Origin of the sequence: Nostocoides sp. F2B08, assembly GCF_009184895.1 — a bacterium.
Taxonomy (GTDB): Bacteria; Actinomycetota; Actinomycetes; order Actinomycetales; family Dermatophilaceae; genus F2B08.
Window position 1 is genome coordinate 1 of the sequence record NZ_WESE01000009.1, and the last position, 57,671, is coordinate 57,671.

A 57,671-nucleotide genomic window follows, 5' to 3' on the forward strand; every position below is an offset into this window, starting at 1 on the left:
CGCCGCCGAAGCCGGCGACACCGACGCCCAGGTCAACCTCGGCATCCTGCTCGCCAGCAAATCGAACCCGCCACAGCTGGAAGAAGCCCGCCGCTGGCTCACCGCCGCCGCCCGGAGTGGTGACATTTCCGCCCAGGTCAATCTTGGGATGCTGTTCGCCTCTCGCTGGAACCCACCCCAACTGGAAGAGGCTCGGTTCTGGTACACGGCCGCCGCGCGATCAGGCGATCCTGACGCACAGTACAGACTAGCCGTGCTGATGTTGGAGAAGCTGGAACCGCCTGAACTAGCGGAAGGGCGCCGCTGGCTTACCACCGCAGCCGAAGCCGGCCATAGCGGCGCCCAGTACAGACTGGGCGTCCTGCTCGCGATCGAGTGGGATCCGCCACAGCTGGAAGATGCGCGCCGCTGGTACACCACCGCCGCTCAAGCCGGCCACACCGGCGCACAGGTTGGCCTGGCCATCCTCCTCGCCAACCAATGGGATCCGCCACACCTGGAAGAAGCGCGCCGCTGGTACACCGCTGCCGCTCGAGCCGGCCACACCGGCGCACAGGTCAATCTCGCCATCTTGATCGCTACCCAGTGGGATCCACCGGAACTGAACGACGCGCGTGATTGGTTCACCGCCGCCGCCCATGCCGGCGACACCGACGCCCAAGCCAATCTCGGCGTGCTTCTTGCTGACCAGTGGGATCCGCCGCAACTGGAGGAAGCCCGCCGGTGGTACACCGCTGCCGCTCAGGCCGGCCACATCGGCGCCCAGTACAACCTGGGAATCCTGCTCTCGGAGAGACTCGATCCTCCTGTACTGGAAGAGGCATGCCGATGGCTTACCATCGCCGCCGACGGTGGCCACTTGCAGGCCGCGCACGCTCTGGAGCGCCTGCGTGAATGAACCCCGTAGGCGTACACATCCGCCAACGGCTTCTATTCCCTTGGCGAACCGGCAGCGCAGAGGTCTGGGGGTGGGGACGGAGCGGGCGGTGCTGATCCGCTACCAACTCGACGGTCAGACCCTATGAGGGTCGCGGGTTGCTTTGGCTGTTGTGGGCCGGGGCCTCGCGTATGCAGGATTCGTGGATCACCAGCCAGATAAGGCTGGCTGGTGCCGACAGGCATAGGAGGCCCCGGTGTTCGTTCATCGTACGAGTGTTGGGTTGGATGTTCACGCGCGATCGGTGCGGGCGGCGGTGATCGACACCGGGACCGGTGAGGTCATCGAGCGCACGATCTCCCCGCGCACGGATCACGTGGTCGCGTTCATCAACGACATCGCCGCCGGGCATGGTCCGTCGATGGTGACTTACGAGGCGGGTCCGACCGGGTACGGCCTGGCGCGGGCGGTCTTGGAGGCGGGTCATGGGTGTCAGGTCGCGGCACCGAGCAAGTTGCTTCGGCCGTCCGGGGATCGGGTCAAGACCGACGCCCGAGATGCGATGTTGCTGGCCCGCCTGGCCCGTAATGACGACATCGTCGCGGTGACGATCCCGTCGGTGTTTGCGGAGTCGGCTCGGGACATGGTGCGGGCTCGTGAGGACGCCCGGGTGGTGTTGATGAGTGCGCGGCATCGGCTTTCGAAGCTGCTCCTGCGGCACGGGTACGTCTATGACCTGGCCGACCAGGCCTGGACGGGACGCCATGACGCCTGGTTGCGTCGCACCCGCAAGGAGCACCTGCTCGGTGGCCCGGCCGGGACGCTGGTCGCGTTCGATGACGCCTATGACGCGGTGACTCACGCCGCCGCTCGTCGGGATCGTCTCGATAGGGCGATCGAGGCGATGGCCGCCGATAGCGAGTTCACGGATGTGACCCGCCGGTTGGGGTGCCTGCGCGGGATCTCGACGCTGACCGGGTTCGCGTTAGCGGTCGAGATCGGTGACTGGCACCGCCTGAGCGGAGCCAGTATCGGCTCCTACCTCGGGCTGGTCCCCTCCGAGTCGTCCTCGGGGGCCTCGAGGGTGCAAGGTGGGATCACCAAGACCGGTAACAAGCACGCCCGCCGACTCCTCATCGAGGCCGCCTGGGACCACAAGAAGGCCTACGTGGTCGGCAAGACGATGCGTGACCGGTGGGCCCTGGCACCGGCCGCTGCCGCCGCCCGCGGCGACGCCGGAAACCGCCACCTACACCGCCGCTGGCAGGTCATGACCGCCCACAAGAAGCGGCACACCGTCGCCACCACCGCCATCGCCCGCGAGCTCGCCGGCTGGTGCTGGTCCCTGGCTGTCATGGACGACGCATAACCCCATAGACCCGTTCACGAGGACCCAGGAGGTTGTGGGCGTCAGCGCGAGGAGAGAACAAGCGAAACGACTGTGAGCACCCGACCCGGGCACGCTCGACCTCAGACACGCTCCCGCTCTCCAGCCGAAACAAGGGCCCCGCGGTACCCAACCCGCGCATATCAGACTGACCGCGCGTCGCCTGACACGCTCGTCTCCCCCAACCCACCCCGTGAACGACGAAGCGGGGCCCCTCCCAACCAGGAAGGGACCCCGCTTCACCCTGCCACTTGACAGGAACTCCTACATATCAGTCGTTCGTCGGGAGTGGGTTGCGGGTACGGGACCGGTTCGTGCTGACCGCGGATCACTGCGCCCAGGGCACCGGCCACATGGTGCAGCTCCTGGACGGGTCGACCTACGACACGACGGTGCATGTCCGGTCCGGCTCGAGCGAGGTCGACCTCGCGGTCCTGATCCTCGGCGAGGAAGCTCCCGGCGTGGAGGAGTTAACGGCGATTCGCACGGACCGTTCGGTGGCCGACAGTGTCAATGGGTGTCAGGCGCTCGGGTTCCCGCGATGGCGCCGCAACCAGGCCGGGGACCGGATCCTGGCCCAGGTCGACGGGGCCGTGCCAACGGCCGAGGGCCTGCGCCCGGACCACACCGCCTCCAGTGTGGAGCTGTTCGAGCTGAAAGGCACCGGGCCTTCGGTGCGGGACCACCCGACCAGCCCGGGTGAACTAGTGCAGTCCAGCCCGTGGGGTGGGATGTCCGGTGCCGCGGTCGTCGTCAACAACATGGTGCTTGGAGTGGTCCGCAGCCACAACCTTGCCGCCGGGGGGATGTCGCTGACGGTGACCCCCCTGACCGCGCTTGAAGTGTTGCCGGACCCGGATCGGGACCTGTTCGTCGAGGCGCTGGGGCTGCCGGATCCGGCGGTGTGGCCGGTGCTGCCGGACCGGGTCGCGGACCTGTCCCGGGCGGTGCTGCGGGTGCGAGATGCCGCCGACCATCCTCCCCGAGTGAAGGATGTGGACGCGGGGATCTTCGGGGCCCGCAAGGCGCGCACCGACCTCGACCTGCACGGCGACCCCTACTACCCATACGTGACCCGGGACGTCGATGCCACGATCCGGGACGCGCTCGACCGGCGGGTCGACGGGTCGGAGCAGCGCATGCTGCTGCTGGTCGGTGAGACTATGGCCGGCAAGTCCCGCACCGGCGCCCACGCCCTCCAAACCCACCCGATCCTCGGCGACCAGCCGGTACTCCTCCCTGCCGCAAGCCCGGCGCTGGCCCGCGTCGGTGACCTCGTCGCCGAGCTGAGCGCCGGTCGAGGCGACGAAACCGCCGGCGGTGTGGTGCTGTGGCTGGATGACCTCAACGAGTACTTCGCCTGGCTCACCGAGGACCTCGCCGCCGCCTGGCGCGCCATCCCCAACCTGACCGTGGTGGCCACCATCCGGCGGGAACAGCTCGCCACCCTCCAACGCGACACGGACATGCGCGCGACGTGGGAGTTCCTCAACGACGAGAACCAGGTGGCGAAGATCACGATCCCATCGGAGTGGTCAGGCAGCGACCAGGCCGCTCTGACCGACGCCCCGGACTGGGTCCGCCAAAAGGTCCACGAAGGCACCGGGCTCGGTGAGCTACTCGGCTCCGCCCGCGAGCTGCTCCTCAGACTCGAGACCGCCGACCCACCCACCCGCGCCCTCGTCGACCTCGTCGTCGACTGGCAACGCACCGGCATCCCCAACCCCATCACCCAAGACCAAGCCGTTGTTCTATGGCCCGCCTACCTGCCCCTTCGGGTCGCAGCTCGTTTAGAGAGAGGCGATTCGGACCAGATCCAGCAGCAGTTCACGGCGACCCGAGAGGTAGCGTGCGAGCCGATTGCCGGCACTATGACGTCGATGTTGTCGCCCATCGGCAGTGCCCTGTTGGCCGAGGACTTGCTGGTAAATCAGCGAGCCAGCCAGGGCCAGGCCATACCCCCGGATGTGTGGAACGCCGCCCTGGAGCATGCCCTCGGCGACCTAAACAGCCAACCCGCTGTCTTGGGCATTCTTGGTTACAACGCCGTGATGTTGGGTGCGCCGGCGGTTGCCTTGCAGGCCTGGCGCCTGCTCGCTGAAGCCGGCCACAGCACTGCCCAGTTCAACGTCGGCCTCCTGCTCGAAACCGCGTTCGACCCACCCGACTTCGATCAGATCCGCCACTGGTACGCTGCCGCCGCCGAAGCCGGCAATACTGATGCGCAGGTCAACCTCGCGCTCTTGCTCGAAGCTCAGTTGGATCCCCCCGACCTCGAAGGTGCCCGCTACTGGCTCGCCGTCGCCGCCGCCGCCGGGAACCGGGCGGCCCAGTTCAACCTCGCCAACCTGCTGGCCGAGCGTCTGGACCCACCAGAGCTGGAAGAGGCCCGCCGCTGGTACACCGCGGCCGCCGAAGCCGGTCACACAGACGCCCAGTTCAACCTCGCCAACCTGCTGGCCGAGCGTCTGGACCCACCGGAGCTGGAGGAGGCCCGCCGCTGGTACACAGCCGCCGCCGAAGCCGGCGACGCCCACGCCCAATCCACCCTCGCCACCCTTCTTGCGAAACGGACGGACCCCCCGGACATTGAAGGGGCCCGGTACTGGCTCACGGTTGCCGCTGAGAACGGCTACATCGATGCGCAGTTCAACCTCGCGATTTTGGTTGTCACCGAGCTGGACCCACCTGACATCGAGGAGGGCCTCCGCTGGCTGGAGGCTGCTGCTGCAGCTGGCGACAGTCAAGCTCAGGAAGCGCTAGAGCGAATTCAGAGGCCGGACGGGTGATGGCAGTGTCTAGCGAGACCTTCACGCGCCAGACCTGGTCATGGCCTGGTCGGGTGGGGCACTATTGTTCCGCGTCAGGCTTTCTGGCACCCCGGTTAGTGGTGGACCATCTCGGGTGGAGTCCAGGAGGTGAGTGATGGCGCGTCCACCGGTGGTGCCGGCGGAGAAGAAGGTCCGGATCGTGCTCTCAGTTCTTGCCGGGGAGGTCTCGATCGCGGAGGCTGCTCGGCGGGAGAAGGTCTCTGAGACCTCGATCGGGAAGTGGAAGGCGGAGTTCCTCGAGGCCGGCAAGAGCGCGTTGACTGCGGGCCGTTCGGGTCCGACCTCGCGGGAGGCCCAGCTCGAGGCGGAGGTCGATGACCTGGCCCGGGCCCTGGGTGAGGCGGCGGTCGAGTTGCGGGTGTGGAAGAAGAGCGCGGAGGGTCGGCTGGGCCCTTCACGGACCTCAAGGTAATCCGTATCGAGGCGGGGATGCCGACCACGAGGTTCGTCGAACTGGTCGGCATCCCCCTTCGCACCTACCGGCGCTGGCAGGCCAAGGCCCGGGGCGGTCATCCGCCCAAGGGTCCGTGGCCGGCGCCGGTACGGGCTGAGCACCGCGAGAGCGTGGTCGAGATCGCCAAGGAGCATCCGGCGTGGGGACACCGCAAGGTGTGGGCGACCGCCCGCTACGCCGGGCACCGGCTCTCGATGTCGAGCGTGCTGCGGGTGCTCACCGAGGCCGACCTGATCCAGAGGGCCGACTATCATCGGGAGCGGCGCAAGCTCGCCCAGGCGCGCAAGGCGGCGTTTGCGCTGCCCCCGACCCGGCCGAACCAGGTGTGGCAGTTCGACTTCAGCGAGTTCGAGACCATCGGTGGTGGCACCTGGCGGGTGGCCGGGGTCGCGGACTACTGGTCCAAGTACGAGTTCGGGTGGCACTGGTCACCGACGGCGAACCAGTACGACGCGATCACCGCGGTCGAGCTCGCCATCGTTGAGGCCGAGTCCCTGCTGGGCCACCCTCTGATCGAGGACTGTCCGGTCGACCCCGACACCGGAGAGGTCTTTCCCGCCGTCGCCCTGGTCACCGACAACGGCGGACCGTTCCGCTCGATCCGCTTCGAACGGTTCATCGCCTCCCGCCCGGAGCTGCGGCACGTGCGCACCCGGGTCAGATCACCCGGACAGAACGGAGTCCGCGAACGCGGCTTCCAGTCACTGAAGTACGAGCGCCTCTATCTCGAGGAGATCCACGACCATCTCGAGCTGGTCCCAATCGCGGAGACCTTCCGGGTCGAGTTCAACAAGATCCGACCCCATGAGCACCTCTCCTGGAACTTCCCCTACGAGGTCCACACCGGCGTCGCCGACCCCACGACCCCCAACTTTGACCGGCCCGAAACAGTGCCACCTTCTTGACACGGGACACCGCCGCCGAAGCCGGCGACAGCGACGCCCAGAACAACCTCGGCAACCTCCTCGCCAACCAGCTCGACCCGCCCGAGCTCGACGAGGCCCGCCGCTGGTACACCGCCGCCGCCGAAGCCGGCCAGATCGACGCCCAGAACAACCTCGGAAACCTGCTCGCCGACGAACTCGACCCGCCCGACCTGGGGGAGGCCCGCCGCTGGTACACCGCCGCCGCCGAAGCCGGGCACACCGACGCCCAGAACAACCTCGGTGTCCTGCTCGAGACACAGCTGGACCCGCCCGAGGTGGAGGAGGCCCGTCGCTGGTTCACCGCCGCTGCCGAAGCCGGCCACACCGACGCCCAGAACAGCCTCGGGTTCCTACTCGCCAACCAGGTGGACCCGCCCGAGGTGGAGGAGGCCCGCCGCTGGTACACCGCCGCCGCCGAAGCCGGCAATACCGACGCCCAGAACAACCTCGGTGTCCTGCTCGCGATACAACTGGACCCGCCGGAGGTGGAGGAGGCCCGCCGCTGGTACACGGCCGCCGCCGAAGCCGGCAATACCGACGCCCAGAACAACCTCGGTGTCCTGCTAGAGACACAGCTTCACCCGCCCGAGGTGGAGGAGGCCCGCCGCTGGTACACCGCCGCCGCCGAAGCCGGCGACACCGACGCTCAGGTCAACCTCGCCAACCTGCTCGCCACCCAGTGGGACCCGCCCGAGCTCGAGGAGGCCCGCCGCTGGTACACCGCCGCCGCCGAAGCCGACCACACCGACGCTCAGGTCAACCTCGCCACCCTGCTCGCCACCCAGTGGGACCCGCCCGAGCTGGCAGAGGCCCGCCGCTGGGTTTACCGTCGCCGCCGAAGCCGGCAATGCTGACGCCCAATATGCGCTCGGGATCCTACTTGAGACACTGCTGGACCCGCCGAGCTGGAGGAGGCCCGCCGCTGGTTCACCGCCGCCGCCGACGCCGCCCACCAAGGAGCGCGAGAAGCTCTTGGGCGGCTACCCGGTCCGTGAGCCACCTTCTCACCATCAGCGCTTTGAAACACCACACGACGTTTCTGGCACACAGTCGTTGGTCGCCCGATTCCAGCTTCAGTCAGCCATCCCCAACATGCGCACACGAAGATCCGCTGGCTCCAGCCGAGCCGCTCAGACAACGGACCGCTCAGTTGTCCTCAACCAACGGGGCAGAGCGGGCTGCACCAATACCCAATGCGCGGCCGGAGGGGCTGCTGAGTCGATCACCGCGACGGTGTTGGAGACGAAGCTGGACGAGGAGATGACCGATCACCTCGGTCACGCGAAACACCAGACACCGGAGGGCTGCGCGGCCAACATCCGCAACGGCACCCGCGCCAAGACGGTGCTCACTGATGCCGTCGGCGAGGTCAGCATCGAGGTGCCGCGGGATCGGGAGACGTTCGAGCCGGTGATTGTCAAGAAGGGTCAGCGACGCCTGAATGAACCGCCCCGGGCTTCGGGGAGGCTCTGAATCTGCAGAGGATGGCTATGCGTTGGCCGAGCCACTCAACGGGCAGAAAGGCTCGAGATCCATCCCGACACCGTGGGCTCGGTCAGTACCCAGGTCGCGGCATGGACCGCGAACACGAACGCCAACCGAGACCCACCCAAGGGATCTCCCCACGACGCCATGCGCCTCGGGTTACCACTCGTGACCCACCTGAATGAGACGTCAACAGGAAGATTCCGCGCTCACAGCGTCCCTATTGACCCGAGAGTTCCGGCCAGCGAGACCACCGAGCGGCAGCGGGCTCCTGCATGAGCAGGCTTCCCGCTCGATAAGTGACGGTCCACCACCATCCGCGAAGTTGACTCCCCAAAACTCGCGGACATTCCTGTAACTTAAGACAACTCGCCGAAGCCGATGCCATGACCTCTCCGCGCGACATCGACCGCCGTGAGCCGCAGGTGTAGGAGAGGTCTTGTGAACCATTGACGGAACCATCATCGCGATCTCCTTCTTGCCACCCGCCTCCATGACGAGCCGGCGACCTTCCTCTCGGACGTCCTGGGCCTGGGCTCGCAGGACCTCCGCCAACGGCGTGCCGCGGTCGACGGCGATGACGATGCCGTCGACGAACCGGGTCAGGCTCGGCAGGCCGGTCCGGTCGGCCAGGCCCTGGAGTGCGACGGGCAGGCTGGCTCCCGCCCGGGCGTCGGCCAGGCATCGACCGAGCTCGGTGGCGAGCTCCCCCTGTGAGAGCCGGGTGACGCGGTCCAGCGAGCCGACGGCGCCCTCGCCCGCCGCGACGGAGAGGGCGAGCAGCTCGGCGATCGTGGGGAACTCGGCCAGCATGACCGCCTCGCGGCGGTTCGCGAGCCGCGACAGGTGCATGTCCTTGCCGACCACACCGATACCGACCCCGACGACGATGAAGAGCATCCCCCGCAGCGGCGAGCCGCCGGTGATCCAGACGAGCGTCCCGAGAACGGCTCCTCCGACCCCGCCGAGCACACCCCAGAGCACCTGTTCGGCCCGGAACCGGTCCAGGTCCGCGGGCAGGCCGGCCCGCTGCAGTCCTCTGCGAACCGACTCACGTCCGCCGAGGACGGCGTCGAGTCGTGAACCCAGCTCTGAGACGAGTGGGGCGAGGAGACCGACGAGTCGTGCGTCGCCGCCCGCGCCGGCGAGGAGTCGGGAGGGCCGGGGCGTATCGCGCACGTAGGGCGCCACCCGGTCCACGAGTCCGATCCGGCGGCGAGACGGCAACCCGGCCCAGATGAGCAGGACGCCGACCGCCGCGACCAGACCGAGAGCCGCGCCCGGCCGGGACCACACCCCGGTCATCAGCTCGCTCACCGCAGCACCCGCCGTTCCTCCGGCAGTCGGCCGATGTGCATCATCAGTCGGTAGGCGCCGATACACAGGCCGGCACCGACGAGGAGCACCATCACCCCGAGGCGGGAGTCGTAGGCCTCGATCGCGCCGCCCCTGGTCGCGAGGATGGCCAGGACGATCCATGGCGCGGCGACCGACAGGCGGGCCGCGTTGACCGTCCACGTCTGGCGGGTCTCCAGCTCGGCCCGGGTGCGAGCATCCTCTCTCAAGAACGCCGACAAGGTGCGCAGCAGCCCGCCGAGGTCGCTCCCCCCGACCTCGCGTGCCAGTCTGAGCGCTTCGACGAGGCGGTCGGCCACGGGGTCGGCGAGCCGTTCCTTGAGCGCGTCGAGGCTGGGCGCGAAGCGCCCTGTCGAGCGGTAGTCCTCCCCGAAGGCCGCGAAGGCCGGGCGGAGCTCGACCGGGCCCCGGTGGCCGAGCTGGGCCAGCGCCTCCGGGAGCGCCATCCCCGCGCGCACCGCCGAGGTGATGTTGTCGACCGCGTCGGGCCACACCTCACGCAGTGCCCGGCGCCGTCGCCGGGCGCGGGAGCGGACCAGGGCGAGCGGCGCATACGCGGCGATCACGGCGAAGCACAGCGCGACCGACAGCGCACCACTGACGGCGAACGTGACGAAACCGGCGAAGAACCCAGCCAGGGCCGCTCCGCCGAGCAACGCCCCGGGCCCGGTCTGCTCGAAGCCGGCCTGCACCAGCTCGTCCCCGAGCCGGTCCCGGACCGAGTCCCGGCGGTCAGCTGCCGCGGGAGCCGTCTCCGACGGAACCCACGTCGACCACCAGATCAGGAACAGCCCGACGCCGGCCAACAGCCCGGTCACCACCCCCATCACTGACCACGGTCCGAGAGGAGGGCGGCCACGTCGAACCCGGCGCGCTCGAACCGGTCGAGGTGCGGCGGGAACCCGTCAGCGCGGGTGAGTACGCCGCCACGGGTCGTGAAGATCTCGGCCATCTCGACGACGTCGCCCTCGACGCGACCGGGCACCGCCGCGATCTCGCGCACCCTGCGGGTGCCGTCACGCTCGAGGGTGGCGTGGATGACGAGGTCGATCGAGCCGGCGACCGTGGGGACGACGAAGCGGGAGCCGACGTTCTCGCCGGCCAGCAGCGGCAGGGTGCAGAGCTTGGTGATGGCCTCACGTGCGCTGTTGGCATGGATGCTCGCCATCCCGGGCAACCCCGAGTTGAGCGCGATGAGCAGGTCGAGTGCCTCCTCCTGGCGCACCTCACCGACGATGATCCGCGAGGGCCGCATCCGCAGCGCCTCCTTGACGAGGCGACGCAGCGGCACCTCGCCGGTTCCCTCGAGGCTCGGTTGACGGCACTGCATCGAGACCACGTCTCGCTGCGGCACCTTCAGCTCGAAGACCTCCTCGCACGTGACGATCCGGTCTCTGGGCGGGACGGCCGCGCTCAGGCAGTTGAGCAGCGTGGTCTTGCCCGCCTGGGTCCCGCCGGCGACGATGATGTTCAGCCCCGCCGCGACCGACGCCTCGAGGAACCGCGCCGCCGGGCGGGTCAGTGTGCCGAGTCGGACGAGGTCCTCGAGCCTGTCGGCCTTGACGACGAACTTGCGGATGTTGACGGCCCAGTGCTCGCGGGTGATGTCCGGGATGACGACGTGCAGCCGCGAGCCGTCCGGGAGGACGGCGTCGACGAACGGACTGCTCAGGTCGACCCGCCGACCGCTCGTGCGCAGCATCCGCTCGACAAGGTCCCTGACCTGGTCCTCGTTGAGCAGGATGTTGGTCAGCTCCGGGACGCCGTCGCGAGCGATGAAGATTCGTTTCGGGTCATTGATCCATATCTCCTCGACCCGTGGGTCGTCGAAGTACTTCTGCAGCTGTCCGAATCCGGCGACCGCGTCGGTGATCGACTTCACGGCGACATCGAGGTCACCGAGGGTCGGCAGACCGCCCGACATCGCCCGGTCGTCGTAGTCCGCGACCGCCTCCTGCACGACGGCACGGGCACCGGCGACATCGGCCACCGGGTCGATCCCCCGGCGCCGGATGAGCTCGCGCACCTCGAGCTCGACGGTGGCCACCGCGTCCATGACTCTCCTGCTGATCCCTGCTGTCGGTCCCCGTGCGCCGTGGTCCTCTGCCGCACCGGGAGACATGAAAACACGAGTCGGACGGATCCCGAATTCCGTTGTCCACAACGGCGATCCGGCATTTACCTCTCCTTGACCGAGTCCTTGCCGCGTGTATGCGTGAGCCGGGTCTCCCCTAGACCCACTTGTGCTCGGACCGGGTGTCGTACAGGAGCACACACCCAGCGCATACATCGACGATCCGGGAGGCGTAGGTTTGGGGTCGGGCCCGACAACCGCCGGACCTTCCACATCGATGTGAAGGTGAGTGAGATCCATGTCTGGTAGCGCGAACGGCAGAACCGCCGCGACCACGGGGGCGGGCGCTGCGCGCCATGTTCGCAACGTCGTCGTGGTCGGCCCCACCGGAGCGGGCAAGACGATGCTCGTCGAGTCGCTCCTCTATGCGAACAAGGACCTGACCAGACTGGGATCGGTCGACGAGGGCTCGGCGACCACGGACCACCTCGACGTCGAGAAACGCCTCGGCCACTCGGTCTCCCTGTCGGTCGCGACGTTCACCGTCGCGGACTCGGCCCTGACCGGCGGCCTCGAGAACGTCCAGGTCACCCTCCTCGACACCCCCGGACACCCCGACTTCGTCGGCGACCTCCGCGCGGGGCTTCGCGCGGCCGACGCGGCCCTCTTCGTCGTCTCCTCCGTCGACGGCGTCAACCCCGGCACCGCGATGCTCTGGCGCGAGTGCGCCCTCGAGGACATGCCGCGCGCCGTCGTCGTCACCCATCTCGACCAGCAGCGCGCGAGCTTCGCCGAGACCGTGGCGACGTGCACCGCCGCCTTCGGCGAGGGCGTCCACCCCATCTACGTCCCGCTCGGCGAGGAGTCGCTCGGCCTGCTCTCGCGCACCGTGCGCAGCGGCGACGGCGGCGTCCGCGACGCCACCGAGGGCGAGCTCGACGGGTTCGAGGACCTCCGCAGCGAGGTCGTCGAGGCGATCATCACCGAGAGCGAGGACGAGGGCCTGCTCGAGCGTTACCTCGGCGGCGAGGAGATCTCCTTCGACCAGATCGTCGCCGACCTGACCAAGGCGGTCGCCCGCGGCAGCTTCTTCCCGGCTCTCGCCGCCAACCCCATCGACGGCACCGGTGCCCGCGAGGTCATCGAGCTGATCTGCCGCGGATTCCCGACCCCCGCCCAGCACCACATGCCCGACGTGTTCACTCCCCAGGGCGGAACGTCCGACCCGATCGAGCCGTCCGAGGACGCCCCGCTCGTCGCCGAGGTCGTCAAGACGAGCACGGACGCCTATGTCGGGCGCATCTCCGTCGTCCGCGTCTTCTCCGGCACTCTCGCGCCGGACAGCCAGGTGCACGTCTCGGGGCACCTCGCACAGTTCACCGGCGACGAGAGGGACGAGGAGTGGCACCGCGGCCACGACGAGGACACCCGCGCCGGCGCCCTGTCCGCCATGCTCGGTGGCCGGCTGACCCCGGTGCCCAAGGCCGTCGCGGGCGACATCGTCGCCGTCGCCAACCTTGCCTCGGCGGAGACCGGCGACACCCTCTCGGACCCAGAGCGTCCCGTCGTCGTCGAGCCGTGGACCTTCCCGCACCCGCTGCTTCCGGTCGCCATCCGCGCCGCGACGACCAAGGACGAGGACAAGCTCATGCGTGGGCTGGCCCGGATCCAGGCCGAGAACCCGACGAGCCAGGTAGTCGTCGACACCGAGACCGGGCAGCTCGTGCTCTGGACGATGGGCGAGAGCCAGCTCGAGCTGCTCCTCGACACGCTCAAGGAGCGCGACGGCGTCTCGGTCGAGACCGAGCCGGTGCGCGTCGCGGTCCACGAGACGGTGCGCGCCCAGGCGCAGGGCATCGGCCGCCACGTCAAGCAGTCCGGTGGGCACGGGCAGTACGCCATCGCCCACATCACCATCGAGCCGCTAGGCGAGGGGGGCGGCTTCGAGTTCGTCGACGAGGTCGTCGGCGGGGCGGTGCCGCGCCAGTTCATCCCGAGCGTGGAGAAGGGCATCCGGAGCCAGATGGAGCAGGGCGTCACCGGATACCCGATGGTGGATATCCGGGTGCGGCTGACCGGCGGCAAGGCGCACAGCGTCGACTCCTCCGACGCGGCCTTCCAGACCGCCGGCGCCCTGGCGCTCAAGGAGGCGGCCGCCGCAGCGGGCATCCAGCTCCTCGAGCCGATCGAGGACGTCGCGATCACGGTCGACGACGAGTTCGTCGGCGCCGTCATGAACGACCTCGCCTCGAGACGCGGTCGCGTGCGCGGCACCGAGCCCGCGTCCGACCCGGGCCGCACGACGGTCACCGCGCACGTCCCCGCGTTCGAGCTGGTCCGCTACACCCAGGTCCTGCGCAGCCTCGGCCACGGCTCGGGCACCTTCACCCGGTCGCCCGACCACTACGCCCCCGCGCCGACCTCGGTGCAGGAGCGCCTCACGGAGGTCGCGAGCTAGCGGTCGACCGCACGGCCGGGGCCTTGTGGACAAGTTCCGGTCCGTCGCCTCCGTCCCGCCTAGCGTGGCGGCCCATGAGGATCCGCCTGACCGTGCGAACGGGAGCCGACCCGGCCGCACACGAGGTCGTCGTCGAGACGCCGGAGACCGCGACAGCCGACCTGCGCACCGACCGTGTCGCCGCCCGTCTGGCGACCACGCTCGGAGTGCCGGGTGACGCTCTCGCCGTCTCCGGGCGCCTCCTCGACGACGGTGCCCCACTCGGCTCCCCACCGCTGCTCGACGGCACCTCGGTGCGGCTCGTGGAGCGCGAGTCATGGGTCGAGCCCCGGCGATCGCGGTCGGCTGCCGTCGAGCTCGCCGTGGCCTCGGGCCCCGACGCGGGCCGCACCCGCGCACTGACGCCCGGCGCGCATACGGTCGGGCGGGTCGGGGCGGACCTGTGCATCGCCGACCCCCCCCTGAGCCGGCTGCACCTTCGGGTCGATGTCGGTGCGGACGGACTGACCGTGACCGACCTGGGCTCCGAGAACGGCACCCTCGTCGACGGGCATCCGGTCGACGAACCCGTCCCGGTGGCGACCGGCTCGGTCATGACCCTCGGCCGGACGACCCTGCAGGTCCGCCCGAGTCGGGTCGCGCCGGCCGCAGCGATCGTTCGCGGCGACGGGACACTGCTCGTGAGCCGGGCGGCATCCCCGCCCCCTGTCCATCGGGAGGGCCGGGTCGAGCTGCCCCGGCCGCCCGACTCGCCGCCGGCGCGGCGGGTCCCCTGGGTCGCCGCTCTGGTTCCCCTGCCCGTCGCCGGGGTGCTCGCGCTGCTGTTCGGCCCGCACCTGCTCGTCCTGGCCGTGATGTCCCCGCTCATGCTGCTCGGCGGATACCTCTCCGACCGGATCGGCTCACGACGGACCCACGCCCAAGCCCTGGCCGACCACGCGAGCGCCCGCGCCACCGGCCTGGCCCGCACCGACACCGCGCTCGCCGCGGAACGCGCCTGGCTCGAACGCACCCATCCCGATCCGGCGGCCGTCATGCGCACCGCATCCGGCCCGGGGTCGACGATCTGGAGCCGCACCCGGCCGCTGCGGGTCCGGCTCGGGCGAGGCACCGTCGACAGCACGGTCACCGTCGCCGAAGACGGTGCGGCGAGCCGACTGCCGCTCGCTGACGCACCGGTCGTCCTCGACCTGGACGCCGCAGGCGTGACGGCGGTATGCGGTGCTCTCGCAGGTGCGGCCGCGGACGCGGTCGTCGGTCAGCTCCTCGTCCTCCACCCACCGCGCGAGCTCCACCTGTGGACCGACCGAGCCGGCTGGACCCGCGCACCGCACACCCGTGCGGGGTCGCCCGAGGAGCTCCTCGTCGACGCGGCGTCGACCGTCCGAGGGCGCGTCGACGGCGGCGGCCACGCCTGGAACAGCCCCGGGGGGCCAGCCGTGATCGTCGTCGTCGACGGCCGGGCGCTGTCCGCTCAGGCCCACGAAGCGCTCACCGTGCTCGTAGAACACGGCCCCGCCGCCGGCGTGGCGGCTCTCGTCGTCGGCGCCGCGCTTCCGGGGGCGCCGGTGAGCGTGGCCATCTGCGACGGGGGCACAGCGGTGCTCCGCCGCCCAGCCGCCCCCGACCTGCCGCTCATCGTGGACGCCGTCGACCCCGACTGGGTGGCGCGGGTCGTCGCGGGCCTGACGCCACTGCGGGACGGAGCCGGTGACGCCGGACTCCCCAATCGCCTGGCCCTCGCGACGGTGCTGGACCCCACCGACATCCGGGCGCGCTGGTCCGATCCGGGCGACGGCGCCGTCGTGACCCTCGGCGTCGCCGGCCGCGGACACCTGGCCGTCGACCTCGCGACCGCGGGTCCACACGTCCTTGTCGGGGGCACGACGGGATCGGGCAAGTCCGAGCTCCTGCGCACCATGGTCGTCTCGCTGGCCGCCGCCCACGCGCCGGAGGACGCGGCCGTCGTCCTCGTCGACTACAAGGGCGGGTCGGCCTTCGCCGGGCTCGAGCGCCTGCCGCACATCGTCGGCGTGGTGACCGACCTGGACCCGGCCCTGACGACGCGCGCCCTGACGTCACTGCGCGCCGAGATCCACCGCAGGGAGAGCCTCCTCGCCGGCTGCGGGGCCGCGGACATCCTCGCGTACCGCTCCGCCTCGCGCCGCTCGCCGGAGACCCTGCCGCACCTGGCCCGGCTCGTCATCGTCGTCGACGAGTTCCGCGCCCTCGCCGACGAGCTGCCCGAGTTCGTCACCGGCCTGGTCCGACTCGCGGCGGTGGGACGCTCGCTCGGCATCCACCTCGTGCTCGCGACCCAGCGACCCGCCGGAGTGGTGAGCGCGGACATGCGCGCCAACCTCGGTCTGCGGATCGCGCTGAGGGTGCGGGACCGCGGCGACTCCCAGGACGTCATCGAGTCCGACGCCGCAGCCCGGCTTCCCCGCTCCGTCCCGGGACGGGCACTGCTGCGGTGGGGCGGTGAGCCGCTCGTCGAGCTGCAGACCGCCTCGGTCGCCGACCCCTCCGATATCGCCCACCAGCATGTCGCGGTGCACTGGTCCGACGGGACGGCCACGACCCGCACGTTCCCGCTCGAGGACTCCGCGCCGCCCACCGACCTCGTCGCCACGATCGCTGCCACGGCCCTCCGCCAGGGGCGCACCGCGCCGCCGTCCCCGTGGCTGCCTCCCCTGCCCGACCGGGTCGGGCTCGACGACGGCGACCCCGATAGCGCCTGGGCGCTGGTCGACGAGCCCACCGTCCAGCGGCAGAGCCTGGAGGAGCTGGACCTCGCGACCCAGCCGCACATCGCGGTGAGCGGCGCGGTAGGCTCCGGTCGATCGCAGACGGCCCTCTCGCTTGCCTCTGCAGCACTCGCCACCCGCGGCGCGACGACCCACGTCGCTACGGTCGCCGACCCGACGGGCCCGCTCGGCCGGCTCGACGGACTCCCGCACGCGGTGGGCGTGGTCGACCGGTCGGCTCCGGCGGACGTCGCGTGGTTCGTCGACCGCCTCTGCGAGGAGGTCGCGCGTCGCCGGTCCGCGGGGTGGACGCACCACCTGCTCGTCGTCGTCGACGGCTGGGACGTCCTCACCGAGACGTGCGACGTCCTCGACCACGGCGCGCTGACCGACCGCCTGCTCGCGGCGCTGCGGGATGGACACGCGCTCGGAGTCCGCGCGGTGCTCACCGGCGACCGCAGCGTCCTGACCGGCCGGGTCGCCCGGACCGCGGAGCAGCGCTTCCTCCTGCGCCCCGCCGACCCCACCGATCTCGCCATCGCCGGGGTCTCGCACAGTGTCGCCCCAGGTCACTGGCCGAACGGCCGGCTGCTGCGGGCGGCCGACGGGGTGCAGCTCCAGGTCGTCCTGCGTGCACCCTCGGACCGTCCGGCGGTGCCTCCGGTCGAGCCTCCGTGGCGGGTCCGCCGGCTCCCCCCGCGTGTCGACCTCCACGCCCTGCCGTCCGTGACCGGCGCCCTGGTCCTCGGCCGCACCGCCGACGACGGCCTCCTCACCGTCGGTGAGCCGGGACGACGTCGTCTGCTCGTGGTCGGCAGCGCCGGCTCGGGCCGCACGGACACGCTGGCCGCCATTGCGCACCAGGCCGATCGGCAAGGTCGTAGGGTCTGTGTCCTCGGGGACCTACACTCGCCCCTGGGCGAGCGTCTGCAGACGACCGGGGTATGCGTCGATCGCCTCGGCTGGGACGCTCACGACGACCTCGTCCGGCTCCGGCGGACCCATCCCGACCTCGTCGTCCTCGCCGACGACGTCGACCGCGCACCCGACGGCGCCGCGGCACGCGCCGTGACCGAGATGGCCGACCTGGCCGAGCGCGACGGTGGTCTGGTCGCGGTGTCCGGCGACGCAGCCGCCCTCGCGATGCGTACCCGCGGGATCGGCGCGGCCGTCGGCAGGGGCCGCGTCGGTCTCGTCCTGGGCGCCCCGACACCGCTGGACGCCGACCTGCTCGGCGTGCGGCTCCCCCGCATCCGGGAGGTGGTCCCCGGCCGCGGCTGGCTCGTGGCCGACCGGCGAGCCGTTCCCGTCCAGGTGGCCGAGCACACGTCGCACGCATCCGTGACACCTGTCATGCCGAGGTCGTGACACCTCGCTCATCCGCGAGCCGCCGGAGCGGCGGATCGTTGAGGCCATGAGCACACAACCGAGCCGGGCCGAGGTCCGCACCCCGATGATCCACCTGTCCGAGGTCTGCAAGACCTTCTCCACCCCCGACGGCGCCCTGGCGGCTGTCGACGGCATCGACCTGACCGTCTCGCGCGGTGAGGTCCTCGCCCTGCTGGGCCCCAACGGCGCCGGCAAGACGACGACGATCGACATGATTCTCGGCCTGACCCAGCCGACCTCCGGCACCATCGAGGTCCTCGGTGGCTCAGCCCGGTCCGCCGTCCTCGCCGGTCGCGTCTCGGCCGTCCTGCAGACCGGCGGCCTGCTCGCCGACCTGCGCACCCGCGAGACGGTCCGTCTGATCGCCTCGACCTTCGAGTCGCCATGCGACGTCGACGAGGTCATGGAGCGAGCCGGCATCCTCCATCTCGCCGACCGCCGGGTCTCCAAGCTCAGTGGTGGTGAGCAGCAGCGGCTCCGGTTCGCCCTCGCGCTGATCCCCGAGCCCGACCTGCTCATCCTCGATGAGCCGACCGCGGGAATGGACGTCGGCGCCCGGCGCGAGTTCTGGTCGACGATGCACTGCGAGGCCGCCCGCGGACGCACGGTGATCTTCGCGACGCACTACCTCGAAGAGGCCGAGGAGTTCGCGGACCGAATCGTCATGATGTCCGAGGGACGCGTCGTCGCCGACGGGCCGACCAGCGAGATCCGCGCCGAAGCCAGCGGACGCTCGGTCAGCGTGGAGCTTCCCCTCGCGCGCCTCGACGACACCCTGACCCGGCTGCGTTCACACCCGGCTGTCACGTCCGTCGAGCCGGCCGGCAGCGTGGGCCGCTACCGGATCCGCACCACCGACAGCGACTCCGTGGCCCGCGCCGTCCTCACCGAGTTCGGCGGTACGGATCTCGAGGTCACGGCCGGCAGCCTCGACGACGCCTTCCTCACCCTGACCCACTCCCGCACCCGCACACCCGTTCTCGAAGGAGCAGCACGATGAACACCACCTATCTCGGCCTGGAGATCCGCCGGATCGCTCGCGACCCGGTCAGACTGTTCTTCACCGCGGCTCTTCCGTTGTTCTTCTACCTCGTCTTCGGGGCCGCCCAGGACTACAGCTCACAGTCGGCCGGCAACGGCAACGTCGCCATGATCATCATGGTGTCGATGGCCGCCTACGGCGCAGTGACCGCGTCGGTGTCCATCGGCGGGATGGCCGCGGTCGAGCGGATGCAGGGCTGGGGTCGCCAACTCGGGCTGACCCCCTTGCCGGACCGCGGGTACATCGCCGTCAAGGTCGGCCTGGCTCTAACGGTCACGGCATTGCCCCTCGCCCTGATCTACGTCGCCGGCGCCCTCACCGGAGCGAGCGGAACCCCCACCGCATGGGCACTGAGCGGGCTCGCCCTGCTCGTCGGCACGACGTTGTTCGCACTGTACGGCCTCGTCTTCGCCCTGGCCTTCCGCACGGAGGGTGCCGTCAGCGCCGCGACCGGCTCGGTCGTCATCCTCGGCTTCCTGGGCAACATCTTCTTCCCGCTCTCCGGCACCATGCTCACGATCGCGAAGTTCACGCCGCTGTACGGCCTGTTCTCACTGGCCCGCTACCCGATCAGCGGAGGCGACCTGCCCGACGGCGCGACGGGTGAGCTCATCCACGAGCCGCTGTGGGTCCTGGTCGCTAACGTAGCGGGATGGCTGGTCCTGCTCGCAGCGATCGCGATCTTCCTCGTGCGTCGCAGCCGGATGCGCCAGTGAGCCTGCCGACAACGGCCTCGGCCCCCCAGCCGAACACGCCCGCCCCAGCGCAGGTCAGCCCCTGGCAGCGCTGGGGCTGGCTGATGTGGGCGGTCTGGATGATCTTCCTCATCCTGCCCGCGGTCGCGGTCTGGCGGGACGACCGCTCACCGTTCTGGCGCATCGGCGGCCTCGTCCTCATCCTCGTCTTCGCCGTCTCGTACTCCGTGGCTGCGTGGCAGATCCTCGAGAAGGGCCGCGGCGGCACCCGGGCGGCCGTGGCGACGCTCGGCTTCCTCGTCGCACTCACCATCGTGGCCATCCCGTTCCTCGGGTCCGACGCCGTGGCCTTCACGCCCTTCGTCGTCTCGTTCGCGGGATTCACCCTGCCCCGACCCTGGCACTGGCTGTTCGGCCTGGCGGTGTTCGCCGTCTGCGTCGGCGCGCTGTCCGCGACCCTTCCGCTATCGGAGTGGAGCTACTTCATCTTCATCCTCGTGGCGGTCACCATCGGCGTGAACGCCGCCCGGCTGCTCTCGGAGCAGTCCGAGGGGTATGCGCGGGTCCGGCGCCGCCTTGACATCACCGAGGAGCGGGAGCGGGTCGCGCGCGACGTCCACGACGTGCTCGGCCACTCGCTGACGGTCGTCAGCGTCAAGGCCGGCCTCGCGGAGCGACTGATCGACGTCGACCCCGATCGTGCGCGCGCCGAGGTGGCCGACATCGCCCGGATCGCCCGCGAGTCGCTCGCCGAGATCCGCGCCACCGTCGGCGGGCTGCGCGCAACCCACCTGGCCGCGGAGCTCGCGGCGGCTCGAGAAGGGCTGCTCAGTGCGGGGATCGCGGCCGAGCTGCCGCCCGACCCGGAGGTGGTCGACCCTTCCCACCGGGCGGTCCTGGCCTGGGTGCTGCGCGAGTCCGTGACCAACGTGGTCCGCCACTCGCGGGCCACGACCTGTCGGATCGAGCTCGCCGCGCATACCCTCGTCGTCGAGGACGACGGGGTGGGCCTGGGGGACCGGCGGATGGGCAACGGCCTGCGCGGCCTGCGCGAGCGGGTCGTCCAGGCCGGGGGCGACTTCTCGGTCGGTGCTCGCGCGGACGGGCAAGGGACGCGCCTGGAGGTCTCATGGCCGGGGTGATCCGCCTCCTCATCGCCGACGACCAGGCGCTGATCCGCGAGGCGCTGGCGGCGCTGCTCGACCTCGAGCGGGACCTCGAGGTCGTCGCGCAGGTGGGCGCCGGCGACGCGGTCCTCGACGCCGCCCGCGAGCACCGGCCGGACGTCTGTCTCCTCGACATCGAGATGCCCGGCCTCGACGGGATCGAGGCCTGCCGCCAGATCACGGCGGCCGGGATCGGTGCGCGGGTCCTCATCGTCACGACCTTCGGGCGGCCCGGCTACCTACGGCGTGCGCTGGAGGCCGGCGCCAGCGGCTTCATCGTCAAGGACACTCCCGCCGACCGGCTCGTCGACGCGGTCCGCCGGGTCCACCAGGGCCTGCGGGTCATCGATCCCGAACTGGCGTCGGAGTCACTCCTGGACGGCGCCAACCCGCTGACCGAGCGTGAGCGGGAGGTGCTGCGCATGTCCCTGCGCGGATCGCCGGTCGCCGCGATGGCCGGCGCGCTGCACCTCTCGGCGGGGACGGTGCGCAACCACCTCTCCGCGGCGATCCGCAAGACCGGCTCGAGCACGCGTTTCGAGGCGGCCCGCACCGCTCAGGACCGCGGCTGGCTATAGGTCCGCGCTGCGGCCCTTCCACCCGACGGCGATGCCGGCGACACCGGCCGCCCCGATGAGCAGGCCGGGCACGATCGACCCGCCCTGGACCAGTGTCCACGCCGTGGGGATGAACAGCGCTCCGATGACGAGGGTGGGGGTGGCCGGCCAGGTCAGCCCTCGCCACCAGCCACGGGCCATCGCGGCCCCCGCCGCGGCGAAGAGGAGGAACAGCACGATCGACATGACGACCCGCACCGGGCTGTCGCTCGCCCCGATGGCGAGCTCGTACAGGTAGAAGCCGGCCAGGCCGAGCAGCGCGAGGGTGAACGCACCTGCGAGGGCCGCCCCGACGGGACGGGCCCAGGGCTCGACGGTCTCCTCCGCCCGGTGGGGTGCGCCGGCGGGATCCGCCGATTCCTCGTCGCGTGTCACGGTGTCCTACACTAGACGGGTCCGGCGTGCAGCGACCCGCAGGCCTCGACGATGTGAGCCGCGGGTGCGAGACATCACGCCCGGAATATGACCGCGCTCTGGTCAGCGCTGGTGAACGACCGATACGATGACATGCTGTAATTCGGTCCCGACGTCGTCGTGTTCTCTCACGTCACCGCTCAACCGTGGTCCGTTCTGAACGACTCTGCACGACCCGTCCGCTCACGACCGGAACATCCGGGCGACAGAGTTGTCGTTGCCCCGCCTCATGCCTACCGACCCCGAAGGAGCCTGATCCCATGGACTGGCGCGACCGTGCTGCGTGCCTCGAGGAAGACCCCGAGCTGTTCTTCCCCATCGGCAACACCGGGCCTGCCATCCTGCAGATCGAGGAGGCCAAGGCAGTCTGTCGTCGATGCGAGGTCATCGACACCTGCCTGAAGTGGGCCATCGAGACCGGCCAGGACGCCGGCGTCTGGGGAGGCCTGTCCGAGGACGAGCGCCGCGCCCTCAAGCGCCGCAACGCGCGCGCGCGCCGCGCCGGCTGAGGGCTGCACCCTAGGACTGCTGCATCGGGCGCAGCCGTGCCGTGAACTGCACGACGGTGCCGCTCGGCTCCCGCTTCTGCCAGCGGATGGTGCCGTTGAGGTCCTGGACGAGCGAGGTCACGATCCGGGTTCCGAGGCCGGCCAGCCCGGGCCGGAAGCCTGCCGGAAGTCCCGCTCCGTCGTCCGAGATCGTCACGCGCAGGATCTCGTCGCCGTCCTGGGCCACCCGCTCCGCGCGCACCTCGATCATCCCGTCGCGGTCGCCCAAGCCGTGCTCCGCGGCGTTCTGGACCAGCTCCGAGATGACCATCGCCATGGCCGTCGCGTCCTCGGCCCGGACCTTCCCGAACGTGCCCACGAGGGTGCTGTGCACGTGGTGCTCACTCGTGGCCACCTCGACGACCGCCTGCAGGCCCCGCACGGCGATCTCGTCGAAGTCGACGGTCTCGTCGAAGCCCTGACTGAGGGTCTCGTGGACGAGGGCGATCGTCCCCACCCGCCGCACGGCCTCCTCGAGGGAGATGCGAGCCGGCCCGTCATCGAGCCGACGCGCCTGCAGCCGCAGCAGCGCGGCGACGGTCTGCAGGTTGTTCTTGACGCGATGGTGGATCTCGCGGATCGTCGCGTCCTTCGTGAGGAGCTCGCGCTCACGGCGGCGCAGCTCGGTGACGTCGCGCAGGAGGACGAGCGCACCGACCCGGCGGCCGCGCTCGGTCAGGGGAACCGCTCGCATCGAGATCGTCGCGCTGCGGGAGGTCAGCTCGGAACGCCAGGCCGCCCGCCCGGTGAGCACGAGCGCGAGCGACTCGTCGATCGGTGACTCGCTGCCCGCGAGCAGGTCGGCCACGACGGCGGCGAGCACCGTGCCGATGACGGCACCCTTGTGCCCGAGCCGGTGCACCGCCGAGATCGCGTTGGGGCTGGCGTAGAGGATGAGGCCGTCCGCGTCGAGGCGGATGACCCCGTCGCCGACCCGGGGCGCACCCCGCCGTGCGCCGGTCGGGGCCGACAGGCTGGGAAAACCGCCCTCGGCGACCATGCGCACGAGCGAGTCCCCGATGGAGACGTAGGTCAGCTCCAGGCGCGTGGGGGTCCGGCCGCCGAGGTTGGTATGCCGTGAGACGACCGCGATCGGCTCACCCGCCCGGAGCACCGGGAAGGCCTCCTCCCGCACCCGCAGCTCGTCCCTGTGCCGCACGTTCGGCGCGCGGACGACTCCTCCGGAGGTCCAGGCCTCCTCGAGGAGACCTCGGAGCTGAGGCAGCGGGCCACGGCCGACGACGTCCTCGTAGAAGACCATCTGCCCGGTGTTGGGGCGCACGTGCGCTGCGCCGATCCAGCCCGTCCCGTCCGAGCGACGCACCCAGAGGATGAGGTCGGCGAAGGACAGGTCCGAGATCAGCTGCCAGTCGCCGACGAGCAGGTGCAGCCACTCCCGGTCGGGCGGCTCGAGGAGCGAGGAGCCCCGGAGCATCTCGTTGAGGGTGGCCACGATCGGCCACTTTAGTCCGGCGCCGGGACCTCTCCGGCACAGGTCACGTCGTGGCCGCCCCCGAGCGCAGCACCGAGCGCAGCGTGCGCAGCGCGACCGAGAGGGCGGCGATGTTCGGCGACTCCATCCGCTCGATCTGCACGAGCGAGGAGCGCGCCCGCTGCAGCGTGTCGTGGTTGCGGGTGGCCCAGACCTCGAACGCGGCGTCCGGGTCGCTGATGTCGCCGTCCGGGCAGTCGGCGATGACCGCCTCGGCGAGCGACTCGAGCACACCGTAGAGGTCGTCGCGCAACGCGCCGCGGGCCAGGCCGTCCCAGCGGTCCTCGCGCGGCAGGCGGGCCACCTTGCCGAGCATCACGTCGATCCCGAAGCGCTCGGAGAGCACGAAGTACAGCGGCCCGACCTCGGCGGGGTCCTTGCCCGTCGAGGAGGCGACGTCGACGATGTCGAGGAGCGAGAACTGGTCCAGCCCGGAGGCCGACCGCACCGCGAGCTGCTCGGGCGCGCCGCCGCTGGTCAGGGTCCCGACGCGGCGCTGCAGTCGCTTCAGCTCGGCGCCGCGCAGCCAGCTCGGCACCTGTGGACCCAGGGCGTCGATGACCGGGCGGTAGCGCGCCACCTCGGTCTCGATGTCCAGCCGCGCCGGGCGTGCCGTGATGAACCATCGCACGGCCCGGTCGATGAGCCGCCGGAACTCGAGGTAGAGGTCGGACTGCACCTGTGTCGACACCTGGTTGTCGAGTGCCTCCACGTCCCCGACGAAGCCGACCATGTCGAAGATCTCGCGCGCGACGACGAACGCCCGCGCCACCTGCTCGGGACCGGCACCGGTCTCCTCCATGACCCGGAAGGCGAAGGTGATGCCGCCGCGGTTGACGATCGTGTTGGCGACCGCGTTGACGATGATCTCGCGGCGCAGCGGGTGCCGGTCGAGCCGGTCGCCGTAGCGCCGCCGGATCTCGGCCGGGAAGTAGTCGGCGAGGTAGCGCTGCAGATAGGGGTCGTCGGGCAGCGTCGTCGGCATCAGGTCGTGCTTGAGGGCGAGCTTGGCATAGGCGACGAGGACGGAGAACTCCGGCGACTTCAGCCCCAGCCCCTCTCCCGCACGCTGGGCGATCTGCTGGTCGTCGGGCAGGAACTCCAGCGACCGGTCGAGGTCGCCGCGACGTTCGAGCCACTGGATGAGCCGCTCGTGGACGCTGAGCATCGAGTGCTCCTGGGCCCGCGCGTTGCCGAGCAGGACGTTCTGCTCGTAGTTCGTCCGCAGCACCTGTCGGGCGACCTCGTCGGTCATCGACGCGAGCAGCTGGTTCCGCTGCTTCATCGTCAGGTCTCCGGCGCGCACGACCTCGCCGAGCAGGATCTTGATGTTGACCTCGTGGTCCGAGGTGTCGACGCCTGCGGAGTTGTCGATGGCGTCGGTATTGACCCGCACGCCGTGCAGCGCTGCCTCGATCCGGCCGAGCTGGGACATCCCGAGGTTGCCGCCCTCACCCACGACCCGCACGCGCAGCTCGTGGCCGTTGACGCGGATGGAGTCGTTCGCGCGGTCGCCGATGTCGGCGTCGGTCTCGGTGGAGGCCTTGACGTAGGTGCCGATGCCGCCGTTCCACAGCAGGTCGACCGGTGCGAGGAGGAGCGCGCGAATGAGCTCCGATGGAGTCATCGCCGTCCGGTCGTCGGTCAGGTCGAGCAGGTCACGCACCTGGTCGGTGAGCGGGATCGACTTCAGGGTGCGCGCATACACCCCGCCGCCCTCGCTGATGAGCGACTCGTCGTAGTCCGCCCACGACGACCGGGGCAGGTCGAACAGCCGGCGCCGCTCGGCATAGGACGCCGCCGCATCGGGGTCGGGGTCGAGGAAGATGTGGCGGTGGTCGAAGGCCGCGACGAGCCGGATGTGCTCGGACAGCAGCATGCCGTTGCCGAACACGTCGCCGCTCATATCGCCGATGCCGAGGACCGTGAACTCCTCCTCCTGGGTGTTCAGCCCGAGCTCGCGGAAGTGGCGCTTGACCGATTCCCACGCCCCGCGGGCGGTGATGCCCATGCCCTTGTGGTCGTAGCCGGCCGAGCCGCCGGAGGCGAAGGCGTCGTCGAGCCAGAAGCCGTAGCCCTGGGAGACCGAGTTCGCGATGTCGCTGAAGCTCGCCGTGCCCTTGTCGGCGGCGACCACGAGGTAGGGGTCGGACCCGTCGTGGCGCACGACGTCCGGCGGTGGGACGATCTCGCCGTCGAGGCGGTTGTCGGTCACGTCGAGCAGGCCGGAGATGAAGACCTTGTAGGCCTCGATCCCCTCGTTCAGCCACGCGTCGCGGTCCTGCGCCGGGTCCGGAAGCCGCTTGGCGAAGAAGCCGCCCTTGGACCCGGTCGGCACGATGACGGCGTTCTTGACCATCTGCGCCTTGACGAGGCCGAGCACCTCGGTGCGGAAGTCCTCGCGGCGGTCCGACCACCGCAGGCCGCCGCGCGCCACCGGACCGAAGCGCAGGTGGACGCCCTCGACCCGCGGACTGTAGACCCAGATCTCGAAGGCCGGCTTCGGACTCGGCATGTCCGGGACCTTGGCCGGCTCGAGCTTCAGCGAGATGTAGGTCTTGGGCTCCCCGTCGGCGTCGACCTGGAAGTAGTTCGTGCGCAGCGTCGCCATGATGACCCCGAGGAAAGCCCGGATGATCCGGTCGTGGTCGAGCGAGGTCACGTCGTCGAGGGCGTCGAGGATGGTGCGCTCGAGCGCCTCGACCGCCTCGGTCCGTTCGGCGCTCACGTCGGAGTCGGACTCGCCCGAGCCGCCCGACGCATACCGGTGTGGGTCGAAGCGCGTCTCGAACAGGTCGACGAGCAGGCGGGCCAGCTCGTGGTTGACCACGAGAGCAGCCTCGAGGTACGGCTGGCTGAACGCGGTGCGGGTCTGGCGGAGGTACTTGCCGATCGTGCGGATGATCGCGACCTGCCGCCAGGTCAGGCCCGCCTCGAGGACGAGGGCGTTGAAGCCGTCGGACTCGGCCCGGCCGTCCCAGATGGCACCGACCGCGTCCTGGAACAGCTCGCGCACCCGCTCCCGACTGCCCTCGGTCCAGAGCGATCCGTCGGGTATGCGTAGGCCCAGGTCGTAGATGAAGGCCCGGACACCGTCGCCCCGGGTGATGTCGTAGGGACGCTCGTCGACGACCTCGACCCCGAGGTCGGTGAAGACCGGCAGCACGTCGGTCAGCGACACCGGCTTGCGTCGGAACAGCTTGAACCGGCGCTCGTCCTCGGGCGCGCCGGGTGACTGGTACAGCGCCCGGCCGGTGGCGTCCTCGCGCGTGAGCGCCTCGAGGTGGCGCATGTCGGCGATCGCCATCCGGGGCGGGAAGTCGTCCTCGTAGGCCGGTGGGAAGCTCTTGCCGTACAGGCCCATCATCCGGGCCGCACCCTCTTCGCCGATCTCGGTGCGCATCGAGTCGGCGAGGTCCTCCTCCCATGTGCGGGTCGCGTCGAGGAGCTGGCGTTCGACCGCGCTGACGTCGACGTCGGGGATCGCCTCACCACGCGCCATTCGGACGACGAAGTGCAGGCGGGCGAGCTTGGACTCGCCGACCCGGGTCGTGTAGTCGGTGCTGGCCCCGCTCCACGCCTCGCGCAGAATGCGCTCCATCCGCAGTCGCACGGCCGTGTTGTAGCGGTCGCGGGGGATGTAGACCAGGCACGAGACGTAACGGCCGAAGTCGTCGCGCCTCAGGAACAGCCGGGTGCCGCGGCGCTCCTGCATGTGCGAGACGGCCAGCGCGGTCTCCCTGAGGTGGGGGACCTCGGCCTGGAACAGCTCGTCGCGCGGGTAGGTCTCGAGGACGCCGAGCAGGTCCTTGCCCGAGTGGGAGTCGGGGGTGAACCCGGATCCCTCGATGACGGCCTGGACCTTGTCCCGGACGAGGGGGATCCGCATGACCGACTCGGTGTAGGCCGTGGAGGCGAACAGGCCGATGAACCGCTGCTCGCCGGTGACCTCGCCGGCCTCGTCGAAGGTGCGCACCGAGATGTAGTCCATGTGGACGGGCCGGTGCACCGTGGAGCGCGAGTTGGCCTTGGTGATGATGAGCAGCTCCTTGCGCCGCGCGACCTCGGACGCCTGCGGCGTGAGGTCCACGGACATCCGGTCTGCGGCCGGGTCGGAGCGGAGCAGGCCGAGGCCGGTGCCGAGGGTGGTGCGGACCTGGTCGCCGAGCCCGTCGGGACGACGCTCGAGGGCGTACTCGCGGTAGCCGAGGAAGGTGAAGTGGTTGTCGGCGAGCCACTCGAGGAAGGTCACCGTGAGCCGGACCTCCTCCGCGTCGACGCAGGTCGGCGGCGACTCCTTCAGGCCTGCGGCGATATCCCAACACCGGCGGGTCATCTTTCCCCAGTCCTCGACGGCGACGCGGACGTCGTCGAGCACGGTCCGCAGCCGGTCGGCGATCCGCTCCCGCTCGGCGGGGTCGCTCGTGCGGTCGATCTCGATGTGCAGCCAGGACTCCCGCTGCTCGCCGAAGGTCTCCGAGTGGGTCCCCGCGTGCACCTCGTCGGCGTCGAGGACCTCCTCGAGTCGGCCCGTCGCGTCGCGGCGCACGACGAGCTGGGGGTGGAGGAGGAGGAAGACATTGCGGTCCAGCGCGGCGAGCGCCGCGATCACGGAGTCGACGATGAAGGGCATGTCGTCGGTGACGACCTGGACCACGGTGTGCCCGCTGGCCCAGCCGTGCTCGTCCATGTCGGGGTTGAACACGTGGATCGCGGCGGTGCCCTCGGGTCGCTTGGCGGCCAGGGACCTGTGGGAGAGAGCGGCGCCGAGCAGGTCTTCGGCCTGGCGCGCGAAGAGGTCCTCGGTCGTCGTGTGCCGGTGGTACCGCTCGAGGAACGGCAGCAGCGAGGTGCCGCGGGCGTCCCCGCGGCCGGCTGACCGCTTGGCCATCGAGGCGGCCGACTCGAGGAGGGCGTGACGGGTCGTGGCGAGCGTGTCACTCATCGTGTGATCAGCATCCTTGGCGTCGCGAGCCGGGATCGGCGGGGCGCCTCGTTGCACCCCGCTGGTCAGCCTAGCCCCCCGTGGGCGACGGCTGTGGACGACGCAGAGGAGGTTCCGTGGCACCGGGCTAGAGTGGCGAGAGTGATGGAGTCGGCGCCTGACACCGCAGGGGTGGAGGAGGGCGCCGAGCCTCCCGTCACCGAACCCGAGGGCGACGAGGTGCCGGACGTGCTCACCGTGCTGGTCGGCCGGCTCGACCTCGCGTGCGAGGAGCTGTTCGCCGTCACTCCGTATGCGGGGGACCAGTCGACCGGAAGCACTCTCGACGGGTGCGTGGACGAGATCGTCGGGGCGCTGCGGACCCTGCGCTCCGACGCCGACGACCTGCGCCGCGTCATGGAGGTCGCGCGGCTGCGCCGGGACGGCGGCTCCTGATGCCGTGGAGCACCGCCGACGCCCGTCCGGCCGAGCCGGTGCTCGGCGACCCCGCGTCGCTCGCAGCCCTCGGCTCGGCGCTGCAGCGTGCCGCCGCGGAGCTGCGCGAGCTGCTCGGTGCCCTCGAGGGAGAGTCTCGACCGCATACCGGATCGGGGTCGACGCGCGACACAACCGCTCGCCTCCACGGGACCCGGCTGCGCGAGCTGCGCGTTCGAGGTGACGCTCTGACCGCGGCGATGGACCTCGCCGGTCGCCGCGTCACCGAGCACGCGAGTGAGCTGGGCGACGCGCTCGCACTCGCCCGCCGCATCGGCGAGCGGGCCCGCGCGACGGGCCTGGTCGTCGACGGAGGCACCGTCATCGGACCAGCCGGTGTGCGGGGTGTCGCCGACGCCGGAGCAGAGCGTGAGCGGCGCGAGTCGGCCGCCCGGCTCCAGCGGGTGCTCGACACCGTCCTGCTCGACCTGGACACCGCCCGACGGGCTCTCCGACGCGACCTGGAGGAGGCGCGGGCGCGCTGTGCGAGGGGCTAGCCTGAGCGAATGAAGGTGACGCGCAACGCGACCTATGCCCTGACGCCGGAGCTCGTCATGGACATCCTCGCCGAGGAGGACTTCCAGAACGAGAAGTGCCGGTTGACCTACGCCCTCTCCTGGGACTCCGCCATCCAGGTCGAGCGCAACCGGGTCGTCATCCAGACCCGGCGCGTCATGCCGACCGACCCACTGCCCGAGGTCGCGCGGGGCTTCGTGGGTGAGACCTTCTCGATCCACGAGACCCAGACCTGGACCGGCCCGGACGACCGCGGCCTGTTCGTCGCCGAGCTGCGCGTGCACGTCCAGGGCGCACCGATCTCGGTGGCCGGTGCCCGACGGCTCACGCCGAAGGATGCCGCGTCCACCCACGACCAGATCGACCTCAAGATCAGCGCCTCGATCCCGATCATCGGGCGCAAGATCGAGGAGGCCGCCGCTCCTGCCGTCGCCGCCGGCGTCGACATCGAGACCGAGCTGCTCGCCAAGCGCGCCGAGTAGCAGGAGTAGGCGAGAGCGGCAGCCGGCGGCTGGCGGCTGGCGGCTGGAGCACCGAAGCGCGCCTGCGCACCGCGACCGCTCTGAAGCACCCGAACTGCGACCTGACACCCGCAATTTCAGGGGTCAGGTCGCAGTTCGGGGGCCCGGGCGCACAACTGGCGTGCAGCCGGACGTCGGGGGGTCCCCTCAGCCCATGTGCGGGTAGGGGTGCGCCGTCGGCGGGACGAAGTTCTCCTTGATGGAGCGCGGGCTGACCCACCGGAGCAGGTTCTGTGCCGAGCCGGCCTTGTCGTTCGTGCCGGACGCTCGCCCGCCGCCGAACGGCTGCTGCCCGACGACGGCGCCGGTCGGCTTGTCGTTGACGTAGAAGTTTCCGGCGGCGAAGCGGAGCGCGTCGGTCGCCTCGGCGATGACCGCCCGGTCCTGGGCGATGATCGAGCCGGTCAGCGCATACGGGGCGGCCGACTCCATCTGGGTCATCACCTTGCCGAACTGGCGGTCCGGGTAGACGTGCACGGAGAGAATCGGGCCGAAGTACTCGGTCGTGAAGATCTCGTCGGTCGGGTCCTCGCCGACGAGCACGGTCGGCCGCACGAAGTAGCCCTCGGAGTCGTCGTAGGTGCCGCCGGCGACGACGTCGATCCCGGCCGTGGCGTTGGCCCGGTCGATGGCGGCCTTGTGCTTGGCGAAGGCGCGGTCGTCGATGACGGCCCCCATGAAGTTCGACAGGTCGGTCGTCGGCCCGACGGACAGCCCGTCGGTGAGCGAGACGAGGTCGTCCTTGATGACCTTCCACAACGATCGTGGGACGTAGGCGCGCGAGGCGGCCGAGCACTTCTGGCCTTGGAACTCGAACGCGCCCCGGATCATCGCCGTGCGCAGCACGTCGGGGTCGGCGCTCGGGTGCGCCATGATGAAGTCCTTGCCGCCGGTCTCACCGACGATGCGCGGGTAGTGCCGGTAGCCCTCGATCCGGGCGCCGATCTCGCGCCAGAACATCTGGAAGACCCGGGTCGAACCGGTGAAGTGCAGGCCGGCGAACTCCGGGTGGTCGAGGACGACGTCGCTCACGGCGATGCCGTCGCCGGCCACCAGGTTGACGACGCCGGGCGGCATGCCGGCCTCCTCGAGCAGCTCCATGATCACCTGGGCGGCGAACTGCTGGGTGTGCGCGGGCTTCCAGACAACGGTGTTGCCCATGAGTGCGGGGGAGGTCGGCAGGTTGCCGGCGATGGCGGTGAAGTTGAACGGAGTGACCGCGTAGACGAAGCCCTCGAGGCTTCGGTAGTCGGTGCGGTTCCACAGCCCGCGGCCGTTGGCCGGCGGCTGCTCCTGAAGGATCTGGCGGGCGAAGTGGACGTTGAAGCGCCAGAAGTCGACGAGCTCGCACGCGCTGTCGATCTCCGCCTGGTATGCGGTCTTGGACTGACCGAGCATCGTCGCCGCGTTCATCCGGGCGCGCCACGGACCGGCGAGGAGGTCGGCGGCCTTGAGGAGGATCGAGGCCCGGTCGTCGAACGAGAGGGCTCGCCACTCCGGCGCCGCCGCGACGGCCGCGTCGACCGCCGCGCTCGCGTCGGCCTTCGTCGCGTTGCGCAAAGTGCCGAGCACGTGGCGGTGGGCGTGGGGCTGGACGACGTCGATCTTCTTGCCGGACCCCTGGACGCGCGTCCCACCGATCGTGTGCGGGAGGTCGACCTTCGTGGCCTGCGCCTCGGCGAGGGCCACCTCGAGCTCGGCGCGCTCCGGACTGCCGGGGGCGTAGTCGAGGACCGGCTCGTTGATGGGGGCGGGCACGTGGGTGACGGCGTCGAACACGTCGAGCTCCTCTGTGTCGGGGTAGTGAGGCGGTTGCCTCAGTGTTCCAGACCGAGATCCTCCAGCACGGCGGCGAGCTCGGTGATGTCGTACCAGAGCAGGTCGGGCTCCGCGGAGTCGTCCCCGTCCTCGTCGACGTGCAACGAGACGACCGCGCGCAGTGGGACCTCGTCGCCGAGCAGCACAACGACCGGACCACCGCCGGCCTCGTCGACGCCGCTCTCGCGCACCGAGCCCGGCGCGATGTCGGCCGAGGCGATGACGCGCCGTGCGCCTGCGCTGAGCGCCGCGGCGTGCTCCGAGGCGGCGACGAAAGCGAGGTACTCGGCCTCCTCCTCCGCGGCGGCCGGGGAGATCCGGGCGTCGACGCGTCCGGGGGCGCCGGCCGAATACCCCTCGAGCGGGGCCACGAGGCGGCGGTCCGCCGCCAGGGCGCGCAGCTGGTCGTGGGTCAGCGGCAGGTAGATCCGGCGGGGACGCACGTCGCTCAGGCCTTCCGTCGGGTGCTGTGCGCGGCGAGCAGCTCCTCGAGCGCGTCGGGGATGGCATCGCCGATGACGGCGAGGTCCTTCATCGAGTCGCGGTCGGCGTTCAGGCCGTAGCAGACGGTGCCCCGGTAGGACACGAGCCCGATCGCGAGCGCCTGTCCCTTGGCGAGCGGCATGACGGGGTAGGCCCGGACCATCCGGGCGCCGCCGACGTAGCGCGCGGCCTGCGGGCCGGGGACGTTGGTGATGGAGACGTTGAAGAAGCGACGCGACATCGCGCTGCCCGCCCGGGCTGCGAGCGAGTGGATCGTCGGCGACCCGAATCCGGCGACGCCGGACAGACGGTGCGCGGCGACCGCGCGGCCGCCCTCGAACTGCTGGCGCATCGCGAAGGCGATCTGGTGCAGGCGCATCGACGCCGACGGCTCCCCCACCGGCAGGTCGATGATGCAGGCGTCGATGCGCCCACCGGCCCGGTCGGAGGAGCCGTCACCGCGTGCCCCACCTGCGTCGTCCTCGTCGTCGATGCTCATCGGCACCAGGGCCCGGACGGTCGTCCCGCTGCGCACCGGCTCGCCCCTCGTGAGCATCCAGATCCGCAGCGCGCCGGTGACCACGGCGAGGATGACGTCGTGCGTCGTCACGTCCTCGGCGAAGTTGCCCTTCGGCAGGCGCGCCCGCACCGTGCGGTAGTCGTCGAGGTCGGTGTCGACCATGACGAACCGTCGGGCCTCCCCGATCGTGCGGTTGAGCGGGCTGGGCGGCGCGGGGCGGGCGGAGGCGCGCATGAGCGCCGAGCCCATGTCGCCGAGGCCCTGGCCGGCGCGCCCGAGAGCCGAGCGGATCTCGTCCAGTCCGCCGCGGATCGCCTCGACGGCGGTGCCGGGCCGGCGGACCCCGTCGAGGACGGCGCCGAGGACGAGCGAGACGTCGCTCGGGGCGGGGCGGGCGCGCCAGAGCCGGGTGGTGTCGCGCGCCGTCGTCGCCTTCTCCTCGACGATGAGGTCCGCGATGTCGATCGCGTTGACGCCGTCGACGAGCGCGTGGTGGGCCTTGGTGATGATCGCGAACCGGCCGCCCTCGAGTCCCTCGACGAGGTAGACCTCCCACAGCGGGCGCGACCGGTCGAGCAGCCGGGACTGGACGCGCGCGACGAACTCGCCGAGCTGGTTGAGGTTTCCGGGCTTGGGCAGGGCGGCGCGGCGGACGTGGTAGGTGATGTCGAACCGGGGGTCGTCGACCCAGACCGGCGCCGCGATGCGTCCGGGGACGTGGCGGATGACCTGCCGGTAGCGCGGGCTCGTCGTGATCCGCTCGGCGATGATGCCGACGATCTCGTCGTAGTCGAGCGTCCCGTCGCCCCCCGAGCCCCGCTCGGGTTCGAAGACGAGCACGGTGCCGACGTGCATGGGGGTCGTGGCGTCCTCCATGTAGAGGAACGACGCATCGAGCGAGGCGAGGCGGTCTGTCACGCCTCCCATGGTCGCAGATCCTAGGAGGCCCGCCGTCCGCGGCGGGACCGTCGGGTGGAGACCTCCGGCACCCGGTCCGGCAGCAGCTCGCGGGCGACGTCGCGCAGGGCCAGGCGGGCCCGGCTGGCCGGGGCGTGCTCGACGAGCGTCCGTCCGGCGAGCATCGCCCCGTCGCACGCGTCGCGGTCGTCGGGCACGACCGCGACGTCCTCGATCCCGCTGAACCGGCCGAGGATCTCGCGGATCGCGGACTCCGGACCGGGTCCGGAGGCCGATGCGCGCACCCGCGTGACGACGACGCGGGGAGACGGCGAGCTCACGTGCGCGAGCTCGGTGAGCCCTCGGACCAGCCGCTGCAGCCCGACCGGCTCGCCTGCACCGACGGCGACGAGGTGGTCGGCGCGCTCGAGTGTGGTCAGGGTCGTCGCGTTGCGCCGCGGGGCCGCCGTGTCGTAGCTGAGCTCCTCGTCCGCCTCGAGCCCGAAGCCGCAGTCCACGACGACGACGTCGGCCACCCGGCGGCTCACGTCGAGGATCGTGCCCATGGCGCCGTCGCGCACCTCGGGCCACCGGTCGGCGCGCGGCAGGCCGGTGAGCACGCGCAGGTTCGGCGTCACCTCGGGCGCGCGGCGCATCAGCCCCGCCGCGTCGAGCGTCCCCTGCTCGGCGGCGCGGGCCACCGCCGCGAGTCCGGGGGTGTCGTCCAGGAGCCCGAGCACCTGGGCGACCGAGGAGCCGTACGTGTCGGCGTCGACGAGCAGGACGCGGGAGCCGGCCAGCGCATACTCCGCGGCGAGGGTGACCGCGACGGTCGTGCGCCCGGGTGCGCCGATCGGTCCCCAGACCGCGACGATCTCCCCCTCGGGATCCTCCGCTGGCAGGTCCGCGACCGCTGGTTCGGGGCGGACCGCGGAGAAGTCGCCGCCGAGGGCGAGGTCGATGCGGCGGTCGAGATCCCCGTCGGCTGAGGGGTCGAACGGCTCCGCGGGAGCCGGTATGCGGTGCGCCCGCAGCAGCTCCGGCTGCGGCGGGACGTGGCGCGCGACGACGTCCTCGACGACCGCCGCGATCTCCGGGGCCGTGGCCGTGCTCGCGAGCACCCGGTCGACGCCGAGCTGGCGCAGGGTGCGCTCCCCCTCCTCGTCACCCGGTGCGGTGACCCCGAGCACGGCGATGCCGAGCCGCACGAGCCGGTCGACGACATCACGCTCGAGGTGTGGCAGGTCCGGCGAGACCGCCGCGCACGTGCCGAGGCCCGCCGCCGCGGCGGCCAGCAGGTCGGGCACGTCGGCACAGCGGCGCGCGACCTCGAGCGACCTGGAGCCGCCGACCGTGGTGACGAACCGCGCCTCCTGGGCGGAGGACAGCGCGACGAGCAGACGGGCGGCGCTCATCCGCCGGACCGGGTCACCGCACCGGGCACCGGCACGACCGTGACCTTGGCCTGGAGGTCGACGGCGGCGATGAGGTCGGGGACCTGCTCGACGGGGACCATGATCCGAACGGCCGTGCCGGCCCCGCTGCCGCCGAGACCTCGGCCGGAGGTGTCGACAGCGGCGACGGTGACGCGTTCGAGCAGCCGCTCCGGACCGGCGTACTCGTCGCGGACCGAGCCCGCGACAGGCAGGTTGACGAAGACGTCGACGACGGTGCCGGAGGTCAGGGCCGCGGCCGACGTGGCGTCGACGGCGATGGTGACCTGCGAGAGGGCGGCGTCATCGGTGGTACCGACGGCCGAGAGCGGCACGAGCTCGCCGGAGCGGACCTCGCGCAGCACCACACCTTCGGCCGGGAGCGGCTCGTCGGCGGGCAGGTATCCGGCGACCCCGTCGGCGAGCCGGACGTCCACCCGCACCACGGCGGACTCGTCGAGGGACTGACCCGGTGTGAGCGGCCCTGCCGCGGCGTACATCGGGACGCTGTCGTCGGCGCGCGCCACGAGATAGGAGCCCAGGGCGATCGAGGCGAGGACGAGAAGGACGCCGACCAGGAGCCGCGAGTCCCGCCAGGACGGCGGTTGGATCCGGGCGGCCCGGTCGGTGGGCGCGCGCTCGGTGCGGGCGCGGTCGAGCGTGGAGAGGTCAGACATGTTCGTCCCCCGTGCCTTTCAGCGACGACCCGGCCGACCCCTCCCGAGGGGTCCCTGCGGCCGGGAACAGCGGTGCAGTGAGGGCCACATCATGACAAACCTTCGCTGCGTGCCCCAATACTCGTCCACAACGGCACTCTTTGGCTTCGATGGGTGTCGTTTGTCCCCAATCTGTGGATATCCCTGTGGACATCGGCGCTCGGTGTCCTATCGTGTCTGGATGGCCAAACGCTTCATCCCGCTGTCCGAGGTCTGCGAGGTCCTCGACATCTCGTCGGCCCAGGCCTACGCCCTCGTCCGCAGCGGCGACCTGCCCGCCATCAAGGTCGGCGGCCGGGGTCAGTGGCGCGTCGAGACAGCCGAGCTCGAGGCCTACATCCAGCGGATGTATGCGCGGACCGCCCAGCTCGTCGCCTCCGGTGATCTCGAGGACGACGCTCAGTAGCGCTCGTCGTCCCGCGTCGCGCTCGCGCTGAGCACGGAGACGACCGCCCACGTCGCGATGGTCCGCCGGCCGGTGAGGGCTCCCGTTCGGCGCGGCTCGTCGACGGGGTGCTCACTCAGGTCGAACCAGTCCTGACCGACGGCGTCGATCGTCCCGCTCACCCGCCCGCCGGAGCGGTCCGTCACGATGACGGAGGCGCGGTCGCGGGAGAGGGCTCGCAGCGCATACCCCAGCGCGAAGCGGCGTGAGGTGACCGCGGGGTCGCTGTGCCTGCTCAGGCCGGTCACCGCAGTCATGGCGGCGCTCGCGACGAGGAGCTCGCGGCCCGCGCCGTCGCGCAGGAGCAGCCAGTCGGCGCCGAGGTCGACGAGGGTGCCCTCGAGCGGCTCCCCGGTGACCGTCCACACCCCGAGGACCGCTCCGCGGCTCGCGGCACACCGCTCGGCGAGGGCGACGCGGGCGCGTTCGGCACGTGTGCGGTCCGCGACCTCCGCATCCCGATCACGGCGCTCCTCCGCCGCCCACTGCCCGTCGAGGTCGTCGAAGAGTCCCTGCCAGCGCATACCTCCGCACTCTATGTCGTGCCGGACGGTGCGGAAGAGTTATCCACAGGATCGAATGAGGGCTTTACATGCTGTTTGATGCTGTTTAGTGTCCCTTACATGCACTCCTCATCAGAGTCTCCGCATCCTGTGCGCGGCGTCGTCGTCCTCCTGTCCGTTGCCCTGGCCGCGCTCGGTTCGGGCTGGGCGCTCGCCATCGTCGTGCGTGACACGCTCGGCGCGCTCCGATCCCCTGGACGGGTGTCCGTCGACGAGCTCGTCGTCGCCACCAGCGCAACCTGCGCCCTCGGCATCCTGCTCTGGGTGGCGCTGGGTCTGGTGCTCTCCGTGCTGGCGGCCCTCCCGGGCCCACTGTTCGTCGGCGACCGGCTCCTCGACGCGGTCGCACCCGCGGCAGTGCGCCGGTGGGCCGGCCTGCTGCTCGGGGTCAGCGTCCTGACGGCCGGCCTGCCGGGTGCCGCCATGGCGCACGAGAGCTTGACGCGGACCAGCGTGGGCGCGGCCGGGTCTGCGGGTCCGTGGTCGACGGCTCAGGGAGCCACCGCGCCCGAGCCGATCTGGGTCCAGCCCGATCCCGAGGCCCACACGCCGGCGCCGGCACCGGGGTGGACGCCGACCCCGGTCCGCGCGCTGCCGTCGGTCACTCTCACCGCCCCGCGGACGACGGACGCCGAGCGGGAGACGCGTTCGGTGACCGTCCGACGCGGGGACACCCTCTGGGACCTCGCCGCCGCGCACCTGGCGACGGACGCCACCGATGCCGAGATCGCCGACGAGTGGCAGCGGTGGTTCCAGGCCAACCGCCGGGTCATCGGGCCGGACCCGGACCTACTCCTGCCCGGGCAGGTCCTCCAGGTTCCGGGCTCGACGGTCTCCGGAGGCTCGCGGTGAGCGCTCTGCCCGCGCTCTCGCCGCTCCAGATCGTCCCGGTCCCCCGGCCTCGACTGACCCCGGCGCCCCTGCCAGGCCACGGCTATCCTCCCGACGATCTCGACGCCCGCTTCGTCCAGGACTGGCTCGAGTTCGAGGACCACGAGGAGGACGAGCCCACCCCACGCCTCCGGTCGCCCCTGCCGGATCCCGAGGCGGTCGCCGGCCCGCTCGCCCAGGCACTCGTCGAGGTGCTGGCGGGCCGGCGGCCGGTGGTCCAGATGGTGCGCTGGGCCTCACCGACCGTGTATGCGGGGGTCACCGCCCGCGCTTCCGTCGCCCACCGGCGGCGGCTGGCCCTGCGCGGGACGCCGGTGCGACTCGCGGTCCGTCGGGTCATCGTCACGCGCCCGCGCGACGAGATCGCCGAGGTCTCGATCGTCGTCATCGACGGGACCAGGGTGCGGGCCATCGCCATGCAGCTTCGCGGCATCGACGGACGGTGGATCATCGACGCGCTCCAGGTGGGCTGAGCAAACCTCCCGGCCCGACGGGTCGCTGGTCCCTGGCTCCCAGGACGCCGGGCGCCCGAGCCCCATCCTGGCCGTACACCGAGGCCAGTCCGTGCTCGCGCCGCAGGCGGCGCGTCGGGTCGAGCAGCGACTCCGCGACCCTGGCGTCGGGGCCGGTCGCGCGTTCCCGCAGCTCACCGGCCGTGAGGACGACGTGCTCGACGAGATCTGCCGCGGACACTCCACCACGGAGATCGCCGGGCGGCTGGGACTCAGCGACAAGACCGTCCGCAACTACACCTCGGCGGTGCTCACCAAGCTCCAGGTCCGCGACCGCGCGGCACTGGTCGCGCTGGCCAGAGACGCCGGGTATCCGCGGGACTGACGCGCGCCGCTCAGCGACGGCCGCCGACGTCGATCGTCATCCCCTCGTGCGCCGTCACCGCGAAGCCGTCCCGGCCGAACTCCGCACTGATCTCGTCGAGCGCGATGTCGGTGCGGGCGGGGCCGTGGTGGAACAGCACGAGGCTGCGGGCATGGACCTCGTCGGCGAGGGCCAGGGCCTCGTCGATGGTCGCGTGCCCGTAGTCAACGGCCCTGGGCCGTTCGTGGTCGAGGAACTGGGCATCGTGGACCAGGACGTCGACGCCGTGCATCGCCTCCCGCGCAGCAGCATCGACACCCGCCGCCGGGGCGTGGTCGGGAACATAGGCGATAGAGCCGGAGGCGTCGGAGACCCGGTAGCCGTAGGTCCGCCCGCCCTTGTGCGAGACCTCGAACGGCAGGACACCGAAGCCCTCAGCCGTGAAGGCCTCGGTCTCGACCGCGGTGAAGGACCAGTCGCCCTTGAGCCCCTCCGGGGTGATCGGGAAGGACGGCGGCGACATGAAGCGGGCGACGAGGTCGCGGCCGTTAAGTCCACCGTCCGCCGGCACGAAGACGTCGGCCCGCGCGTCGGGGCGGTCGCCCGCGGCGAAGAACGGGATGCCCTGCACGTGATCCCAGTGCAGGTGGCTGATCAGGATCGACCCCGTGAAAGCGTTGGGCGCGAGCAGCGGGGTGAGCATCCGGAGGCCGGTGCCGGCATCGAGGATCAGCTGCGGCTCGCTCGCCGAGTCGGTCGAAACGGCCACGCACGAGGTGTGGCCGCCATAGCGGACGAACTCCGCTCCGGGTGCCGGGGTGGACCCCCGGACTCCGAGAAAGGTGAGCCGCATCCTTGATCCTCCACCCTGAGCGAAGAACTCCGCCTGTCATCTCTCGACCTGTGGAAGTCTAGGGGTCAGACCCCTGCGAGAAGGCTGATTGGACACCATGACCGATCTGCGCCGGCACGTTCCACCGCTGACGCTCACCTGGGATGACGAATGCCCCGGTGCCCTGTGGCGGGTGGTGGACGGCACCCTGGTCTTCGCCGACGTCTCCGGCTTCACCGCCCTGACGGAGAAGCTCTCGCGCCGCGGTCGAATCGGCGCCGAGGAGATCGTCGAGACCCTCAACCGCGTCTTCGGGCCGATGCTGCGGATCGCCGCCGCGCGTGGGGGTGAGCTGCTCAAGTTCGGCGGGGACGCGCTCCTCTTCCTCTTCCGCGGTGACGACCACCCCGAGCAGGCCTGCGACGCCGCCGTCGAGATGCGCTCCGCCCTGCGGGCCGCGGCCGCCGTCCCCACCTCAGTGGGACGGCTGTCCCTGTCGATGTCGGTCGGCGTGCACTCCGGCGACATCCACCTCTTCCTCGTCGGCGCACCCACCCGCGAGCTGCTCATCCTCGGCCCCGGCGCGACGGCGACGGCCGACGCGGAGAAGGCGGCCGACGCGGGGCAGATCGTGGTCAGCCCGGCCACCGCATACCGGATCGGCTCGAACGCGACCCGCGACCGGGGCGACGGACAGCTCCTGCTGCGCCGCCGGGTCGCGCACACCGACCCACCGGGCGCGACGCCGCTGCCCGCCGCCGACCCGACGCTCCTGCGCACGCTGTTCCCGCATGCCCTCGGCGACTACCTCGCGCCGGCGATCCCCGACCCCGAGCACCGGCTGTCCTGCATCGCCTTCATCCGGTTCTCCGGCACGGACGCCCTCCTCGCCGGACCGGGACCCGACGTCCTCGCCGCGTGCCTGCACCGCACCGTCAGCCTGGTCGAGGAGGCCCTCGAGCCCGAGGGAGTCAGCCTGCTCGCGACGGACCTGGACAGCGACGGCGGCAAGTTCTTCCTCGGCTCGGGCATCCCCACCGCCTTCGAGGACAACGAGGGCCGGATGCTGCGTGCCCTGAAACGCATCGCCGACGCGGACAGTCCCCTGCCGCTGCAGCTCGGCACCAACCGCGGGCACGTCTTCGCTGCCGAGGTCGGCATCCCCGAGCGCGGCGCCTACACCGGCATGGGCGACACGACCAACACCGCTGCGCGCATCATGGCCAAGGCACCCCCCGGGTGCCTCTACGCGCACCCGGCCGTCCTCGAGCACTCGCGCACCCTGTTCGCCGTGACGCCGGCCGGGCCGTTCCCGATGAAGGGCAAGGCCGTCCCGCTGCTCGTCTACGACGTCGGCGAGGAGATCGGCACCCGGGACGAGTCCGCGCCCGGGTCCCGGCTGCCGTTCCTCGGGCGCGACGAGGAGCTCGCGACCGCGACCGCCGAGCTGACGCACGCGCTCGGCGGTGCCGGAGGCGTCGTCACCATCGCCGGCGGCACCGGCATGGGCAAGTCCCGCTTCGTCCGCGAGGTGCTCGACACGATCGACCGGGACCACCTCATCGTCCTGCGCGCCGAGCCCTACGGCTCCGCCAGCGCCTATCGGATGCTCCGCGACCCGCTGCGCACCCTGCTCGGGATCGAGCGGGGCGACCCCGAGTCGATGGGCCGGGCGCTGCGGGCAGGGCTGGACCGGGTCGCGCCGGACCTGCTCCCCTGGGCGCCGCTCCTCGCCGACGTCGCCCAGGTGGACGTGCCATCCACGCCCGAGGTCGACGAGCTCGACCCCCGGTACCGGCCGGACCGGCTCGCCGACGCGGTGATCCGGCTCCTCGAGACGGCGATGCCGGGACGGGTGGTCATCGCCGTCGAGGAGGCGCACTGGGCGGATGCCGCCTCAGCGGCACTGCTCGTGCGGATCGCCGCGGCCGTCGTCGAGCGGCCGTGGGCGGTCGTCGCCATCCGCCGCAGCGAGGACGGCGGCTTCGACCCCGACGGCGGCGTGCGCATCGACCTCCACCCTCTTTCCGACGACGTGATCGAACGCCTCGTCATCGCCGCGACCGAGGCCACCCCGCTGCGGCCGCAGGAGATCGCCGCCGTCGTCGGTCGGGCGGAGGGCAACCCGCTGTTCGTCGACGAGGTCACCCGGGTGGCGGTCGGGGCGGGCTCTCTTGACAGCTTGCCCGAGTCGGTCGGGGCGGCGCTGCTCACGCAGATCGACGCGCTCCTCCCCCACCACCGCCGGATCCTGCGCTACTGCGCTGTCCTCGGCCGCAGCTTCCGCACCGAGATCCTGCGGCTCGTCCTCGAGGCCGACGGTATCGACCTCACCGACCGCGACCTCGGTGACCTGTCGGCGTTCCTCGAGGCCGACGGTGATGTGCGCATGCGGTTCCGCAACAGCCTTGTCCGCGACGCGGCCTACGAGGGTCTCGCCTACCGGATCCGCGCCCGCCTGCACCGCACCGCCGCCGAGACTCTCGAGCGGATCAGCACCGACCTCGACGCCGACGCCCCCACTCTGGCGCTGCACTTCTGGCGCGCCGGCGATTCCGAGCGCACGTGGACCTATGCGCGCCGGGCGGGTGCCGAGGCGCGGCGGGCCTACGCGAACGTCGACGCCGCCGAGCTGTACGAGCGGGCCATCGAGGTCAGCCGCCGGGTCGACGGGGTCACCGATGCCGACCGCGCCCAGCTGTATGCGCTGCTCGGCGAGCTCCGTGAGCTCGCCGGAGTGCTCGACGGCTCGATCGAGGCGTACCGTCGGGCCGCCGCGCTGACGGCGGACCCGGTGGGGCGTGCGCTGGTGCTGGCCAAGCGGGCGCGGGTGCACCAGCGCGCAGGCGCACCGCGGACCGCGTTGCGGGTCGTGACCCAGGCGCGGCGGCTGCTCGACGGAGCCGACGGCGCCGAGGCGGCTGCGGTGATGGTGCGGCTGGACAACCTCATCGCCCTGATCCGACTCGGGCAGGAGAAGGCGCGCGAGGCCCAGCAGTGGGCTACCAGGGCCGCCGAGGGCGCCCGCCGGATCGACGATCTCGACAACCTCGGCTCGGCCCTGCTGGCCAGCGGCCACGCGCTGTGGCAGCTCGGGCTGCCCGGACCCGGCGACCGGATCCAGGAGGCGCTCGAGATCTACGAACAGTGCGCGGACCTGCACGGACAGGCCGTGGCGAGGACGAACCTCGGCGTGCTGGCGTTCGGAGCAGGACGGTGGAGTGAGGCGCTGGACTGGTATCGCTCGAGCCGCGACGTGGCGCTGCGCGCCGGTATGGACTTCCAGGCGGCCGAGGCGGACCTCAACATCGCCGAGATCCTCATCCACCAGGGCGATCTCGACGAGGCCGAGGAGGTGTTGCGGGGAGCCGTCCGCGTGCTCCGGGCCTCTGGGATGCCGCTGGTCGCGCTGTTCGGTGACCTGCTCCTCGCGCGGCTCGTCCTGCGGCGTGGCGACCTCGAGGATGCAGACCGAACCGCAGCGCAGGTGGTCGAGCAGAGCACCGACCTCGGAAGCCCGCTCAACGCCGCGGAGGCGCTGCTCGTGCGTGCGCAGGTGGCGCTCGAACAAGGACAGGCCGTCGCAGCGCTCGGGCTCGTGGATGCGGCGGACGTCGCGGCCGGCGAGGAGGTCGTCGCCGTGGCGGCCCAAGCCCAGCTCGTGCGGGGCGGTGCGCTGCTGCGTCTCGGTCGACGCGACGAGGCATTGGTCGCCATCGACGCGGGGCTCGAGTCGGCGCGCGCCCAGGAGCTGCTCTACGAGGAGGCCCGGCTGCTCGAGGTGCGCGCCGCCCTCGTGGACGGAAGCCCGGACGAGGCTCGAGCTCACGAGCTGCTCGCGGAGATGGGCGTCCGGGCTTGACCCGGACGCCCATCCGCGAACCCCGCCTCTGAGTCGTGGGCGGCTCGGCTACTTCAGGCTCATCCTCGCGTCACCGATGAGGTAGATCAGGTCGGTCAGTCCGACGTCGTAGCCGTCGGCTCCGACGGACTTCTCGACCGACCCCGACCGGTCCCCGATGCAGGCGAACTGGGTGCCGTCGGTGCGGAGGTCACCCGTGACATCCGGGATCATGTCCAGCGCCTCGAGTGCAGCGACGTCAGCCGGGTTCGGGTTCGCGCCGAGGCCTACCAAGGCCCCCGTGCCGTCGAAGAGGAAGTCCGGACAGTAGGGCATCTCGATCTCGTTGGGGGGAACCGACTCCTCGAAGTCGATGAGGGCCTGCGGGAGTTCGGAACCAGGCGTCAGAGCCGGCCATCCCACCGTGTCCCACGGGACCTCGAAGATGAACTGGGCGTTCGGGTTGACGTCCAGCGGCTTGATGAACCAGACCTTCGCGTCCTCGTCCCCGGTCAGTCGGATGCCGAATGGATCGCATCCGGCACTCGACACGTCACCCAGATACGTGACCTTGACGCCGGCGTCGTTGGTGAACGTGTCACCGGCCTGTCCGTCGGCGCAGAAGACTGCATCCGCCTCCGAGGCCAGGGCGAACTGCGCACCGCGAAGGCTGAAGCTCCCCGAGTCTGCGGTGAGGCGGATCTCGGTGAAGGCGCCGGTGTAGGTGGGAGTGGGGATCTGGCTCCCCGGCTTACCGCCGTTCCAGCTGACGGGGCTCCCATCCACGACGGTTCCGTCGGATCGGACGAGGTCGACGGAGACGGCCCCGGACTTGGAGTTGCGGAACGCCGCGATGGTGACCGTGGTGGCGACCAGGTCTCCGAACTCGTCGACCGCATCCTGGCCGAGACGAAGCACGAGGGTCTCGTCGCCGATGAACGAGTCGGCGTCGACCCGGAAGCACTGCGCCGCGTTGTCCGCGCCGTTGCCCTCCGCGTCGAACTCATAGACCCCGATGTCTCCGTTGCGGAAACCAGCCGTGCCAGCCGCGCCGCCGACGCGACCCTCGAGAGTCAGTAGGTCCGGTTGACCCGGGTCCTGGATGATCTGACACTGCGTCTTCTCGCGGAACGTCTGGGTCTGCCCGGCCCACTCGACGATGCCGGCGCTCGACGTCGTGCGCAAGGTAAGCGTCCCGGCTGAGGCAGTCGCCGCCGGCGCCGCGGAGACGGTGGAGCTCAGCGAGGCTTGTCCCGGCATCGCTCCGATCATCGGAAGTGACGACCCGACCAGCGCGGTCACTGCCGCGAGGACCAGGAGGCCGGAGGACTTGAGAGTTCGCATGATCGACTCCACACATGGGGGAAACCGGTTGGAGTCAGCACGCTCCAACGGTCGTGACTCACGCCACAAAGGTGCTCAGAATTATGCCGCACGACGACGGACCAAACCATAGAAGAAGCAAAGGAATGGTCAAGAGGACTAGGGCAGTTGCCCGGGGAGGCTCCCCGGGACGCTTGTCGGGCCAGTACTTTCACCTGAGGTGAGTCACACGGAGCCCAGCTGCGGACGGTAGTTTGACGAGCCCTGGCTCGTGGGCGGAGGAAGAGCATGCAGGCGACCGCGACCGACGGGCGCTCTGGTCTGGGCGCCCGGATCCGCCGCGCGCTGCTCGCCTATGGAATCACCGCGTTCGTCGAGTTCGCCACGTGGCTCGCCATCCTCCTCGTCGCCTATCGCGAGGGCGGGCCGGTGTATGTCGGGATCGCTTCGGTCGTCATGCTTGTGCCGGCGATCGTGTTGATTCCGTTCGTCGCGGGCGTCGGAGACCGGATGCGCCGCAGCCGCGCTCTCGCGCTCACCCATGTCACGATCGCGGTGACCTCGGCGCTGACCGGCCTCATGCTCGTCCTCGACGTCTCGTTCTGGGCGATGCTCGTTGTCGCGACACTCCTCAACATCGCGGTGGGCGTGGCACGTCCGATGCACTTCGCCATGCTTCCCCTACTGGCTCGCCGCCCCGGTGACGTCGTCTCTGCCAATGCGCTGTCCTCGACCCTCGACGGCGTCGCGCTCCTCGTCGGCTATGTGCTGGCCGGCGTCCTCACCGACTACCTCGGCGCCTGGACCGTCCTCATGCTGTGCGCTGCGCTTGCGGTTTGTGCGGCACTGCTCACCGGCAGTCTCCGCACTCCGGTGGCGCATCTGGGCGAGGAGGATGTGCCCAGTCGGATCCTCGAGGCGCTCGGCGGCTTCATCTCCCTGAGGCGCAGCGCGGGCGCGATCACCCTGCTGCTGATGATCGCTGTCATGTCGGTCGTCGAGGGCGCGAACGACACCTTGACAATCACCTTCAACGACCAGGTTCTGGGGCTGACCGAGTCGACCGCGGGCATCATGGCCGGCGCGTACGGTCTGGGGCTGGCGATCGGTGGGGTCGTCATCGCCACCGTCGCCCGCCGTCGGCGGCTCGCGCCGATCATCGTCGGCGGTGCGCTACTGATGGGGCTGGCCCAGGCCGCCATCTCGCTGCTCGGCTCACTGGCCCCCACCGTGATCGTGCTGACCCTCATCGGCGTGGGCATCTCGATGATCATCGTCTCCGCCCGGACCCTTCTCCAGCGCAGCACCGACGATGCGGTTCTCGCCCGCGTCATGGGGGTTCAGGAAGGCGTCGAACTCCTCGGCCTGACGCTCGGAGCCGTCGTCGGCCCGCTGCTCGTCGAGGTCATGGGTGCCAGGCAGGCGTTCCTGCCGCTCGGAGCCCTCGTCGCACTGTTCGGACTCCTGTCGTATGCCGCGATCCACGGCCTCGACTCCCGCAGCGTCCCCCGGGAAGAGGAGATCACCCTCCTGCGGCGCGTTCCCTTCCTCAGCGCCCTGCAGCCGTACGAGCTCGAGCGCCTTGCGCAGCGGTCGGACTGGGTCGACGTATCCCCGGGCACGGCGGTCATCACCCAGGGCGAGGTCGGGGACTGCTTCTACGTCGTGGACTCGGGCGAGCTGTCCGTCACCGTCGACGGTTCGGTGCGGCACCACAGGATGACGCCCGGCGACGGTTTCGGCGAGATCGCGCTGCTGCACGAGGTGCCGAGGACCGCGACCATACGGGCTCTGAGCGGGTCCCGGTTGCTCCGCATCTCCGCGGAGGACTTCCTGTCCACTGTTGTCCCGAATGCTTCGGGGGTCCGCCTCGCCCGCACGCTGGCCGATGCGCGTCGGCGTGACGACGAATGGGAGAAGAACAGGGCCGCCACCTGAGCGGACACCAAGACAGCACCTAGAAAGGTGGCCGGTCATCGGCCGGCCCGGCCTCGCTCGTATCCATCAGCGGGGCATCGCCTAAGTCACCGTGCTGACCGACATACTCGTCAGCCAGCTCGACCGCCACGGCCGTGCCCTCGACGTACGGGTGCAGATCCATGTAACCGCACCGCGACCCAGCCCGCCGAACCGTCGGCTCAACGACGGGGCACCGCTCGGGCCGATCCTCGAACGGGTTCGGCTGACGCCGCGAGTGGCGGCGTAGCTCCCGAAGCTCCCGCGCCACGGCCCCCACCGAGTGCTCTGCCCTCACGCCGGCGACGGCCTCCGCCGGGCTCTCGAGCCACGGCCGGCGCTCGGGCACCGCGCCTGTCGGTGGTGGGGCGCCCCCGACCAGATCGTCTCGCTCGACCAACTCGTCGGCATGACGCAGTCGAGTGCTGCGAACTTCGTGAGACCCGAGGTGATCGACGGGCTCGGTGGCATGCACGTGACCGGCGGGGTCGGTCCAGGTCACCGTCGCGCCGTCACCGATGATCACGCGCCATCGCATGCGCTGCTTGACCCGATGATGTCGCCGACACAGGCACATGAGGTTGGCAGCCGAGGTCGGACCGCGTGGCCACGCTTGGACGTGGTCGATGTCGCAGGACCTCGGGGGAACGGTGCAGCCGGGGAAGCGGCAGCGTCCGTCACGGGCCCGGATCAGGCGTTTGAGCCGCTCGCCGGGTGTGTATGCCTCCGACCTCAGCGCGTCGTCAGGGTCGATGAGGGCCCCAGTCAGTGGGTGGCACTCTCGGAGGGGCGGACGACACCCTGCGGGTTCATCGGTCGGCGGCAGCGCCCACCGCGGAACCCAGGTCAGGGAGCCGCCCTGGGCTCCCGACACCGCGACGAAGCGGTCGACGTCTCGGGAGTCGGCGCTACCGACGGCGGCAGAGTGCGACAGGTCCGCGGCCGACGTGTCAACTGAGGGGTCTGACGGCGCAGCGCCACGAGCCTGCTCGCAGGAGGCGAACTCGTCAGAGCTCTCCTCTCCGGCGGGCCGCAGGCCTGAGGCACCGGCGCCAGATGCTGGGCCTTCGGCAGCCAGCTCGTCAGGCGATGGCTCGTCGGGCGATGGCTCGCCCGCTTCTGGGTGCGCCGCGCCAGGCACCGCCGAGCGGCTCCCCCGGCGCCGACTCCGCGACCGAGTGACGCGTCCAGCCATGGACTCGGCGCTCGCTCGTCGACGACGGCCGGAGGCCTCGGCGTCGGTAGCCTCCTCCTCGGTCGCAGCACCGTCGTCGTCGACCTCAGCGGCGGGGACCGTGAGACTGAGAACCGTTGTGACCGAGGCCTTGCCGTGGACGAGATCGAGGAGCGCATAGGCCCGGGCCATCTCGAGCGTGGGGTACGTGTCCTCGGTGCGGTACCGCCGAGCCAGGGCGTCCACAGCGGCCCACGCCGTGGCTGCCCGCTCGGACGCGAAGGTCCCGCCCCACTGGTCGGTGCCGGGCTCGCCGACCCACCGGCGGAGGCCGATCTTCTTGCGGGCGGCGGCGATGCGCCTACGGAGCAGCTCTGGTGCCATCTTGAAGAGCAGCTCGCGGGTGCGGCGCCGGAGCGCCGGACCGGAGCGGACCCCGAAGTCCTTGGCCAGCGCCTCGACCACCGCCCGTGCGATGTCGATCGGGGCATCCGCCAGCTCGGACGCGATGCACCGGGCCGAGTAGTCGTCGAGCAGGCCGGACAGCATCGCCTCGTGCAGCGCGGGGACTCGGACGACGCGGATCACGGCCTGGCTGACGAGCTCCTCCGCGAAACCAGGCGAACACCCGGTGGCGGCAGCCACCATGGACCCGGCATCGACACAGACCGTGCCGAGGCCGTTGACCTGCTCGGACACCACGCCATCGTCATCGACGACCTCGTCGATGGCCGCCAGCCGCACCATCGCAGCATCGCGGGCGGCCGAGAGGACCGTCATCGCCTTGCCGCACTCGGCGACCAGGGCCATCCACTCGGCAGCCGAGCGGTCGCCGGTCGGCACGGAGCACACGCCGATCGAGTCCTGCACCGACTTCAGGACTCCGAACGCGGCCTCCTCTGGGTCGGAGGAGTCGCCGTGCGCGGCATCGGGCGCGTCCGGGAGGACCACGTCCAGCACCCCTGCGTCGGCAGCTCCATCGCTCATGGAAAACACGCTAGAGCAGGGGTCTGACAGACCTACCCGACAGCGTCCTCAGCGACGAAGTCGCAGGTCAACGTACCTCAGCGGCCCGCCTTGGCACGCTCCTTGCCGTGGCACATCTTGAACTTCTTGCCTGAACCGCAAGGGCACGGCGCGTTCTTGCCCACGCCCTCCATCTGCTCCTCGGAGAGGTCCGCCTTGCCGCCGTGCAGCGCCGTCACGTCGCGCTCACTGACACCGCCGGTCTCGTCAGGCGCCGAGTAGTGCAGTCGCTCCTGACGCGGACCCGCCTGCAGCCCCGGCGCCCGGATCTCGACGTCCGGTGCCGCACCATCGGCCCCAGCCGCACCACCAGCACCAACAGCCCCAGCGCCGACACCGGCAGCGACCTTCTCGGGCTCGGCCTCCTCGCCGACGTGCTGAGCAGCCTCCCGCTCCGCGGCCGCGGCCTCCTCGGGCGGAGCACCGTCGGCCTTGGCCAGGCCGGCGAGCAGCGCGGCAGCGCTCTGCGGAGCCGCACCGACCGTGGCGGCCGGGGTCTCGGGCACGGCCACCTCGGCGTTGAAGACGAGCCGGACGGCCTCCTCCTTGACCGACTCGAGCATGGTGTTCCACATGTGGAACCCCTCGCGCTGGTATTCCACGAGCGGGTCGCGCTGGGCCATCGCCCGGAGGCCGATGCCCTCCTTGAGGTAGTCCATCTCGTAGAGGTGCTCGCGCCACTTGCGGTCCAGGACCGAGAGCATGACCCGCCGCTCGACCTGGCGCATCACGTCGGGTGTGAGGGTGCGCTCGCGCTCGTCGTATGCGTGGTGCGCGTCGGAGAGGATCTCCTCCCTCAGCGCATCGCGGCTGATCGAACCGCCACTCGCCTCGGCGATCTGCTCCTGGGTGACCGTGACTGGGTACAGGCTCTTGAGTGCCTGCCACAGCCGGTCGAGGTCCCAGTCCTCGGCGAAGCCCTCGGCCGTCTCGGCGTTGATGTAGCTCTCGATGACGTCGTTGACGAAGAACCGCATCTGCTCCTCGAGGTCCTCGCCCTCGAGGACCCGGCGGCGCTGCTCGTAGATGACGGTCCGCTGCCGGTTGAGCACGTCGTCGTACTTGAGGATGTTCTTGCGGATCTCGTAGTTCTGCGCCTCGACCTGGCTCTGCGCCGACGCGATCGAGCGGGAGACGACCTTGGACTCGAGGGCCTCCTCACCCAGACCCGACGTGGACATGACGCGGTCGACGATGCCGGCGTTGAAGCGGCGCATGAGGCTGTCCTGCAGGGACAGGTAGAACCGCGACTCTCCGGGGTCGCCCTGGCGGCCGGAGCGTCCGCGGAGCTGGTTGTCGATCCGGCGGGACTCGTGGCGCTCGGTGCCCAGCACATACAGTCCGCCGAGCTTGGTGACCTCGTCGTGCTCGGCGGCCACCGACGCCTCGGCTGCGGCGAGCGCGTCGTCCCAGGCCGCCTCGTAGTCCTCCGGCGTCTCGACCGGGTCGAGGCCGCGCTGCTTGAGCGTCGCGACGGCGGTGAACTCGGAGTTGCCGCCGAGCATGATGTCGGTGCCTCGACCGGCCATGTTGGTCGCGACGGTGACGGCGCCCTTGCGGCCGGCCTGGGCGACGATGGCGGCCTCCCGCTCGTGCTGCTTGGCGTTGAGGACCTCGTGCGGGACGCCGCGACGGCGCAGCTGTTCGGAGAGGTACTCGCTCTTCTCGACCGAGACGGTGCCGACGAGGATCGGCTGGCCGGTGGCGTGGCGCTCGACGATGTCCTCGACGACGGCCTTGTACTTGGCCTCCTCGGTCCGGTACACGAGGTCGGCCTGGTCGGCCCGGATCATGTCCTTGTTGGTCGGGATCGAGAGGACGCCCAGGTTGTAGATCGAGTTGAGCTCGGCGGCCTCGGTCTGGGCGGTTCCGGTCATGCCGGAGAGCTTGTCGTACATGCGGAAGTAGTTCTGGAGGGTGATCGTCGCGAGCGTCTGGTTCTCGTTCTTGATCTCGACGCCCTCTTTGGCCTCGATCGCCTGGTGCATGCCCTCGTTGTAGCGACGGCCCGCGAGCATGCGGCCGGTGTGCTCGTCGACGATGAGGATCTCGCCGTCGATGATCACGTAGTCCTTGTCCTTGTGGTAGAGCTCCTTGGCCCGCAGGGCGTTGTTGAGGTAGCCGATCAGCGGGGTGTTGGCCGACTCGTAGAGGTTGTCGATGCCGAGCCAGTCCTCGACCTTCTCGATGCCGGACTCGAGGACGCCGACGGTGCGCTTCTTCTCGTCGACCTCGTAGTCGCCCTGGCCGGACTCCTGCTCGCCGCGCTCGAGGCGCTGGACGAGCTTGGCGAACTCGACGTACCACTTCGTCGGCTGGTCGGCCGGGCCGGAGATGATCAGCGGCGTGCGGGCCTCGTCGATGAGGATCGAGTCGACCTCGTCGACGATGGCGAAGTTGTGGCCGCGCTGGACGAGCTCCGCCGGGCTCCACGCCATGTTGTCGCGCAGGTAGTCGAAGCCGAACTCGTTGTTCGTGCCGTAGGTGATGTCCTTGGCGTACTCCGCGCGGCGCTGCTCGGGGGTCATCCTCGCGAGGATGACGCCGGTCTCGAGGCCGAGGGCGCGGTGGATGCGGCCCATCAGCTCGGACTGGTAGGCGGCGAGGTAGTCGTTGACGGTGACGACGTGCACGCCCTTGCCGGTGAGCGCGTTGAGATAGCTCGGCAGGGTTGCGACGAGGGTCTTGCCCTCACCGGTCTTCATCTCGGCGACGTTGCCCATGTGCAGGGCCGCGCCGCCCATGATCTGGACGTCGAAGTGGCGCTTGTGGAGGGTGCGCTTGCTCGCCTCGCGGACCGCGGCGAAGGCCTCGGGGAGAAGCTTGTCGAGTGTTTCGCCGTCGGCGAGACGGGCCTTGAACTTGTCGGTCTCGCCGCGCAGCTCGGCGTCGGTCATCCGCTCGAAGTCGTCCTCGATGGCGTTGACCTGGGCGGCGACGCCCTCGAGCCGCTTGACCTGGCGACCCTCACCGGCGCGAAGCAACTTCTCGAACAGCTTGGGCACGAACTCACCTCTGGGGACGGCAATGCACGGAAACGGTCGGGGCGGCCACCGGGGGCCGACCAACCAAGGTTAGTCGACAGTGGCAAACGAGGTATGCGGGGCGCACGTTCCATGATCGGCCCACCCGCGCATACCCGCTGGTCCGAAGTCGGTGCAGAGTGGTTGAGTGAGCGCGTGACCGCGACCGACCCTTCGCCGGACTCGGCGACCGCCTCGTTCCCCGACTGTGTGCCCGTGCTGACCGACGGCCGCGTGGTGCTGCGCGCGCATGCCGATGCGGACGTGCCCCGGATGGTGGAGCAGTCCGTCGACCCCGAGTCGGTCCGTTGGACCACGGTGCCCTCTCCCTACACCGAGAAGGACGCCCTGACGTGGTTCGAGGGCATCCGGGCCGGCTGGGAGTCCACCAAGGGCCCCTTCCTGTGGGCGTTGACCGAGGGAACCGACACGCCTACCTACCTCGGGACGATCGACGTCCGCCCGCAGGCGGCCGGCATCGGCGTCATCGGCTTCGGCCTGCATCCAGAGGCGCGGGGGCGAGGACTGATGGCGGCCGCGCTGCGGCTCGCCACGCGCTGGTGGTGGGACCGGGGTGGCGTGCGGATGCACTGGCAGGCCAACCGCGGCAACTTCGCCTCGTGGCGGGTGGCGCACGCGTGCGGCTTCACGTACCACGGCGTCATCCCCGGCCACCTTGCGCACCGTGGCGAGGCCCTCGAGTCCTGGAACGCCAGCGTCGGCCGCGACGACGACGTCACCCGTCCGGCGACCCCGTGGTGGGAGCCGGTGCCGCTCGCCGGCGACGGCATCCGGCTGCGGCCATGGTGCGAGAGTGACGTCGACGCGGTCGAGCCGGGCGACTCCCCCTCCCACTTCATGCCGAGGGGCGCGGAGCCGACGAGGGACACCTTCGCACACTGGCTGCTGCGCAAGCGGGAACAGGCGGCCTTCGGGGACGCGACGCACTGGTGCATCGTCGACGCGCAGACCGACCGGGCACTCGGGAACGTCGTGCTCATCGACCGGGGCCAGGAGGAGGGCAGCGCCGAGGCGGGCTACTTCCTGTTCCCCTCCGCCCGGGGGCGCGGGGTGGCGAGCCAGGCGATGGAGCTGCTCACCGCATACGCGTTCCGGGCGCAGGCGGACGGCGGACGCGGCCTGCGGCGGCTGACCGCGCTCAGCGTCGGCGACAACGTCGCCAGCGCGCGGGTGCTCGAGCGCGCAGGCTTCACCGAGTGGGGCCGGGAGCCGCAGTTCTGTGCGCGCGCCGACGGGACCTACGACGACGCGCGCCACTGGGTGCGGCTGCCCTAGCCAAGCCCGACCCGTCGGCTACCGGCTCGGCAGGTCCTGCACCGCCCGGAACCCCTCCTGCACCGCGGAGTGGAAGTAGGCGAAGGCCTGCGAGTCGCTGTTGGCGATCGTGATGTTGCGGAACGGGGCGATCGCCCGACGCTGCGGCTGGTCCGCGTAGGGCCCGTAGAGCGAGGGGTCCCAGAGCGAAGTGAGCTCGTGGGCATAGCCGTAGTTCCACCGGTTGATCATGATCTCGTCGACGTCCCGTTCGGGGTCGAAGTCGCCGCCCCTCGCGTTCACCGTGCGGTCGATCATGTCGTAGAGCCCGGCCTCGAGCTCCTCGAAGGAGAGCTCGAGGAGCTTCTGCCGGCCCACCTCGTAGGCGCCGAGCTGCGGGGTCGTGTCATGCCCGGTGGCGACCAGGTTGAAGTTGAGGATCGCCGGCTGGTCGGGGCTGTTCGGCGTCGGTCCGTAGACCGAGCCGAAGCGCTGGCCCATCGTCAGGTTGATGCTGTCCCAGAGCTGGCTGTTGCCGCGTGGCGAGATGCTGCTCACCGCGGAGTCGGCGAATGCCTGCCAGTTGTTCAGTGACGCGCGGGCGTAGATCAGCGGCACCTTGCGGGCATAGCTGAGGTCCTCGACCTGCTGACGCGGAAGGCCCTGGACGACCTGCGCGGTGACCCGGTGCCAGCACGCCATGATGACGTGGCGGGCGTGGACGAAGTGGGTGCCGCCGGTGCGGGTGTCCTGGTACTCGACCTTCGCAATGCCGCCGCGGGCGCCACCCGGGATGACCCGGTAGACGAGGCTGTTGAGCCGCAGTCGCACCGGGCTGCCCGACTGGTCGAGTCGGGTGTAGTCGCAGCGGGCGGTGACGACGTTCTCGACATTCGGCTGGCCGTCGGGGAAGGTCTGCGGGATGAGGCGGCTGACGAGGAGCCGGGCCACCGAGGCGTTACCGTCGGGCCAGGCGCGGCTGCCAGGCAGGTTCGTGCCAGACCGCCAGCCCATCTGCGGGGTGCGACCGATGCCGGGAAAGCCGTTGTCGGCGAGCCCGGTCGGATCGGGCAGCCCGAGAGCCTCGGAGAAGCCGGGGCGCTCGAGCAGCCAGTTGTCGACGGCCGAGGTGACCTGGGCGCCGGCGCCGAGCAGGCTGTGCGAGCCGCGCTGGTACTCGCGGATCGCCTCCTCCGGTGCGCCGAGGTAGTCCATGAGCCACTGCTTGTAGGAGATCGTCGTCAGCAGGTGCACGCGCTGCTCGGGTGTCATGCCCGGACCGTGCTTGAGGGCGATCCAGTCGGTCGTCGTGTCGGTCTGGATCCGGACGATCGCGTCCTTCGCGGCCTGCGAGTACGGCAGGCGGTCGACGAAGGCCTGCCAGCCGGCCTCGGTGTTGCTCTCGCCGGGCAACCCGCGAACCCGCTGCACCGAGTCGCTCCCCCACTCCTCGCGCGGGAAGAGCAGGTAGCCGGCCAGCCCGTAGGTCGCCGTCGGCGTCCCCGGACCGCTCGTGCTCGGGAATGCGGTCAGGTCGACACCGAGGTAGTCGAGAATGTCGAGCGCGGCGTCGCTCGGGGGCACGTCGAGGAACGCGCCGGAGGTCTCGCTCCACGTGTACGGGCTGTCGAGGTTGACCGCACCGCCCGTCCGCAGCATCAGGACGTCGGATCCGGTGGCGGCGTTGGGGGTGAGGAACTCGTTGCGGTGCGCGTGGCCGCCGAAGTCCGGCAGTGGGTCGACGAGGAGGATCTTCGCGTCGGGGCCGAAGCGGTCACGGTAGTACTTCGCGGCGGCCAGGCCGCTGACGCCGGCGCCGACGATGACGACGTCGTAGGTCTCGCCGGTGTTGAAGGCGGGCCGCTTGATGCCCGGGCCGCCGGAGGCGTCGTGGACGTCGGTCGGGTTGGGGAAGCCGTCGATCTGGACGATGCCGTCGATGACGCCGTCCGGCTGGCCGGTGATGCCGGTCGAGCGCGGCGGGTAGTACCCGGGTGGGATCGGCTGCGGCGGGATCGGCCTGCTCATGACGGCCGCCTGGGCGCCGGTCATCCCCGGGGACGCTGCTGCGGCGGCGAGGCCGGCGGCACCGATCGCCATGCCGTCGAGGAACTGCCGCCGGGTGATCGGACGGCGGCGGCGCGGTGCGCTCCCGGACGAGTGACTGGATCCGGACATGGACACCCTCCTGTCGAGCGCACCGTTGCGCGATGGTCCGGATTCTCTCGATTCCGGATCACTGACGTCAATGGCTCTCAGGCACCGGATTCAGCAGTCCTCGACTCGATAGGCGACGCATTCCGAACTTCACTGAGCCTGAGCCAGTCCGCCATGAGGTCCAGCTCGGCGTCGAGCTCGGCCCGGTCCGCTGCACCGCCGCGCCCGTCCTCCCAGGTCACCCGCTGGATCCGGAGCACGCCATCGGCCCGATCGGACTTCAGGTCGACACGCCCGACCAGCTCGTCGCCGAGCAGGAACGGCAGCACGTAGTACCCGTGCACCCGCTTCTCCGCCGGTGTGTAGATCTCGATCCGATAGGTGAAGTCGAACAGCGCCTGCACGCGCTCGCGCTGCCACACCAACGAGTCGAACGGGCTGAGGAGGGCGCGCGTATGCACCGACCGAGGTCGGCGCGCTTCGCGGTGGAGGTATGCGGTGCGCGCCCACCCGTCGACGGAGACCGGGCGGAGCACACCCTGGTCGACCAGGGACTCGAGCGCCGGACGAGCCTGCGCAGGGCGGAGACGCGCGTAGTCCCGCAGGCACAGCTCGGTGCCGATGCCGTGGGCGCGACCGGCGAGGTCGATGAGGCGCTCGAACGCCTGCCACGGCTCGATGCGCTCCTCGACCAGCCCACGCAGGTGCGGCGGGAAGATGCGCTCGGGCAGCGCATACCGCCGCTCGAACTGTGCCGTGCGCCCGGCCGAGGCGATCTCGCCGGCCCAGAACAGGTGCTCGACGACGCGCTTGACGAGCGACCAGTTCCAGCCCCAGTCCTCGCGGGGACGGTCGTGGTCGTGCGCGAGCACGGCCTCGAGCCCGCGCGCGGTGATCGGACCGGCGGCGGCGACCTCGGCGCGCACCGACTCGACGAGGTGCGGGTGCTCGCGGGCGGCACGCTGCATCCACCCCCACGACTCGCTGTGGGCCTTGTCCATACGGAAGCGGAACAGCGGCCACAGCTCGGGCGGGATCAGGCTCGCCTCGTGCGCCCAGTACTCGACGAGCCGGCGCGGCGCGACGTCGCGCATCCGGTCCAGCAGCGCCGTGTCATAGGGCCCGAGGCGGGAGAAGAACGGCAGGTAGTGGCTGCGGGTGAGGACGTTGACGCTGTCGATCTGGACGATCCGGACGTCGCGGACGACCCGCTGCAGGTCACGGGTCGTCGTCGCCCAGGGCTGCGGGCGCGGCCGGGCGAGACCTTGGGCCGCGATGGCGATGCGCCGCGCGGCGGCGGCCGAGATGCGCTCGCTCACGAGCTCGCCGGGCTCGGACCTCCGTGTCCGGCCTGCCCGGCGCCGCGTGCTGCGGCGCGGATGCGGTCGTTGATCGTGACGAGCAGGTGCCGGATCGTGCTCTCGGCGATCCCCATCCCGGAGGCGATCTGGGCGGTCCGCTCGCCGCGCGCCAGTCGCTGCAGGACGAGCTCCTCGCGCTCGTCGAGCTCGAGCCGGTCGGCGCCAGCCGCGGACTGGTTGACGGCGGGGTGCAGCAGGCATGCGGCGACGGCCGGCGAGAAGTAGACCTCCCCGCGACGCACCGCCCGGATCGCCTCGGCCAGGCGGTCACCCGGCAGGTCCTTGGTGACGCAACCGTGGGCGCCGGCCTCGAACGCGGGGAGGATGTCCTCGCGCGCGTCGGACATCGTCGCGAGGATGATCCGCGCGTCGGGCACCTGATCGGTGAGAGCGCGGATGGCGTCGACACCGCCGAGTCGCGGCATCTGCAGATCCATGACGACGACGTCGGGTCGCGCGGAGGCGACGACGTCGACGGCCGTGTAGCCGTCGCCGGCCTCGCCGACGACCACGATGTCACCGTCGAGCGCGAGCACGAGACGCAGCGCACGGCGGTACATGACGTGGTCGTCGGCGATGACGACCCGGATCGGCCGCTCGATCACGAGGCGGCGGCTCCGAGGGCGGGGCTCACCGAACCTGACCCATTCGAAGCGGCGGTGTCGCTGACGTCAAGGTGGATGACCCCGTAGGACCAGCCGCGGCGG

The 57,671-nt window shown here is 70.9% G+C and carries 43 protein-coding genes and 1 pseudogene (1 of these 44 running past the window's edge); 24 read left to right on the forward strand and 20 right to left on the reverse strand.

Features of this window, described 5'->3' with window-relative positions:
- From GA707_RS16530 to GA707_RS16560, 7 genes and pseudogenes are all read left to right on the forward strand, one after another.
- On the forward strand, window positions 1-898 hold an 898-nt coding region (locus GA707_RS16530; protein WP_193315382.1), incomplete at its 5' end, for a tetratricopeptide repeat protein.
- Window positions 899-1,160: 262 nt separating this feature from the next.
- Complete coding sequence (locus GA707_RS16535) at window positions 1,161-2,246, forward strand: IS110 family transposase (RefSeq protein WP_255425097.1); 1,086 nt, start codon at window positions 1,161-1,163, stop codon at window positions 2,244-2,246.
- 332 nt (window positions 2,247-2,578) lie between these two features.
- A complete protein-coding gene (locus GA707_RS16540; RefSeq protein WP_152179562.1) occupies window positions 2,579-5,053 on the forward strand; it encodes a tetratricopeptide repeat protein in 2,475 nt (824 codons plus the stop codon).
- A gap of 136 nt (window positions 5,054-5,189) precedes the next feature.
- Window positions 5,190-5,507, forward strand: coding sequence for a transposase (locus GA707_RS16545; protein WP_152179563.1), 318 nt, complete (start codon window positions 5,190-5,192; stop codon window positions 5,505-5,507).
- 17 nt (window positions 5,508-5,524) lie between these two features.
- On the forward strand, window positions 5,525-6,454 hold the full coding sequence (locus GA707_RS16550; RefSeq protein ID WP_152179564.1) for an integrase core domain-containing protein: 930 nt from the start codon (window positions 5,525-5,527) through the stop codon (window positions 6,452-6,454).
- On the forward strand, window positions 6,451-7,329 hold the full coding sequence (locus GA707_RS16555) for a tetratricopeptide repeat protein (protein WP_152179565.1): 879 nt from the start codon (window positions 6,451-6,453) through the stop codon (window positions 7,327-7,329). The genes GA707_RS16550 and GA707_RS16555 overlap by 4 nt, the downstream gene beginning before the upstream one ends.
- A 352-nt stretch (window positions 7,330-7,681) precedes the next feature.
- A pseudogene (locus GA707_RS16560) lies at window positions 7,682-7,915 on the forward strand (transposase); the annotation flags it as partial.
- Window positions 7,916-8,149: 234 nt separating this feature from the next.
- Here GA707_RS16560 and GA707_RS16565 read toward each other — a convergent pair.
- From GA707_RS16565 to GA707_RS16575, 3 genes are read right to left on the reverse strand one after another with little or no spacing between them, the layout of a single operon-like run.
- Window positions 8,150-9,277, reverse strand: coding sequence for a type II secretion system F family protein (locus GA707_RS16565; RefSeq protein WP_226963885.1), 1,128 nt, complete (start codon window positions 9,275-9,277; stop codon window positions 8,150-8,152).
- Window positions 9,274-10,143: a type II secretion system F family protein gene (locus GA707_RS16570; RefSeq protein ID WP_152179566.1), complete on the reverse strand. Its 870-nt coding sequence runs from the start codon at window positions 10,141-10,143 to the stop codon at window positions 9,274-9,276. The genes GA707_RS16565 and GA707_RS16570 overlap by 4 nt, the downstream gene beginning before the upstream one ends.
- Window positions 10,143-11,372, reverse strand: a complete 1,230-nt coding sequence (locus tag GA707_RS16575) for a CpaF family protein (protein ID WP_152179567.1) — start codon at window positions 11,370-11,372, stop codon at window positions 10,143-10,145. The genes GA707_RS16570 and GA707_RS16575 overlap by 1 nt, the downstream gene beginning before the upstream one ends.
- 316 nt (window positions 11,373-11,688) lie before the next feature.
- Between GA707_RS16575 and GA707_RS16580 the strand changes: the two genes are divergently transcribed.
- From GA707_RS16580 to GA707_RS16605, 6 genes are all read left to right on the forward strand, one after another.
- Complete coding sequence (locus GA707_RS16580) at window positions 11,689-13,848, forward strand: elongation factor G-like protein EF-G2 (RefSeq protein ID WP_152179568.1); 2,160 nt, start codon at window positions 11,689-11,691, stop codon at window positions 13,846-13,848.
- Between the two features lie 74 nt (window positions 13,849-13,922).
- Entirely contained in the window at window positions 13,923-17,963 is a 4,041-nt protein-coding gene (locus tag GA707_RS16585) for an FtsK/SpoIIIE domain-containing protein (protein ID WP_152179569.1), read from the forward strand.
- A gap of 46 nt (window positions 17,964-18,009) precedes the next feature.
- A complete protein-coding gene (locus tag GA707_RS16590; protein WP_152179570.1) occupies window positions 18,010-18,984 on the forward strand; it encodes an ABC transporter ATP-binding protein in 975 nt (324 codons plus the stop codon).
- Window positions 18,981-19,742: an ABC transporter permease gene (locus GA707_RS16595; RefSeq protein WP_152179571.1), complete on the forward strand. Its 762-nt coding sequence runs from the start codon at window positions 18,981-18,983 to the stop codon at window positions 19,740-19,742. Before GA707_RS16590 ends, GA707_RS16595 begins: the two co-directional genes overlap by 4 nt.
- The gene (locus tag GA707_RS16600) at window positions 19,739-20,863 is read left to right on the forward strand and encodes a sensor histidine kinase (protein WP_193315383.1); all 1,125 of its coding nucleotides are present in this window, start codon (window positions 19,739-19,741) and stop codon (window positions 20,861-20,863) included. Before GA707_RS16595 ends, GA707_RS16600 begins: the two co-directional genes overlap by 4 nt.
- The gene (locus GA707_RS16605; protein ID WP_152179573.1) at window positions 20,851-21,465 is read left to right on the forward strand and encodes a response regulator transcription factor; all 615 of its coding nucleotides are present in this window, start codon (window positions 20,851-20,853) and stop codon (window positions 21,463-21,465) included. The genes GA707_RS16600 and GA707_RS16605 overlap by 13 nt, the downstream gene beginning before the upstream one ends.
- Here the strand turns inward: GA707_RS16605 and GA707_RS16610 are convergent.
- A complete protein-coding gene (locus GA707_RS16610; RefSeq protein ID WP_152179574.1) occupies window positions 21,460-21,879 on the reverse strand; it encodes a hypothetical protein in 420 nt (139 codons plus the stop codon). The two genes, GA707_RS16605 and GA707_RS16610, sit on opposite strands and share 6 nt — an antisense overlap.
- A gap of 299 nt (window positions 21,880-22,178) precedes the next feature.
- On the opposite strand from GA707_RS16610, the gene GA707_RS16615 reads away from it, so the two are divergent.
- The gene (locus GA707_RS16615) at window positions 22,179-22,427 is read left to right on the forward strand and encodes a WhiB family transcriptional regulator (RefSeq protein WP_152179575.1); all 249 of its coding nucleotides are present in this window, start codon (window positions 22,179-22,181) and stop codon (window positions 22,425-22,427) included.
- A 10-nt stretch (window positions 22,428-22,437) separates the two neighbouring features.
- Here GA707_RS16615 and GA707_RS16620 read toward each other — a convergent pair whose 3' ends face one another.
- Both GA707_RS16620 and GA707_RS16625 read right to left on the reverse strand, forming a co-directional pair.
- Entirely contained in the window at window positions 22,438-23,919 is a 1,482-nt protein-coding gene (locus GA707_RS16620; RefSeq protein ID WP_152179576.1) for a sensor histidine kinase, read from the reverse strand.
- A gap of 43 nt (window positions 23,920-23,962) precedes the next feature.
- Window positions 23,963-28,903: an NAD-glutamate dehydrogenase gene (locus GA707_RS16625; protein WP_152179577.1), complete on the reverse strand. Its 4,941-nt coding sequence runs from the start codon at window positions 28,901-28,903 to the stop codon at window positions 23,963-23,965.
- Window positions 28,904-29,044: 141 nt separating this feature from the next.
- Here GA707_RS16625 and GA707_RS16630 point away from each other — a divergent pair, with 141 nt between their 5' ends.
- The 3 genes from GA707_RS16630 to GA707_RS16640 are packed head-to-tail and all read left to right on the forward strand — an operon-like array spanning window position 29,045 to window position 30,375.
- Window positions 29,045-29,338 (forward strand): hypothetical protein, encoded by a 294-nt coding sequence (locus GA707_RS16630; protein WP_152179578.1) that lies wholly within the window; start codon window positions 29,045-29,047, stop codon window positions 29,336-29,338.
- Entirely contained in the window at window positions 29,338-29,874 is a 537-nt protein-coding gene (locus tag GA707_RS16635; RefSeq protein ID WP_152179579.1) for a hypothetical protein, read from the forward strand. Before GA707_RS16630 ends, GA707_RS16635 begins: the two co-directional genes overlap by 1 nt.
- A 9-nt stretch (window positions 29,875-29,883) precedes the next feature.
- Window positions 29,884-30,375, forward strand: a complete 492-nt coding sequence (locus tag GA707_RS16640; RefSeq protein ID WP_152179580.1) for a DUF2505 domain-containing protein — start codon at window positions 29,884-29,886, stop codon at window positions 30,373-30,375.
- A gap of 186 nt (window positions 30,376-30,561) precedes the next feature.
- Here GA707_RS16640 and pruA read toward each other — a convergent pair whose 3' ends face one another.
- Genes pruA through GA707_RS16660 form a run of 5 tightly spaced genes read right to left on the reverse strand, consistent with a single transcriptional unit; the run spans window position 30,562 to window position 36,242 of the window.
- Window positions 30,562-32,193, reverse strand: coding sequence for an L-glutamate gamma-semialdehyde dehydrogenase (gene pruA / locus GA707_RS16645; RefSeq protein WP_152179581.1), 1,632 nt, complete (start codon window positions 32,191-32,193; stop codon window positions 30,562-30,564).
- Between the two features lie 38 nt (window positions 32,194-32,231).
- Window positions 32,232-32,675 (reverse strand): hypothetical protein, encoded by a 444-nt coding sequence (locus tag GA707_RS20935; RefSeq protein WP_193315384.1) that lies wholly within the window; start codon window positions 32,673-32,675, stop codon window positions 32,232-32,234.
- Window positions 32,676-32,680: 5 nt separating this feature from the next.
- Window positions 32,681-34,162: a wax ester/triacylglycerol synthase family O-acyltransferase gene (locus GA707_RS16650; protein ID WP_226963886.1), complete on the reverse strand. Its 1,482-nt coding sequence runs from the start codon at window positions 34,160-34,162 to the stop codon at window positions 32,681-32,683.
- Window positions 34,163-34,173: 11 nt separating this feature from the next.
- Window positions 34,174-35,547, reverse strand: coding sequence for a CpaE family protein (locus GA707_RS16655; RefSeq protein ID WP_152179582.1), 1,374 nt, complete (start codon window positions 35,545-35,547; stop codon window positions 34,174-34,176).
- Entirely contained in the window at window positions 35,544-36,242 is a 699-nt protein-coding gene (locus tag GA707_RS16660) for a hypothetical protein (RefSeq protein WP_152179583.1), read from the reverse strand. The genes GA707_RS16655 and GA707_RS16660 overlap by 4 nt, the downstream gene beginning before the upstream one ends.
- A gap of 220 nt (window positions 36,243-36,462) precedes the next feature.
- On the opposite strand from GA707_RS16660, the gene GA707_RS16665 reads away from it, so the two are divergent.
- Window positions 36,463-36,687: a helix-turn-helix domain-containing protein gene (locus GA707_RS16665; protein ID WP_152179584.1), complete on the forward strand. Its 225-nt coding sequence runs from the start codon at window positions 36,463-36,465 to the stop codon at window positions 36,685-36,687.
- Here GA707_RS16665 and GA707_RS16670 read toward each other — a convergent pair.
- A complete protein-coding gene (locus tag GA707_RS16670; RefSeq protein ID WP_152179585.1) occupies window positions 36,681-37,250 on the reverse strand; it encodes a hypothetical protein in 570 nt (189 codons plus the stop codon). The two genes, GA707_RS16665 and GA707_RS16670, sit on opposite strands and share 7 nt — an antisense overlap.
- A gap of 99 nt (window positions 37,251-37,349) precedes the next feature.
- Here GA707_RS16670 and GA707_RS16675 point away from each other — a divergent pair, with 99 nt between their 5' ends.
- The 3 genes from GA707_RS16675 (at window position 37,350) to GA707_RS21390 (ending at window position 39,017) form a co-directional block, all read left to right on the forward strand.
- A complete protein-coding gene (locus tag GA707_RS16675) occupies window positions 37,350-38,141 on the forward strand; it encodes a LysM peptidoglycan-binding domain-containing protein (RefSeq protein WP_226963887.1) in 792 nt (263 codons plus the stop codon).
- Window positions 38,138-38,653 (forward strand): Rv3235 family protein, encoded by a 516-nt coding sequence (locus tag GA707_RS21385; protein WP_226963888.1) that lies wholly within the window; start codon window positions 38,138-38,140, stop codon window positions 38,651-38,653. The genes GA707_RS16675 and GA707_RS21385 overlap by 4 nt, the downstream gene beginning before the upstream one ends.
- A gap of 91 nt (window positions 38,654-38,744) precedes the next feature.
- Window positions 38,745-39,017: a LuxR C-terminal-related transcriptional regulator gene (locus tag GA707_RS21390; protein ID WP_226963889.1), complete on the forward strand. Its 273-nt coding sequence runs from the start codon at window positions 38,745-38,747 to the stop codon at window positions 39,015-39,017.
- Between the two features lie 10 nt (window positions 39,018-39,027).
- Here the strand turns inward: GA707_RS21390 and GA707_RS16685 are convergent, their stop codons facing one another.
- The gene (locus GA707_RS16685; protein WP_152179588.1) at window positions 39,028-39,849 is read right to left on the reverse strand and encodes an MBL fold metallo-hydrolase; all 822 of its coding nucleotides are present in this window, start codon (window positions 39,847-39,849) and stop codon (window positions 39,028-39,030) included.
- Window positions 39,850-39,946: 97 nt separating this feature from the next.
- Between GA707_RS16685 and GA707_RS16690 the strand changes: the two genes are divergently transcribed.
- Window positions 39,947-43,690 carry an adenylate/guanylate cyclase domain-containing protein gene (locus tag GA707_RS16690; RefSeq protein ID WP_152179589.1) on the forward strand — a complete coding sequence of 1,248 codons (3,744 nt, stop codon included), beginning with the start codon at window positions 39,947-39,949 and terminating at the stop codon, window positions 43,688-43,690.
- A gap of 48 nt (window positions 43,691-43,738) precedes the next feature.
- On the opposite strand, the gene GA707_RS16695 is transcribed toward GA707_RS16690, so the two are convergent.
- Window positions 43,739-45,013, reverse strand: a complete 1,275-nt coding sequence (locus tag GA707_RS16695; RefSeq protein WP_152179590.1) for a hypothetical protein — start codon at window positions 45,011-45,013, stop codon at window positions 43,739-43,741.
- A gap of 267 nt (window positions 45,014-45,280) precedes the next feature.
- Here GA707_RS16695 and GA707_RS16700 point away from each other — a divergent pair, with 267 nt between their 5' ends.
- Window positions 45,281-46,930, forward strand: a complete 1,650-nt coding sequence (locus GA707_RS16700; protein WP_152179591.1) for an MFS transporter — start codon at window positions 45,281-45,283, stop codon at window positions 46,928-46,930.
- Between the two features lie 19 nt (window positions 46,931-46,949).
- On the opposite strand, the gene GA707_RS16705 is transcribed toward GA707_RS16700, so the two are convergent.
- Window positions 46,950-49,109, reverse strand: coding sequence for an HNH endonuclease signature motif containing protein (locus GA707_RS16705; protein WP_152179592.1), 2,160 nt, complete (start codon window positions 49,107-49,109; stop codon window positions 46,950-46,952).
- A 77-nt stretch (window positions 49,110-49,186) separates the two neighbouring features.
- A complete protein-coding gene (gene secA, locus GA707_RS16710) occupies window positions 49,187-52,153 on the reverse strand; it encodes a preprotein translocase subunit SecA (RefSeq protein WP_152179593.1) in 2,967 nt (988 codons plus the stop codon).
- A 174-nt stretch (window positions 52,154-52,327) separates the two neighbouring features.
- Here secA and GA707_RS16715 point away from each other — a divergent pair, with 174 nt between their 5' ends.
- Window positions 52,328-53,467: a GNAT family N-acetyltransferase gene (locus GA707_RS16715; protein ID WP_193315385.1), complete on the forward strand. Its 1,140-nt coding sequence runs from the start codon at window positions 52,328-52,330 to the stop codon at window positions 53,465-53,467.
- Window positions 53,468-53,485: 18 nt separating this feature from the next.
- On the opposite strand, the gene GA707_RS16720 is transcribed toward GA707_RS16715, so the two are convergent.
- From GA707_RS16720 to hpf, 4 genes are all read right to left on the reverse strand, one after another.
- On the reverse strand, window positions 53,486-55,624 hold the full coding sequence (locus GA707_RS16720) for an NAD(P)-binding protein (protein WP_152179595.1): 2,139 nt from the start codon (window positions 55,622-55,624) through the stop codon (window positions 53,486-53,488).
- Between the two features lie 77 nt (window positions 55,625-55,701).
- Entirely contained in the window at window positions 55,702-56,922 is a 1,221-nt protein-coding gene (locus GA707_RS16725; RefSeq protein WP_226963890.1) for a winged helix-turn-helix domain-containing protein, read from the reverse strand.
- The gene (locus GA707_RS16730; protein ID WP_152179596.1) at window positions 56,919-57,569 is read right to left on the reverse strand and encodes a response regulator transcription factor; all 651 of its coding nucleotides are present in this window, start codon (window positions 57,567-57,569) and stop codon (window positions 56,919-56,921) included. The genes GA707_RS16725 and GA707_RS16730 overlap by 4 nt, the downstream gene beginning before the upstream one ends.
- Window positions 57,566-57,671 carry the 3' portion of a ribosome hibernation-promoting factor, HPF/YfiA family gene (gene hpf / locus GA707_RS16735; RefSeq protein ID WP_152179597.1) on the reverse strand. It continues 575 nt past the right edge of the window, so 106 of the gene's 681 nt are visible here — the last part of the coding sequence; its start codon lies off the right edge, out of view; the stop codon is at window positions 57,566-57,568. Before hpf ends, GA707_RS16730 begins: the two co-directional genes overlap by 4 nt.

Coding starts and splice junctions, on each gene's coding strand:
- GA707_RS16585 (WP_152179569.1), top strand. CDS start 13,923: ATGAGGATCCGCCTGACCGTGCGAACGGGAGCCGACCCGGCCGCACAC.
- GA707_RS16590 (WP_152179570.1), top strand. CDS start 18,010: ATGAGCACACAACCGAGCCGGGCCGAGGTCCGCACCCCGATGATCCAC.
- GA707_RS16720 (WP_152179595.1), bottom strand. CDS start 55,624: ATGTCCGGATCCAGTCACTCGTCCGGGAGCGCACCGCGCCGCCGCCGT.
- GA707_RS16575 (WP_152179567.1), bottom strand. CDS start 11,372: ATGGACGCGGTGGCCACCGTCGAGCTCGAGGTGCGCGAGCTCATCCGG.
- GA707_RS16700 (WP_152179591.1), top strand. CDS start 45,281: ATGCAGGCGACCGCGACCGACGGGCGCTCTGGTCTGGGCGCCCGGATC.
- GA707_RS16625 (WP_152179577.1), bottom strand. CDS start 28,903: ATGAGTGACACGCTCGCCACGACCCGTCACGCCCTCCTCGAGTCGGCC.
- GA707_RS16705 (WP_152179592.1), bottom strand. CDS start 49,109: ATGAGCGATGGAGCTGCCGACGCAGGGGTGCTGGACGTGGTCCTCCCG.
- GA707_RS16665 (WP_152179584.1), top strand. CDS start 36,463: ATGGCCAAACGCTTCATCCCGCTGTCCGAGGTCTGCGAGGTCCTCGAC.
- GA707_RS16635 (WP_152179579.1), top strand. CDS start 29,338: ATGCCGTGGAGCACCGCCGACGCCCGTCCGGCCGAGCCGGTGCTCGGC.
- GA707_RS16640 (WP_152179580.1), top strand. CDS start 29,884: ATGAAGGTGACGCGCAACGCGACCTATGCCCTGACGCCGGAGCTCGTC.
- GA707_RS16655 (WP_152179582.1), bottom strand. CDS start 35,547: ATGAGCGCCGCCCGTCTGCTCGTCGCGCTGTCCTCCGCCCAGGAGGCG.
- GA707_RS16550 (WP_152179564.1), top strand. CDS start 5,525: ATGCCGACCACGAGGTTCGTCGAACTGGTCGGCATCCCCCTTCGCACC.
- GA707_RS16580 (WP_152179568.1), top strand. CDS start 11,689: ATGTCTGGTAGCGCGAACGGCAGAACCGCCGCGACCACGGGGGCGGGC.
- GA707_RS16605 (WP_152179573.1), top strand. CDS start 20,851: ATGGCCGGGGTGATCCGCCTCCTCATCGCCGACGACCAGGCGCTGATC.
- GA707_RS16670 (WP_152179585.1), bottom strand. CDS start 37,250: ATGCGCTGGCAGGGACTCTTCGACGACCTCGACGGGCAGTGGGCGGCG.
- GA707_RS16545 (WP_152179563.1), top strand. CDS start 5,190: ATGGCGCGTCCACCGGTGGTGCCGGCGGAGAAGAAGGTCCGGATCGTG.
- GA707_RS16570 (WP_152179566.1), bottom strand. CDS start 10,143: ATGGGGGTGGTGACCGGGCTGTTGGCCGGCGTCGGGCTGTTCCTGATC.
- GA707_RS16615 (WP_152179575.1), top strand. CDS start 22,179: ATGGACTGGCGCGACCGTGCTGCGTGCCTCGAGGAAGACCCCGAGCTG.
- GA707_RS16660 (WP_152179583.1), bottom strand. CDS start 36,242: ATGTCTGACCTCTCCACGCTCGACCGCGCCCGCACCGAGCGCGCGCCC.
- GA707_RS16650 (WP_226963886.1), bottom strand. CDS start 34,162: ATGGGAGGCGTGACAGACCGCCTCGCCTCGCTCGATGCGTCGTTCCTC.
- GA707_RS16695 (WP_152179590.1), bottom strand. CDS start 45,013: ATGCGAACTCTCAAGTCCTCCGGCCTCCTGGTCCTCGCGGCAGTGACC.
- GA707_RS16595 (WP_152179571.1), top strand. CDS start 18,981: ATGAACACCACCTATCTCGGCCTGGAGATCCGCCGGATCGCTCGCGAC.
- GA707_RS16675 (WP_226963887.1), top strand. CDS start 37,350: ATGCACTCCTCATCAGAGTCTCCGCATCCTGTGCGCGGCGTCGTCGTC.
- GA707_RS16690 (WP_152179589.1), top strand. CDS start 39,947: ATGACCGATCTGCGCCGGCACGTTCCACCGCTGACGCTCACCTGGGAT.
- GA707_RS16685 (WP_152179588.1), bottom strand. CDS start 39,849: ATGCGGCTCACCTTTCTCGGAGTCCGGGGGTCCACCCCGGCACCCGGA.